Annotated in this window: 29 protein-coding genes (1 of these 29 running past the window's edge); 20 read left to right on the top strand and 9 right to left on the bottom strand. The window is 68.9% G+C overall.

Translation table 11 applies throughout. The features are described 5' to 3' along the window. Window positions 1-1064 precede the first annotated feature (1064 nt). From M5E06_RS21520 to M5E06_RS35640, 3 genes are all read left to right on the top strand, one after another. Complete coding sequence (locus tag M5E06_RS21520) at window positions 1065-1844, top strand: MarR family transcriptional regulator (RefSeq protein ID WP_252139930.1); 780 nt, start codon at window positions 1065-1067, stop codon at window positions 1842-1844. 566 nt (window positions 1845-2410) lie between these two features. After that, window positions 2411-2560 (top strand): tetratricopeptide repeat protein, encoded by a 150-nt coding sequence (locus M5E06_RS21515; protein ID WP_252139929.1) that lies wholly within the window; start codon window positions 2411-2413, stop codon window positions 2558-2560. An 81-nt stretch (window positions 2561-2641) separates the two neighbouring features. Continuing rightward, window positions 2642-4789: an O-linked N-acetylglucosamine transferase family protein gene (locus tag M5E06_RS35640; protein ID WP_286208881.1), complete on the top strand. Its 2148-nt coding sequence runs from the start codon at window positions 2642-2644 to the stop codon at window positions 4787-4789. A gap of 191 nt (window positions 4790-4980) precedes the next feature. Here M5E06_RS35640 and M5E06_RS21500 read toward each other — a convergent pair whose 3' ends face one another. After that, window positions 4981-9810: an NAD-glutamate dehydrogenase gene (locus tag M5E06_RS21500; protein WP_252139928.1), complete on the bottom strand. Its 4830-nt coding sequence runs from the start codon at window positions 9808-9810 to the stop codon at window positions 4981-4983. 553 nt (window positions 9811-10363) lie between these two features. On the opposite strand from M5E06_RS21500, the gene M5E06_RS21495 reads away from it, so the two are divergent. Then, window positions 10364-10591: a hypothetical protein gene (locus M5E06_RS21495; protein ID WP_252139927.1), complete on the top strand. Its 228-nt coding sequence runs from the start codon at window positions 10364-10366 to the stop codon at window positions 10589-10591. Window positions 10592-10596: 5 nt separating this feature from the next. On the opposite strand, the gene M5E06_RS21490 is transcribed toward M5E06_RS21495, so the two are convergent. Both M5E06_RS21490 and M5E06_RS21485 read right to left on the bottom strand, forming a co-directional pair. After that, window positions 10597-11127: a GNAT family N-acetyltransferase gene (locus M5E06_RS21490; protein WP_252139926.1), complete on the bottom strand. Its 531-nt coding sequence runs from the start codon at window positions 11125-11127 to the stop codon at window positions 10597-10599. A 5-nt stretch (window positions 11128-11132) separates the two neighbouring features. After that, window positions 11133-12362, bottom strand: a complete 1230-nt coding sequence (locus M5E06_RS21485) for an MFS transporter (RefSeq protein ID WP_252139925.1) — start codon at window positions 12360-12362, stop codon at window positions 11133-11135. A gap of 75 nt (window positions 12363-12437) precedes the next feature. On the opposite strand from M5E06_RS21485, the gene M5E06_RS21480 reads away from it, so the two are divergent. Continuing rightward, window positions 12438-13337: a LysR family transcriptional regulator gene (locus tag M5E06_RS21480; protein WP_252139924.1), complete on the top strand. Its 900-nt coding sequence runs from the start codon at window positions 12438-12440 to the stop codon at window positions 13335-13337. 120 nt (window positions 13338-13457) lie between these two features. Then, complete coding sequence (locus M5E06_RS21475) at window positions 13458-15929, top strand: PAS domain-containing hybrid sensor histidine kinase/response regulator (RefSeq protein WP_252139923.1); 2472 nt, start codon at window positions 13458-13460, stop codon at window positions 15927-15929. 42 nt (window positions 15930-15971) lie between these two features. Here M5E06_RS21475 and M5E06_RS21470 read toward each other — a convergent pair whose 3' ends face one another. Next, window positions 15972-16376, bottom strand: coding sequence for a 6,7-dimethyl-8-ribityllumazine synthase (locus M5E06_RS21470; RefSeq protein WP_085084143.1), 405 nt, complete (start codon window positions 16374-16376; stop codon window positions 15972-15974). A gap of 436 nt (window positions 16377-16812) precedes the next feature. Between M5E06_RS21470 and M5E06_RS21465 the strand changes: the two genes are divergently transcribed. Both M5E06_RS21465 and M5E06_RS21460 read left to right on the top strand, forming a co-directional pair. Then, entirely contained in the window at window positions 16813-17919 is a 1107-nt protein-coding gene (locus M5E06_RS21465; protein WP_109153375.1) for a hypothetical protein, read from the top strand. A gap of 26 nt (window positions 17920-17945) precedes the next feature. Further along, window positions 17946-19334 carry a hypothetical protein gene (locus tag M5E06_RS21460; protein ID WP_252139922.1) on the top strand — a complete coding sequence of 463 codons (1389 nt, stop codon included), beginning with the start codon at window positions 17946-17948 and terminating at the stop codon, window positions 19332-19334. 19 nt (window positions 19335-19353) lie between these two features. Here M5E06_RS21460 and M5E06_RS21455 read toward each other — a convergent pair whose 3' ends face one another. Next, a complete protein-coding gene (locus M5E06_RS21455) occupies window positions 19354-20349 on the bottom strand; it encodes a bile acid:sodium symporter family protein (RefSeq protein WP_252139921.1) in 996 nt (331 codons plus the stop codon). A gap of 299 nt (window positions 20350-20648) precedes the next feature. Here M5E06_RS21455 and M5E06_RS21450 point away from each other — a divergent pair, with 299 nt between their 5' ends. The 7 genes from M5E06_RS21450 (at window position 20649) to M5E06_RS21420 (ending at window position 29724) form a co-directional block, all read left to right on the top strand. Then, window positions 20649-21821 (top strand): isovaleryl-CoA dehydrogenase, encoded by a 1173-nt coding sequence (locus tag M5E06_RS21450; RefSeq protein WP_252139920.1) that lies wholly within the window; start codon window positions 20649-20651, stop codon window positions 21819-21821. A gap of 38 nt (window positions 21822-21859) precedes the next feature. Next, a complete protein-coding gene (locus M5E06_RS21445) occupies window positions 21860-23041 on the top strand; it encodes an acetyl-CoA C-acyltransferase (RefSeq protein ID WP_252139919.1) in 1182 nt (393 codons plus the stop codon). A 176-nt stretch (window positions 23042-23217) separates the two neighbouring features. Next, window positions 23218-24351 carry an acyl-CoA dehydrogenase gene (locus M5E06_RS21440; RefSeq protein WP_252139918.1) on the top strand — a complete coding sequence of 378 codons (1134 nt, stop codon included), beginning with the start codon at window positions 23218-23220 and terminating at the stop codon, window positions 24349-24351. Between the two features lie 42 nt (window positions 24352-24393). Then, window positions 24394-26001, top strand: a complete 1608-nt coding sequence (locus tag M5E06_RS21435) for a carboxyl transferase domain-containing protein (protein WP_252139917.1) — start codon at window positions 24394-24396, stop codon at window positions 25999-26001. 13 nt (window positions 26002-26014) lie between these two features. Beyond that, a complete protein-coding gene (locus tag M5E06_RS21430; protein WP_252139916.1) occupies window positions 26015-26812 on the top strand; it encodes an enoyl-CoA hydratase/isomerase family protein in 798 nt (265 codons plus the stop codon). A gap of 5 nt (window positions 26813-26817) precedes the next feature. Further along, window positions 26818-28821: an acetyl/propionyl/methylcrotonyl-CoA carboxylase subunit alpha gene (locus M5E06_RS21425; protein ID WP_252139915.1), complete on the top strand. Its 2004-nt coding sequence runs from the start codon at window positions 26818-26820 to the stop codon at window positions 28819-28821. 3 nt (window positions 28822-28824) lie between these two features. Further along, window positions 28825-29724, top strand: a complete 900-nt coding sequence (locus tag M5E06_RS21420) for a hydroxymethylglutaryl-CoA lyase (RefSeq protein WP_252139914.1) — start codon at window positions 28825-28827, stop codon at window positions 29722-29724. Between the two features lie 109 nt (window positions 29725-29833). On the opposite strand, the gene M5E06_RS21415 is transcribed toward M5E06_RS21420, so the two are convergent. Both M5E06_RS21415 and M5E06_RS21410 read right to left on the bottom strand, forming a co-directional pair. Next, window positions 29834-30661, bottom strand: coding sequence for a class I SAM-dependent methyltransferase (locus tag M5E06_RS21415; RefSeq protein ID WP_252139913.1), 828 nt, complete (start codon window positions 30659-30661; stop codon window positions 29834-29836). A 188-nt stretch (window positions 30662-30849) separates the two neighbouring features. Next, complete coding sequence (locus tag M5E06_RS21410) at window positions 30850-31104, bottom strand: hypothetical protein (protein ID WP_252139912.1); 255 nt, start codon at window positions 31102-31104, stop codon at window positions 30850-30852. A gap of 366 nt (window positions 31105-31470) precedes the next feature. Here M5E06_RS21410 and M5E06_RS21405 point away from each other — a divergent pair, with 366 nt between their 5' ends. The 5 genes from M5E06_RS21405 to M5E06_RS21385 all read left to right on the top strand — a co-directional run bounded on the left by M5E06_RS21405 (window position 31471) and on the right by M5E06_RS21385 (window position 38575). After that, window positions 31471-32208, top strand: a complete 738-nt coding sequence (locus tag M5E06_RS21405; protein WP_252139911.1) for a hypothetical protein — start codon at window positions 31471-31473, stop codon at window positions 32206-32208. A 28-nt stretch (window positions 32209-32236) separates the two neighbouring features. Beyond that, on the top strand, window positions 32237-33061 hold the full coding sequence (locus tag M5E06_RS21400; protein WP_252139910.1) for a response regulator transcription factor: 825 nt from the start codon (window positions 32237-32239) through the stop codon (window positions 33059-33061). Then, window positions 33042-34673, top strand: coding sequence for a sensor histidine kinase (locus M5E06_RS21395; protein WP_252139909.1), 1632 nt, complete (start codon window positions 33042-33044; stop codon window positions 34671-34673). The genes M5E06_RS21400 and M5E06_RS21395 overlap by 20 nt, the downstream gene beginning before the upstream one ends. Before the next feature lie 154 nt (window positions 34674-34827). Continuing rightward, window positions 34828-35322 (top strand): Lrp/AsnC ligand binding domain-containing protein, encoded by a 495-nt coding sequence (locus tag M5E06_RS21390; RefSeq protein ID WP_109075116.1) that lies wholly within the window; start codon window positions 34828-34830, stop codon window positions 35320-35322. Between the two features lie 274 nt (window positions 35323-35596). Beyond that, a complete protein-coding gene (locus tag M5E06_RS21385; protein ID WP_252139908.1) occupies window positions 35597-38575 on the top strand; it encodes a methyl-accepting chemotaxis protein in 2979 nt (992 codons plus the stop codon). 3 nt (window positions 38576-38578) lie between these two features. Here the strand turns inward: M5E06_RS21385 and M5E06_RS21380 are convergent, their stop codons facing one another. Both M5E06_RS21380 and M5E06_RS21375 read right to left on the bottom strand, forming a co-directional pair. Beyond that, the gene (locus M5E06_RS21380; RefSeq protein WP_252139907.1) at window positions 38579-39163 is read right to left on the bottom strand and encodes a TetR/AcrR family transcriptional regulator; all 585 of its coding nucleotides are present in this window, start codon (window positions 39161-39163) and stop codon (window positions 38579-38581) included. 82 nt (window positions 39164-39245) lie between these two features. Further along, window positions 39246-40546, bottom strand: partial view of an AMP-binding protein gene (locus M5E06_RS21375; RefSeq protein ID WP_252139906.1) — the 3' portion only. Its footprint extends 436 nt past the window's final position; 1301 of the gene's 1737 nt are visible here — the last part of the coding sequence; its start codon lies beyond the right edge, outside the window — the gene reads right to left on this strand; the stop codon is at window positions 39246-39248.

Here is a 40546-nt window from a genome sequence, read left to right as displayed (position 1 = left end):
GCGATCTCTCCGCGGGTCCCGTGCGGCTTGAAGGGGTCCTAGCCATAATCCACAAGCCTGCCGCCCTGTTCCACACTGCCGGCTCAAACGTCGCCGTTCTGCCGAAAGATTCCCGTGACCGGGGCGGATTGGGGTGTCGGATGTCGCCGTTCTGCCAGTTTTGCCGGTCGGGGGCGGATGCCGGCCGATGACGCGGCGGCGGACCGGCTGCCGCCGGGCGATGGCGGCGCCAACGTCTGCGTTCTGCCGTGCCGGAGGAGGAAGGGGCGGGGGACTTTATCGGTAGGACCATGATTTCATTGGATTATTGTGGTGCCTCCACCCTGCTGTGACGGTCGAATGCCGCCTTGGATGGACTTTGACTGGCAGAACGGCGACGTTCGGACGATCCGCCGAAGGGCCGATTCCCGCCCGATTCTCTGCCGATTCCATGCCCGGCAGGGTGGGGGAGGGGAGGGATCCGCTCCATCATTCGGCAGAACGGCGACGTTCGACCGTGCGGTCCGGGTGTCGCACGCTGCCGATGCCAAAGAATCTTTCGGCACAACGGCGACGTTTGGACCCGAATCTTTCGGCACAACGGCGACACTCGCAGGCGGCCGGCCGCGGCGACTCTGGTCCAAGTGGTTGATTCCGCCGTGAGAATCCCGCCGACCGTCCGCGAAATGCCGTCGGCGGGCGATTTTTCCAAGACCGTGGACAGATGCGCGACGGCACGTACACATTTCAAAAAACGGGCGAAAACCGCCCTTAAGCCATCGACATGCGCCCCTGCCAGATGCTGGCCGGCGCCACGGGTGCTTGCACCCGTGTTTTCTGAAGGAACGAGCAGCATGCGGTAACGGAGAACCGACCTCCGCAAACACAAAAGGCCCGGATTGCTCCGGGCCCTTCGTGTCGGACGGAGGAGACCGAGGGAAACCCGGGCACCCCACATCTGGCGGTTTGGCGACTCCATGATGGCAGGGCAGGCCCGCAAAGCCAAGCGGATTCAAGAGCGAGTCCGTTGACGCTAGTCCCTTGCCTCCGCCCGTCCACGGATCGACCGACAGACGGGTAACGCAATGAAGCCATACATCGACATGTACAGGCGCTGGATCGCCGTGCCCGGCATCCAGGCCGCCGACATCGCGGTGTTGTCCGCGCTCTACGCCCATGCCGACCGCGACGGTGTCTGCACCGCCACGCAAGGGGAGCTGGCCGAGGAGCTGGGGCAAAGCCGCGCCTGGTTCAACGCCGTGCTGAAGGGCCTGCAGGAGAAGGCGTCGCTGGAAACGGCGGCGGCGCTGGTCTGCGCCAAGCCGCGGCGGGGCCTGCGCGGTTTCGCCTATCAGCTGGCGGGGATGGAGGGCTTTACCGCCGGCATGTCCTGTCAGCCGGCTGACAGTTGCGGTTCGCTGGCCGGCTTTTCCTTGGATTCTCAGAATCCTGAATCCTCCTCCTCCCCCTCGGGTGGGGGGATGGATGGACGGGACGAGGCTTTGCCGGCTGATTGGCAGCCGGATGCCGCCGATCTGGCCTGGGCAGCAGCGGAGCGTCCGGAGGTCGATGCCGGCCGGGTGACGGCCAAGTTCGTGTCCTGGTGCCGCAAGGCCCACCGCCGCAACGGCTACCGCCCGCCGGATCCGGGGGCCGCCTGGCGCCGCTGGATCGCCCGCGAGCTGGTGGCGCCAGCCGGAGAGCCGGCCGCACCAGTCTCCAAGCCTTCTGCCCCCCAGTCCCGCCGGGAGCCCCGCCATGACCGCCGCTCATCTTCCTTGCGTGCCGGACCTGTCTCCGATGCCGCCGGCCGCAACCGCGAAACCCTTGCAGCCTTGCGCCTTCGCCTCGCTGGCCAGGCTTGAGGCGGCGGATCTGCGGTTCGAGACGCGGGATCTGTCGCCCGAGGAGATCGGCGCGCTGGCCGACCGGGTCGAGCAGGCCATCGGCGCGCTGACCCCGGCGATCGGCGTCGAGAATGTGCTGATCGGGCTGGAGAAGCTGGCCGAGCGCTTCGCGCTGGAACTGCCGGAGGCCGACCTGCTGGAAGCCGATGTCCGGGCGATGGCGGGCTGGCCGGCCGACCGCTGGATGGCGGCCTTCGAGGCGGTGTGGGCGGGGTTCCGCAGCGGCTGGAGCCGCTTTCCGACGCTGGGCGACTTCCGCGAGGCGCTGGGCGCCCTGCCGCCGCCGGCGGAAAGCCGCGCCGCCGACGATCTGAAGCGGCTGGCCGGCCGGCTGCGCCAGGAACAGAACTTGCGCGCCCGCACCGAGGAGCAGCGCCGCCGCACCCGCGCCCGTGAAGCGGCCCTGGCCGAGCGGCAGCGCCAACTGGCGTTTGTCCCGCCGCCGAACGATCAATCGCTAATGTTGCATTCGCCCCATGGCGGCCAACATTATCCGCCGGACCACCAGAGAGTGCCGACAGCGGATGAAGCCGAACCATCGCCCGCTGCATCGCCCGCCGGGCACCGCCGACGCACAGGCGCTTCTGACCCGTGCCGTCACCCATCACCAGAACGGGCAGCTGGCCGAGGCGGCGACGCTCTACGAGCAGGTGCTGAAGCGGCTGCCGAGGTAGGCGGACGCGCTGCACCTGTCAGGCCTGATCAAGGCGCAGACCGGTGCGCTGGCGGAGGGGATCGAGCGGATCCGGCAGGCGATGAAGGCCGATCCGAAGCAGCCGATCTTCCATGCCAATCTCGGCCGGCTGCTGGAGGTGGCGGAGCGGTGGGAGGAAGCCGCGACGGCCTTCCGCAATGCGGCCCGTCTGGCGCCGCTCGACCTGTCGCCGGCGCGGATGGAAGCGGCGGTGCGGACGCGGCTGGGCCAGCAGGGACCGGCGGACGCCGGGAGCGCCGCGGATCTGGGCGACGCGCTGTACGATTGCGGGCGCTTCCTGCCGGCGGCGGACTGGTATGGACGGGCGGCGAGGCTGGAGCCGCACCGGGTGCTGGCCGCCTTCAACCGGGGGGCGGCCCTGCGCGACGCCGGCCGGCCGGAGCTGGCGGAGGCGGCTTTCCGGGCGCTGGCCGGGCTGGCGCCGCTGCAGGTCAGCCTGCCGCTCTATCCCAACACGACGGGGCTGAGTGCCGTCGATTACCAGATCGCCGACCCTCGCGTGGCGCCGCCGGGGGCGGATGCGTTGCATGTGGAGAAGTTGCATGTGGAGAAGCTGATCCGGCTGCCGGGATGTGTGCTGTGCTACCGCCCGGCGGAGTCCGGCTTCGCGCCGCCGGACCGGCCGCCGATGGAGCGCAACGGTTATGTGACCTTCGGGTCCTTCAACAACATCACCAAGGTGAACGCCGCCACCATCGCGCTGTGGGCGCGCCTGCTGGCCGCCTTCGCCCGGCACGGCATCGGGGCGGAGCGGCTGGAACTGCGCGGCATCACGCCCGATCCGTATCAGGATTACGTCACCATCGACGTGGCGCTGGACCCCGTCTTCGACAATGGCGGAACCACCATCTGCGACGCGCTGTGGATGGGCGTGCCGGTGCTGAACCAGAGCGGGCCGACCAAGATCGGCCGCTGGGGCGCCAGCATGCTCGATGCCGTCGGGATGGCGGAGCTGGTGACGCGGGATGATGAGGGCTATCTGGCGCAGGGTATTCGGCTGGCGACCGATCGTGACTTCCTCGACGCGCAGCGCGAGCGGATGCGGCGGTCGGCGCTGATGGACGAGGCCGGCGACTTCGTGATGGCGACCCCCTTCCTGCGCGGCCTGCGCGCCGCAGCACCACAGGCGCGCATCCTGCTGGCGGTGCGCGAGGCGGTGGCGGATCTGGCAGTGACCTGCCGCTGGGTCGATGGGGTGATCGCCCCACGGCCGAAGGAGGGCGGCGACATCGACTTCCGCGGCATCAGTCCCGGCGGGCTGAAGCTGTTCGCCGAGTGCTATCGCGCCGGCTTCGATCTGGCGCTGGTGCCGCGCTACGACTTCGACCGGCATGGCGCGACGACGCTCGCCGCCAACAGCCGGGCGCGGCTGGTCGCCGGCTTTTCCGAGCGGGTGACGCCGTGGAAGGCGGAGGGCAACCAGGGCTTCGACCGCGCCTATGGGCTGGCGCTGCACCCGCCGCCCGGCCGGCACGAGGTGGAGCAGAACGCCGCCCTGTTGGAGGCGCTAGGGGCGCGGCCGGATCTGGGTCCGCTGGAACTGACGCTGACGGCGGAGGATCGTGAAGAGGCGCGGGTCGCCGTGCTGGGCACGGTGGCGGAGAGGCCGTGCGGCCGGTGTGATCGCGGCGGCGCTGCCGGGACGGACCGTCGACCTGACCGGCGCCACCCCGCTGCGCGTCGCTGCCGCGGTGATGGTGGACGCGGCAGCTGGCGGTCACCATGGATTCCACGCCGGCCCATCTGGCGGCGGCGATGGGGGTGCCGGTGTTCTCCTGCCATCTCATCGGCGGCGATCCCAACCATTTCCACGCGCCGGAACGCTTCCGGCCCTGGACCGGCGGACGGGAGGAGCGGGCGCTGGTGCCGCCCTGCAGCGTGTCCTGTCTGGCGGCAGAGGCGCATTGCATCGCCGCCATCGACCCGGCCGACGCCGCCCGGCGCATTCTGGCGCTGGTGGACGCGACTTTGGGGAAGGTGGGGTAAGCGCATATGGCTCCCTCTCCCGTCCGGGGAGAGGGAAGGGGCCCATGGCAACGCCATGGGAGGGGTGATCCAAGGAGCCATGCGGTTCGGGATTCTCGTCCTACCCCTCACCCTCCCCACGCCTTCGGCGCGGGTCCCCTCCCTCTCCCGGGGCGGGAGAGGGCGAGTACAGTTGAGTCCTTCCCCGGCCGACAAATCGTAAAAGTTGCTTTCGAAAAAGAAAGTGGGCGGATCCACGGTGAGGTGGATCCGCCCGAGGCGAGGAGACTGAATGCCGATGCCTGAACGTGCCTGAAAAGGCACCGGCGTTCCGGAAGCCCGGCTGCGCAGGACAGTGCAGCCGGGCCGTCCGAACCGAGGGTCTCCTATCCCTGTGACACCATTAGCCGCCGATCATCCGGCAATCAGGCCGCGCAGCTGCCGATTTGCGACGGCCAGCATGGCGAGATCGACCGCCGGCTGGGCGCGCAGTTCGGCGAGAAGCTGCTCGACGCGCTCCACCACCAGAGTGCGGCTGGCGATCCAGGCGTCCACCGCGGCGGACTCGTCGCCCTCGCTTTCCAGCACGCGCACGGTCAGCGCGCTCTGGTGGGCGAACAGGTCGTCGACGATGGCGGCGACCGCCTGACGCTGCCAGTGGTTGTCGACCTTGGCGCCGGCGGCGCGGTCGCGCAGCCATTCCAGGCCGAAGCGGCGGCCCAGCCCGAAATAGACCGAGGCGACGCCTTCCACCGCACGGCCGGTACGCTCGGCGATGCGCACCAGATCGGGGGCGGCGGCCAGAACCGGCAAGGCGGCGATCCGGCGGGCCAGATCCTCCGGCACGCCCTGGGCGATGGCATCGGCGATCCGGGTGGCGAGGCGGGAGGATTCCTCCTCGTCGAGGAAGCGGTCCAGACCGGCGGCCAAAGCCTCCACCCCCGGACGGAAGGCGGCGGATTCGCGGCCCAGATCCAGCGGGTGCGGGCTGTGGGCCAGGAACCACGCCACCGTGCGGTCGAGCAGATGGACGGTCTCCAGCATCAGCGCCGTCTGCAGCGCCGCCGGCACGACGTTGTCGAGCGCGTCGATGGCGTCCCACAGCGGGCGCAGCTGGAACACGTCGCGGGCGATGGCATAGGCGCGGGCGACGTCCGCCGGGCCGAGGCCGGTCTTTTCCACCATGTCGCGGACGAAGGTGGCGCCGACGCGGTTGACCAGGCTGTTGGTGACCGCCGACGCCACGATCTCGCGGCGCAGGCGGTGGCGGAAGATCGCCTCGCGCTGGCCGTCGCGCAGCGGCTGCGGGAAGTAGCGCAGCAGGTCCTCGACCGTCGCCGGGTCGTCCGGCAGCTCCGACGCCAGCAGCTCGTCATAGAGCGTGATCTTGGCGTAGGCCAGCAGCACCGCCAGTTCCGGCCGGGTCAGGCCGCGCCGTTCGGCCATGCGCTGGGCCAGTTCCTCGTCGGTCGGCAGATACTCGATGGCGCGGTTGAGGCGTCCGCTGCGCTCCAGATTGCGGATGAAGCGCGACTGCGCCTCCAGCAGGGCAGGCCCTTGCGCCTCGGCGATGGTCAGGGCCTGGGTCTGGCGGTAGTTGTCGGCCAGCACCAGCCCCGCCACCTCGTCGGTCATGGCGGCCAGCAGGGTGTCGCGCTGCTTCAGCGTCATGTCGCCCCGCGCCATGACGTCGCCCAGCAGGATCTTGATGTTCACCTCATGGTCGGAGGTGTCGACGCCGGCGGAGTTGTCGATGGCGTCGGTGTTCAGGCGCACGCCCTTGCCGTCACGGCCCTTCTGGGCGGCCTCGATACGGCCGCGCTGGGTGACGCCCAGGTTGGCGCCCTCGCCGACCACCTTGGCGCGGATCTGGCCGCCATCGACGCGCAGGGCGTCGTTGGCCTTGTCGCCGGCCTCGGCATTGGTCTCGGTCGAGGCCTTGATGTAGGTGCCGATGCCGCCGAACCACAGCAGGTCGACTGGGGCCATCAGCAGGCGGCGCATCAGCTCCACCGGTGACAGGTGATCCTGGTCGATGCCGAAGCAGGCGCGGACCTCCGCCGTCAGCTCCACCGTCTTGGCGCTGCGTTCGACGATCATGGCGCCCTTCGACAGCTTGGAGCGGTCGTAGTCGGCCCAGGAGGAGCGGGGCAGGGCGAACAGCCGGTTGCGTTCCTCCCAGCTCGACGCTGCGTCGGGATCGGGGTCGAGGAAGATGTGGCGATGGTCGAAGGCGGCCAGCAGGCGGATGTGCTTGGACAGCAGCATGCCGTTGCCGAACACGTCGCCCGACATGTCGCCGACGCCAACCACGGTGAAGTCGGTGGTCTGGATGTCGGTGCCCATCTCGCGGAAATGGCGTTTCACCGATTCCCAGGCGCCGCGGGCGGTGATGCCCATCACCTTGTGGTCGTAACCGGCCGAGCCGCCCGAGGCGAAGGCGTCGCCCAGCCAGAAGCCGTGATCGACCGACACACCGTTGGCGATGTCGGAGAAGGTGGCCGTGCCCTTGTCGGCGGCGACCACCAGATAGGGATCATCGGCGTCGTGGCGCACCACGTCCTTCGGCGGCACCACCGAGCCGTCGGCGGCCAGATTGTCGGTGACGTCCAGCAGGCCGCGCATCAGCGTCTTGTAGCACTCGATGCCTTCGGCCAGAGCGGCTTCACGGCCGGCGCTCGGGGCCGGGGGACGCTTGACGACGAAACCGCCCTTGGAGCCGACGGGCACGATGACGGTGTTCTTCACCATCTGCGCCTTCATCAGGCCGAGGATCTCGGTGCGGAAATCCTCGCGCCGGTCGGACCAGCGGATGCCGCCGCGGGCGACCTTGCCGCCGCGCAGATGGACGCCTTCCATGCGCGGGCTGTAGACGAAGACCTCCACCCACGGACGCGGCAGCGGCAGTTCTTCAATGGAGCCGCTGTCCAGCTTGAAGGACAGGTGCGGCTTCGGCGTGCCGTCCGGGCCGGCCTGATAGGCGTTGGTGCGCAGGGTGGCGCGGATCAGGTTGACGAAGCGGCGCAGGATGCGGTCGTCGTCCAGATTGGTGACGGCGTCCAGCGCATCCTCGATCTGCTCCAGGATCGGGGTCTCGTCCGCGAGATTCTTCGGGTCGAAGCGGGCGGCGAACAGCCGGGCCAGCAGGCGGGCGGTCTGCGGATGGGCCGACAGCGTCGCCTCGATGGTGTCCTGGGCGTAGGCGAAGCGGGCCTGCTTCAGGTACTTGGCATAGGCGCGCAGCACCGTGACCTCGCGCCCGGCCAGCCCGGCGCGCAGGACCAGACGGTTGAAGCCGTCATCCTCCATCCGGCCGTCCCAAACGTCGGCGAAGGCATCCTGGAAGGTCTGCTTGACCTTGACGCAGTCGACGGCCAAGCCGGTCTGGGTGCGGGCGGCGAAGTCGTGGATCCAGACCGACGGGGCGCCGCCGGCGGGCCGCACCTCGTAGGGCTGTTCGGTGATGACCTTCAGGTCCATGTGCTCCAGCATCGGCAGCACGTCGGACAGCGGTACCGGCCGGCCCTGGTGGTAGATCTTGACGTGCAGCTCGTCGCCGTCGGCCTCCAGCGGGTGGTAGAGCACGATGCCGAGGCGCTGTTCGGAAAGCGCGCGCTCGATGCGGTCGATGTCGTGGACGGCGGTTTCGGCGGTGAAGGTCTCGCGGTAGCCGGCCGGGAAGGCGTCGGCGTAGCGGCGCAGCCGGGCGTTGCCGGTCTCCTCGCCCTGCGCCTCGACCAGCGCGTCGCGCAGCCGGTCGGCCCAGCTGCGGGAGACCTGGACCAGCCGGGATTCGATTTCGCTGATGTCGACGGCGGGGATCTTGCCCGGCTCCGTCTTCACCATCAGGTGCAGGCGGGCGAGCGCGCTGTCCGACAGCTGGGTGAAGTAGGAGGCGCAGGTGCCGTGGAAGGCGGTTTCCAGCACCGACTGGATCTTGCGGCGCAGCGCGGTGTCGTAGCGGTCGCGCGGCACGAAGACCAGGGCGGAGACGAAGCGTTCGAACGGGTCGCGGCGGACGAATAGGGCGAGGCGCTGGCGTTCCTGCAGGTGCAGGATGCCGACCGCCGTTTCGAACAGCTCGTCGGACGGGGTCTGGAACAGCTCGTCGCGCGGGTAGGTCTCAAGGATGTTCAGCAGCGCCTTGCCGTCATGGCCGGCGGGGTCGAAGCCGGCGCGGCCCATGACGCGGGCGACCTTGCGGCGCAGGAACGGGATTTCGCGCGGGCTGCGGTTGTAGGCGACGGAGGTGAACAGGCCGACCGCCAGCGTGACGCCGACCACCTTGCCCTGGTCGTCGAAGCGCTTGACCAGGATGGCGTCCAGCGGGACCGAGCGGTGCACGGTGGCGTGCCGGGTGCCCTTGGTCACCAGGAGCGCGCGCGGCTGGCGCAGGAAGGCGCGGATTTCCTCCGGCAGCACGGCGGCGTGGCCATGCTCGTCGAACACGGTGATCTCGGGGTTGCGCAGCACACCGAGACCGCTGCCGTCCACCAGCTCCAGCCAGGGCTCCTGCCCCTCCTCGCCGATGGTGGCGATGTAGAGACGGCTGCCCAGCAGGGTCATGTTGCCGTCGTCGACCCAGGTCAGGAAGTCGGCGGCCTCCTTGGACTCCTCGGCGTCGGGGGCGTTGGCGATGTCGGTGCGGGCGCTGCGCACGCGCTCGCGCATCGGCGTCCAGTCCTCCACCGCGGCGCGGACGTCGGCCAGCACCCGTTCGATCCCCTCGCGCAGACGGGCCTGGGCGGCCGGGTCCGACAGCGGGTCGATCGAGCAGTGCATGAAGGATTCGTCGCGGGCGCCGTCCTTTTCCTCGCCCGGTTCGAGAAGCTCGACGATGCGGCCCTCGGCGTCGCGGACGACGCGGGTGACGGGATGGATGATGAGGTGGACGGTGACGCCTTGCCGGTTCAGCTCCGCCGTGACGGAATCGACCAGGAAGGGCATGTCGTCGTTGACGATCTCCACCACCGAGCGTTCGGTCTGCCAGCCATGCTCGTCCAGCCGCGGGGCGTAGACCCGCACCTTGGGCACGCCGGGCACACGCTGCTGGCCCCACTGCCACATGGCGAGAGCGGCGCCGTAAAGCTGTTCCGGCGTACCGCGCAGCAGGTCGTCGGGGGGCACGTTGGCATAGAAGCGCTTCACGAAGCGCTCCGCCCGCGCGTTCGGAACCCGGCTGCGCACCAGTTCGGCCAGTTGCTGCCGCAAGTCGCCTGCCAGGTCCTTCGTCGCCGTACGCATGATGGTGGATGTCTCCTCTTGGGTTTTCATTGGTCGGGTTTTTCTTTGGATTGGTAGTACCACCCCACAAACAACATTTCGACGGCAAATAAACGGCAGGATTTCTGACCAAGCGGCGATTCGCACCCCTTTGGGGGTATTTCTCCAAAGATTCGGACAACCCAGTGACATGTCCGCCAAATTTATCCATAGCGCGTTCACATCCACGGCACAGATGATGCCGCGGTAAAGGCGCACAGTGCCCATCTGCCGCATCCGGCGGTGGCCGGAGGGCTGGCCCAAGCGAAGGAATGCCGACTCGATTCGGCGGGATCGCTCTTTCGCCGACAAATCGACGGGAAGCCGGGAAATGGCGGAGAAACCGGGTCAGCGCTGCTGACCGAATGGTGTTTCTGAACGAAGGCGGAGCCTTTTCCGCAAGGCTGGAAACAGGCTGGCGGGCAGTGGTGGAAAGTTCGGCAAAATCCTGGCCGTACAGCCGCATTGCGTCGTTCCGCCGCATCGGCCAAGCTGGTCCGGTGCGACGAGGCCGACGGAGGGGGGAGGACGGAGCATGGCCCTGCGGGAACGCGGCTTTCTGGCCGGCGTGGACCGCCGGCTGCTGGTGGCGGCGCTGGCCCTGGCGCTGCTGACGCTGCTGGCCGTGCTGGACCAGCATCGGCCGACGCCGGGGTCGGCGCCGCCGGTGGAGTGGCGGCTGCCCAGCGTGGAGCTGCCGCGGACGGTGCCGATGGCGACGGCGCCCAGCCCGCGGCGGGATGAGCTTCTGGGGGCGGACTGAGCGGGTCAGCCGGTCGGCAGGCTGTCGCTTCCCTCGCCCAGCGGGCGTTCCATCAGCACGCCGTCCAGCCAGCGGCCGAACTTGAAGCCCACCGCCGGCAGGATGCCGACGTGCCGGAAGCCGCAGGCGCTGTGCAGGCCGATCGAGCCGTGGTTGGCGCTGTCGCCGATCGCCGCGATCATCCGGCGGTAGCCCGCCGCCTCGCACATCTCCAGCAGCGGGATCATCAGCGCCCGGCCGATGCCGCGCCGGCCCATGTCCTCGGCGACATAGACCGAGTTCTCCAGCGTGAAGCGGTAGGCGCTGCGCGTGCGGTACAGACCGGCATAGGCATAGCCGGACAGCCGCCCCTCGCACTCCGCCACCAGATAGGGCAGGCCGCGGGACAGGATGTCGGCGCGGCGCCGCGCCATCTCCGCCTCGTCCGGCGGGACCTCTTCGAAGGAGGCGGTGCCGTACAGGACATGGTGGGCATAGAGCGCGGTGATGGCTGGAATGTCGGCGTCGGTGGACGCCCGCACCGTGATGGCAGGCATTAACATCAGCTCCGTTGAGGACGGTCGGCGGGAAGAAGAAGGGCGCAGACGGTCGCCAACCCGCCGCCGACGCCGAGAAGCGCGAAACCCCAGCCCCAGCCGGAACCGCCGGTGCCGCCGGCATGGTCGAGCACCAGACCGACCGCCAGCGGCGCCGCGCCGCCGGCGCCGAAGCCGAGGATGGAGCGCACGGCGAGCGCCGCTCCCAGGCTGCCCGGCTCGACCGATTCCGTCATCGCCGTCGACAGCACCGGCGAATCGCCCAGTGCGGAAAAGCCGTAGAGCGCCGCCAACGCCAGCACGAGCGCCAGCGGCATCCCGTCCATCCAGCCGATGGTGAAGGAACAGGCCGCGCCCAGCACGCCCATCGCCACCAGCACCAGCCGGCGGCCCAGCCGGTCGGACGCGCGCCCCATCAGCAGCGACGACACGAAGCCCGAGATGTGGATGGCTCCGGCGATCCACAGCCCGCGAACCCCGGCGCCGCCGGACCCGGCGAGGCTGGCGGTGAGGAAGGCGGGCAGCCACGCCCACATGCCCAGCAGCTCCCAGCAATGGGTGGTGTAGCCCACGGTCAGCAGGAGGGAGCGGCGGTCGGCCAGGAAGCGGAAGGCACCGCGCAGCCGCCGCGCTCCGCCGCCGGCCACCAGATTGGCCCGGCCGCGCAGTCCCGGCGTGCCGAGCAGCGCCGCCAGCAGCGGCCCCAGCCCGCAGGCGATGAAGGCGGCCTCGTAGCCGAAGCGTTCCGACAGTCCGGCGGCGAGCGCGATGGAGCCGAAATAGCCGAGCGACCCCGCTGCCAGCAGCCAGCCCACCGCCGCGCCGCGCCGCGCCGCCGGCACGCCCTGCGCCACCAGCATGATGGAGGGGGCGTAGGTGCCGCCCTGGGTCAGCCCGACCAGCGCGAACAGCAGCAGCCCGCTTTCCGCCGAGCGGGCGAAGAAGGCGAAGGCGAGGCCGGTCAGCGCCGTCGCCCAACTGGCCCACAGGAAGACGCGCTTGGCGCCCAGACTGTCGGCGAACCAGGAGGACCCGACCAGCGACAGGGCATAGCCGACGTTGAAGGCGGTCTGGATCGACCCGGCCTCCCCCGCCGACATGCCCCAGGCCTGCATCGCCGGCCCGAGCGCGCCGGCATAGACCATGAAGGACAGCGAGGTGGCGAAGCGGCTGGCGCAAAGCAGCAGGAGCCAGGTTTGGCGGGCGGCAGGAGCGGGGATGGCGGCGGTCGTCATGACCACACCGTCGCGGAGGGCGGATAAAAAGGCAAATTTATTGATTTGATCGGAACCATAAGGAAGACTGGGGGTATGCGTGGCCTGAATCTCGACCAGCTCATCACCTTCGCCACCGTCGTCGAGCATGGCGGCTTCACCGAGGCGGCCGGCCGGCTTGGCCTGACCCAGCCGGCGGTCAGCATGCAGATCCGCAATCTGGAGGAGCGCTTCGGCGTGCGGCTGGTGGAGCGGGTGGGCAAGCGGGCACTGCCGACCGCGGCCGGGCGCGACCTGCTGCCCTTCATCCGCCGGCTGCGCGAGGAAGTGGAGGCGGCAGCAGTCGCCATGGGCCGCCACCGCGCCGGGCAGGTCGGGCGCGTGCGCATCGGCACCGGCGCCACCGCCTGCATCTACCGGCTACCGCCGATCCTGACGGCGCTGCGCAGCGCCCGTCCGGGGCTGGAGATCATCGTCGTCACCGGCAACACGCCGGACATCCTGGACGCGGTGGAGGGCGGTTCGCTCGATCTGGCGCTGGTCACCCTGCCGGCCGGCCGTCCCGGCCTGTCCATCGAACCGGTCTGTGCCGAGGAACTGGTCTGTGTCGGCCCCAGAGATGGCCCCGGCGACGGCGCCCGGTCTCCGGCGTCGGCAGTCGCCCCGGCGGCGCTGGCCGACCAGACGCTGATCCTGTACGAGCGCGGCGGGACCATGCGCGCGGTGATCGACGGCTGGTTCATGGCCGGCGGCATCCAGCCGCGCCCGGCGATGGAGCTGGGCAATGTGGAGGCGATCAAGAACCTCGTCGCCGCCGGGCTGGGCCGGTCGATCCTGCCGTCGGTCACCGTCGGGAGCCCGCAGGATTGCGACCGCTTCGCAGTTCAACCTCTGACGCCGCCGTTGATCCGCAAGTTAGGGTTGGTGTTGCGGCGTGACAAAGTACTCGATGCGGGCGTGCGGGCGATGGTGAAGGCAATCACCGATATGCGGTAACAACTTCGATAAAATTTCGCACATTTACGATCAGGAGGAATATTGCTTTTGGAAGGTTTACAGGGGCTTTAGGCAGTGCGCACTCTCGGTTTCTGAGACTTTCGTTTTTCTTGGGCGCCTATGACCAAGCAGCAGTCCGTCCCGAACGAGTCCGCCGGCAACCGAATGGAAGGCGGGCGGGGCGGGCATGCCCAACCGGGTTCCGGACCGGACGCAAAACTGCTGGCGCGGCTGGCGGAGCTGGAGCGCGAGAATGCGCAGCTGCAGACGGCGCTGTCCACCGCCTGCACCGGCTGCGACGACCTGCTGACGGTCACCGCGCTGAACGAGGATCTGCGCACCGCCTTCACCGCGCTGGAACGCAGCCGCGCCGCCCATGCCGACAGCGAAAGGCGGCTGCGCGCCATCCTGGACAGCGCCACCGGCCACGCCATCCTGACCCTGTCGCCGGCCGGCCGGGTGACCAGCTGGAATCCCGGCGCCGTCCGCATCCTGGGCTGGACGGAGGATGAGGCGCAGGGGCAGCCGGCCGACATCCTGTTTCCGCCGGAAGAGGTCGCCGCGGGCGTGCCCGACGCGCTGCGGGTGCGTGCGCTGGCCGAGGGCCGCGTCCAGGAGGAGCGCGCCTTTCGTCGTCGCGACGGCGCTGCCGTCTGGGGGGCGCTGACCATCCTGCCGCTCCAGGGCGACGAGGAGGGGTTCCTGTGGATCCTGCATGACCGCTCCGACGAGCGGCGGATGGAGGAGGCCATCGCCGACGCGCGCCGGCGCGCCACCGACATCCTGGACAGCATCGACGAGGCGTTGGTGGCGCTGGATTGCGACTATCGCGTCATCTACCAGAACCGCCGCGCCGAACAGCTCGACCGCCAGCCGCTGTCGGCAATACGCGGCCGACGCCTGTGGGAGGTGTGGCCGCAGTTCGCCGGGTCGGATCTGGAGGCGCTGTGCCGCAAGACGATGACGGAGCGTCAGCCGACCAGCATCGAAAAGCGCTTCGACGGCGAAGGCACCACACTGTGGCTGGAAATCCGCTACCTGCCGACGGCGGAAGGGGTGGGCTGCTTCTTCCGCGACATCACGATGCGCAAGCGGGCGGAGGAGGAGGCCCGCGCCTCGCACGAGCGGGCGGTGAAGATCCTGGAGAGCATCAGCGACGCCTTCTATGCCGTCGATCACGACTGGCGCTTCACCTACATCAACCGCAAGGCCGAACAGCTCTGGGGCCGGTCACGCGACACCCTGCTGGGCCGCTGCCTCTGGGAAGCCTTCCCCAATGCGCTGGGCAGCGAGTCGCTGGAGGCGCAGAAGCAGGCGGTGCGCGAAGGGCGGGAGATGACCATCGAGGTGATGTCCCCCGTGCTGGGCGACTGGGTGGAGGTCAGCATCTATCCCAACGCCGACGGGCTGTCCGTCTATTTCCGCGACATCACCGTCCGCCGGCAGGCGCAGCAGGCGCTGTTGCAGGCGAAGGAGACGGCGGAGGCGGCCGACCTCGCCAAGGGCAAGTTCCTGGCCGCCGCCAGCCACGACCTGCGCCAGCCGCTGCAGGCGCTGCTGCTGTTCGTCGACGTGCTGAAGCCGTATGTGCAGGGCAGCCAGGGCGCCAATGCGCTGATGCATCTGGGGCGCGGGCTGGACGCGCTGAAGGAATTGCTGGACAGCCTGCTCGACATGTCGCGGCTGGATGCCGGCGTGGTCCAGCCGAACATCGAGACCGTGCCGGTCGCCCCGCTGTTCGAGCACATCGCCGCATCGTACCGGCCGGTGGCGGCGGCGAAGGGGCTGGAGCTGCATATGCTCTCCTGCAACGCCGCCGCCCGCACCGACCGCACGCTGCTGACCCGCATGGTGCGCAACCTAGTGGAGAACGCCCTGCGCTATACCGAGAGCGGGCGGATCGACATCGAATGCCGCCGGGCCGGCGGGCGGCTGCTGATCGAGGTGCGCGACACCGGCATCGGCATCCCGCCCGACCATCTGGAGCGCATCTGGGAGGAGTTCCATCAGGTCGGCAACCCGGAGCGCGACCGCAACCGCGGTCTGGGGCTGGGGCTTGCCATCGTGCGGCGGCTGTCGCAGCTGCTGAACCATCCGGTGGACGTCCAGTCCAAGCCGGGGCAGGGGACCAGCTTCGTCATCGCCCTGCCGCTCGGCCGCACCATCGAGGCGCCGGTGACCGCGGCGGAGGCGGCGACGACCGGGCGCGGGCGCTTCGCCGTGGTGGTCGACGACGACGCCATCGTGCTGCTGGGACTGGAGACGATCTTCCGCGAATGGGGGTACGAGGTGCTGGTCGCCGGCTCCGCCCAGAAGGCGGTGGAGGGGTTGAGCCGGATGGGCCGGCGCCCCGACCTGATCGTCGCCGATTATCGCCTGCGCGAAGGGCAGTTCGGGACCGACGCGGTCGCCCGCATCCGCGCGCTGTATGGCGATCCCGGCAAGCCCCCCATCCCCGGCCTGATCCTGACCGGCGAGACCGGCCCCGACTGCGAACGCGACGCCGCCGCCCATGGGCTGGGCATCATCCACAAGCCGGTGACCCCGCGCCAGCTGAGCCACGCACTGGGCGAGCTGCTCGGGGGGACGTGACGGTTCGGCGGCCGTCCGTCCCCCCGCCGGAGCGTGCGTGCCTCAGCCCTGCTCGATCAGGTCGGCGCAGGCGTCCACCGCGGCGGCGGCGTAGGGGCGGATGCGCGGCGGGATCTGCGACGGGTTGATGCCCGGCCCGAGGATGCCGACGCCGACCGGCTTCATGAACTGGAGCTGCAGGTCGATCAGGCTGGAGATGACGGCATGGCCCATGACGTTGCCGTGCTCGGTCTCGCCCCGTTCGATGATGCCCAGCGCCACGGCGCCGGCGACGTCGTCGCGCATCAGCAGGCGCTTGATCGCCAGCGGCTTTTCCATCGAGCCGGGAACCCAGACCTCCGCGACGATGCCGAGGCCGCGGCGGGCGGCGACGGTGCGCGCCTCGTCCAGCATCTCTTCCACCTCTTTGCGGTGGAACCGTCCGAGCACGATGCCGATGTTGCTCACCCTCTGCTTCTCCCATGTTCGCGGTGTAACCTTCGCCCAAACTGTCGCGTCGTCGCGCAAAGCGCAAGGGCCGTCCGCGCAGAGCGCCAGGGCAGTCGCGCGGTGCCGATGGAGGCTTGATCGGTACGGAGATTTCCCGTCAGCTTCATAAAGTTGCGCGGGTAATTCCCGCCGCATTGCGGCGGGGTTCCAACTGTCGCAGAGGCGAATCCAAGGAAAAACCCTGATGGACAGGCACGGTCTCCTTGTGCGAACTGTTGCCGAGTGCGACAGGCCGTCGCACTGCGCTACAATTCAGCACAAATTGGTCGCCGCCGCTTTTCTTACGACCATGTAATGATGAGGGCGTTGCGGTTGTGACGGACCTGGAGGCGGGGGAGCCGACAGGGGTGTCGTCAGCCCAAAAGAACGACCAGGCGAATCCGGAACGGCAATCATGTTGAAAGGTGCGATCGAATACGCGCCGTCGACCTTCGAGGAGCGGGGGGCCGCGGTGGCCTTCACCACGCCGCTGCTGTCCCAGACCCGTGTGCGCCGTGGCGAGCGGTCGAAGCTCGAGGTGCTGATCCCCAGCCTGTCGCAGGGCATGGGCATCTATGTCGTCGCCTGGAAGGCGGTGCCGGACATGGTGTCGATGACCATGCACGACCGCTATCTGCACGACCTGATCGTGAAGGAGGACGCCTGCTCCCCGCACGAGATCCGCCGGGCGACGCTGAAGGCGGCGCGGCGCGGGCTTGCCGGGCCGCAGGCGGCGCAGGCCGCCCGCCGCGCCCTGGAGGAGGACGAGGAGCAGAGCACGCTGACCCACTACCTGCTGATCCTGGCGATCCTGAAGGCGGTGGGTCTGGAATCGCCGGAGATGCTGAAGGCCGGCATCGACACCGACGAGGGGCAGCGGCTGACCCGCCAGCTGATGACCCGCGCGGCGGAAAGCCTGCGCATGGACGCCACGCTGCTCTATGCCCGGCTGGCCGACATCGCGGCGGTCGCCGCCCCGGTCGGACTGGCGCATTCGCCCAGGCCGGGGCGGCTGACGCGCGGGCTGAACGACCTGAAGAGCTTCCGCGACAGCATGACCGAATGGGCGCGCGACGTGCCGAGCGACGCCGCCCCGGTGGCGGAGTTCTGCGCCGAGGTGGCGCAGCACACCATCGGCATCGGCGACAAGGTTCTGGGCGACTTCCACCGGCGGGTGGAGGCCATCGGGCCGCTGATGCGTGACTGGGACATCGAGATCCTGCGCGTGCGCGCCCAGGCCGGCCGCATGGCGTGGCTGCTCGACGGCTGGAGCCACATCACCGGGGCGTGGGAGGTGGCGCAGGCCGAGGACCATCACCAGCAGGCGGCGACCGTCAACGACCTGTTCCGCATCCTGCCGCTGCTGCCGCGCAAGGAGACGAGCCGCGACTTCGTCGAGGATGCCAAGCAGGTCAAGCTGGCCCATCGCCGCTCCGTCCGCATGCTGGAGGACTGGCGCACCGGCCAGATGGACATCGACGCCATCCGCCGGATCGAGGCGGTGAAAGCGCGCCTGCCATGACGGGAGGGGCGGAGAAAAAGGGGCAGGTGGACCGCCTGCCGGGGCTGGAAACCAAGCTGTTCGACATCCCTGAGGACAAGTTCATCGAGGTGGTCCGCCTGCTGGAGCGGGTGCGCGACCATCCCGACGTGCGCCAGACCTTCGCCGCCATCCGCCCGCGGCTGGTTCAGGTCCGCCCCGGGCGCCGCCCCACGCTGAAGCGCGTGCTGTGCATGCCGTTCGAGGATGTGCTGGAAAGCTTCAGCGGCGTCGACGTGCCGCTGGGCCGCATCGAACGGCGGGTGATCGACCCGGTGTGGACGCTGGTGACGGAGTGCGGCGACACCGCCCTGATCGACCAGCTCGACCGGCAGGTGCAGGAGACGGCGCCCGGCAATCTCAACGCGCTGCGCAACATCGGGCGCCGGCTGTGGCCGATGGCCGCCCAGGCCATTCGGGGAGCGGTGGAGCAGGACGGCGCCCGGCATGCGCTGTGGCGCGTGCTGCATGGCGACGAGGAATTGCAGCGGCAGGTGCTGGACATCGCCGCCTTTCTGGAGATCGGGCTGACGGTGGAATCGCTGAAGGACGCGCTGGCGCCGAAGCCGCTGCCGGCGCTGGGGGACGAGCATGCTGGCGCCATCGAGCAGGCGGTCCAGGCGGTGGCGCGGCAATCGACCGGGCTGGTCTATTACCTGCTGCTGGCCGCCGCCTCGCGCATGGCGAACCCGGCCGACCTGCTGACGGTGCTGAACGATCTGGATTTCGGCAAGGCGCGGCGTGAGCAGCCGGTGATCTTCGCCCAACTGAGCGGGCTGGTGGTCACCAATCTGGAGGAGCGGTCGGCCCGGCTGGACGGCAACGGCTACAGCGCCGGACCGGGCGGGGCCGCCGCCGCCATCGCGCCGGAGGAGGCCATCGCCATCGCCGAGCGGCTGGTCGCCAGCGTCAACACCACCTCCGCCGTCATGGATTTCCTGGCCGAGCCGGTCTATCGCGAGCGGCTGGAGGCGGTGAAGACGGCGGTGCGGACCATGGTGGCCGGAACCGTGCTCGACACCGCGTCCGGCGGCATCCTGACCGCCGTTCCGGCCCCGGTCGAGAACGGCCGCCCCGCCGCGGTGGACGAGGACGCCCAGGCGGCGGCCGAGGAGCATGCCCGCGCGCTGCGCCGCTGCGAGGGGCTGGCCGATGCGCTGAGCCTGCACGAGCCGCTGAAGACGGCGATGGCGTCGATGGAAAAGGGGCTGATGGCGCGGGCGCACGCCCTGCTGGCGCAGTATCCCAAGGCGGCCGGCGACCCGGACGATGCGGAAACGGCGGAGATCAGCCTGTTCTACGCCCTGCGCCTGCTGGAGCTGGTCGCCGGCCCCGCCAAGGCCGACCAGCTCCGCACCGCCATCATGGCCGCGACCGGAGAGTTCGCGGAGGAGTAGGGGGCGCGCCCTTTCTCCCTCACGACGTCGCCGGCAGGGCGTCCCTCGCTGCATCCTCATCGGCGTAGCGGCGGGCCAGGATGGCGCCGACCATCAGCTGGATCTGGTGGAACACCATCACCGGCAGCAGCACCAGACCGGCGGTGGCGGGGGCGAACAGGACGCCGGCCATCGGCACGCCGCTGACCAGCGACTTCTTCGAGCCGCAGAAGACGATCACCGCCTCGTCGGCGCGGGAGAAGCCCAGGCGGCGGCTGAGCACAGTCGTGCCGATCAGGAACAGCGCCAGGATGGCGCCGTCGATCAGCACCACCATGCCCAGGGCCGCCGGCGGCACCTGATGCCACAGGCCGTTCACCACCGCCTCGCTGAAGGCGAGATAGACGACCAGCAGGATCGAGCCGCGGTCGGTGAAGCGCAGCATCGTCTTGTGCCGCGCCGCCCAGGCGCCGACCCAGCGCCGCAGGAGTTGGCCGGCGACGAAGGGCAGCAGAAGCTGCGCCGCGATGGTCTGCAGCGTGTCGAGCGACAGCGCCGTCCCCTGCACCTTCAGGAACAGGGCCACCAGCAGCGGCGTCATCAGGATGCCGGAGATGTTGGACAGGGTGGAGCTGCACACCGCCGCCGCGACGTTGCCCCGCGCCATCGAGGTGAAGGCGATGGAGGACTGGACGGTGGAGGGCAGCAGGCAGAGGAACTGCACCCCGATCGCCAGGGCCGGCGGCAGCAGGCTGTGCGGCAGCGTTTCCACCACCGCCCAGCCGATCAGCGGGAAGGCGACGAAGGTCAGGCTGAAGATCAGCAGATGCAGGCGCCAATGCGCCATGCCCGCTACCACCTCTTCCCGCGGCAGCCGGGCGCCGTGCAGGAAGAACAGCAGCGCGATCGCCGCCTCCGCCAGCCAGTGCACGCCCTGGGCGGCCTGCCCATGCACCGGCAGCACGGTCGCCAGACCGACGGTCGCCACCAGCGCCATGGTGAAGCCGTCCAGGTTCGGGCGAGGCACGCGAATCATTGGTTGGTCCCCCAAATCGTTATCACTGGCCGGACATAACGCATTGGCTTCTCTTATAACGGCCTTCTCCGGTCTGGAATACAGTATTCAACATGCATGGCTGCCTTGAAAAGATTGGGGAAAATCGGCGCCGGTCCGGAGTCTTCCACGATGTGGAAATGTGCTGCGACTGCGAAAAGCGGTCAAACTCCTGGGATCGGTCAACTTTCGTCCCTGCTCAGTACCCCCTTGCAGCGCGCCTCGCCATACGGTAACGTATGGTCAAAGAACGGATGATTTCCCAGGGGAGCGATACGTCCATGCTGTCCAACCAGTACCCCAGCCTGAATTTCGACCTCGGCGAGTCGGCCGACATGCTGCGCGATTCGGTGCGGAGCTTCGCCGCCAATGAGATCGCCCCCCGCGCCGCCGAGATCGACCACAGCAACGAGTTCCCGAACGAACTGTGGCGCAAGATGGGCGACCTTGGCATCCTCGGCGTGACGGTCGACGAGGAGTATGGCGGCGCCGGCATGGGCTATCTGGAGCATGTCGTGGCGATGGAGGAGGTATCCCGCGCCTCGGCCTCCGTCGGCCTCAGCTACGGCGCCCATTCGAACCTCTGCGTCAACCAGATCCGCAAGAACGGCAACGAGGAGCAGAAGCGCCGCTATCTGCCCAAGCTGATCTCCGGCGAGCATATCGGCGCGCTGGCGATGTCGGAGCCGAACGCCGGGTCGGACGTGGTGTCGATGAAGCTGCGGGCCGAGAAGAAGGGCGACCGCTACGTCCTGAACGGCACCAAGATGTGGATCACCAACGGTCCCGACGCCGACACGCTGGTGATCTACGCCAAGACCGACATCAACGCCGGCCCGCGCGGCATCACCGCCTTCCTGGTGGAGAAGACCTTCAGGGGCTTCTCGGTGGCGCAGAAGCTGGACAAGCTGGGCATGCGCGGCTCCAACACCGGAGAGCTGGTGTTCGAGGATTGCGAGGTGCCGGAGGAGAATATCCTGGGCGGCGTCGGCCGCGGCGTGAACGTGCTGATGTCGGGCCTGGATTACGAGCGCGCGGTGCTGTCCGGCGGTCCGCTCGGCATCATGCAGGCCTGCATGGACGTGGTGATCCCCTATGTCCACGACCGCAAGCAGTTCGGCCAGTCGATCGGCGAGTTCCAGCTGATGCAGGGCAAGATCGCCGACATGTACACGATCATGAACGCCGCCAAGGCCTATGTGTACGCCGTCTGCAAGGCCTGCGACCGGGGCGAGACCACCCGCAAGGACGCCGCCGCCGCCATCCTGTTCTCCGCCGAAAAGGCGACCTGGATGGCCCTGGAGGCCATTCAAACGCTGGGGGGCAACGGCTACATCAATGAGTACCCGACCGGCCGCCTGCTGCGCGACGCCAAGCTCTACGAGATCGGCGCCGGCACCAGCGAGATCCGCCGCATGCTGATCGGGCGCGAACTGTTTAAAGAGACGGCGTAAGCCGGACGGAAAAGATCGAGGGAAAGGGACAGACCACCATGACCGACAGCATCGTCATCGCCGCCGCCGTCCGCACGCCGATGGGCGGCTTCCAGGGCGACCTCATGGGCCTGACCGGCCCGCAGCTGGGCTCCGTCGCCATCCAGGCGGCGCTTGAACGCTCGGGCCTGCCGGCAGACGCGGTGGACGAGGTGTTCATGGGCAACGTGCTGTCGGCCGGTCTGGGTCAGGCGCCGGCGCGCCAGGCGGCGCTCGGCGCCGGGCTGCCGAAGGGGGTGGGCTGCACCACCATCTCCAAGGTCTGCGGTTCGGGCATGCGGGCGGTGATGTTCGCCCATGACGTCATCAAGGCCGGTTCGGCCAAGGTGGTGGTGGCCGGCGGCATGGAGAGCATGTCGAACGCCCCCTACCTGCTGGACCGCGCCCGCGCCGGCTACCGCATGGGTCACGGCAAGGTGCTGGACCACATGTTCTTCGACGGTCTGGAGGACGCCTACGAGAAGGGCCGCCTGATGGGCACCTTCGCCGAGGAATGCGCCAGCAGCTACAACTTCACCCGCGAGGCGCAGGACAACTACGCCATCGAAAGCCTGAACCGCGCCCGCAAGGCGGTGGAGGACGGCTCCTTCAAGGCGGAGATCGCGCCGGTCCTGGTCAAGGGCCGCAAGGGCGACACGCTGGTCGACACCGACGAGCAGCCGGGCAAGGGCGATGCCAAGAAGATCCCGACGCTGAAGCCGGCCTTCGCCAAGGACGGCACGGTGACGGCGGCGAATTCCTCGTCGATCTCCGACGGCGGTGCGGCGCTGATCGTCACCACCCGCAGTGAAGCCGAGAAGCGCGGCCTGCGCGTGATCGCCGAGATCAAGGGCCATTCCAACCACGCCCAGCAGCCGGCGCTGTTCACCACCGCGCCGGTCGGCGCGATGCAGAAGCTGTTCGACAAGGTGGGCTGGTCGGCCCGCGACGTCGACCTGTTCGAGATCAACGAAGCCTTCGCGGTCGTCACAATGGCGGCGATGCGCGATCTCGACCTGCCGCACGACAAGGTAAACGTCCATGGCGGGGCCTGCGCGCTGGGGCACCCAATCGGGGCTTCGGGGGCGCGGATCCTCGTGACGCTGCTGGCGGCGTTGGAGAAGTATGACCTGAAGCGCGGTGTGGCCAGCTTGTGCATCGGTGGCGGTGAGGCTACGGCGATCGCGGTGGAGCGGGTGTAAGGGCGGGCGCTTGCCCCCTCCCTAACCCTCCCCCGCTTCGCGGGAGAGGGGACTGCCGCCGCTTCGCATTATGTGTCGCCGCCAAGCATCCTGCCCCCTCTCCCTCGAAGAGGGGGAGGGATGGGGAGGGGGCACAGCACGCCACCAACAAAAACCATCGCCCGAGGAAACGCCCGATGCACCTGACCGAAGAACAGACCATGGTCCGCGACATGGCCCGCGCCTTCGCGCAGGACCGGCTCGCCCCGACCGCTGCCGAGCGCGACCGCAGCGGTGCTTTCCCCAAGGCGGAACTCGCCGAGATGGGCGAACTCGGGCTGATGGGCATGCTGGTGCCGGAGGAGTTCGGCGGCGCCGCCACCGACCATGTCGCCTATGCGCTCGCCATCGAGGAGATCGCTGCCGGCGACGGTGCGGTGTCCACCATCATGAGCGTGCACAACTCGGTCGGCTGCATGCCGATCCTGAAGTTCGGTACGGACGCCCAGAAGGACCGTTTCCTCAAGCCGATGGCGCGCGGCGAGATGCTGGGCGCCTTCTGCCTGACCGAACCGCAGGCGGGGTCCGATGCCTCCGCCATCAAGACCCGCGCTCGCCGCGACGGCGACCATTGGGTGTTGAACGGCACCAAGCAGTTCATCACCTCCGGCTCGCAGGCCGACGTCGCCATCGTCTTCGCGGTGACCGACCCGGCGGCGGGGAAGAAGGGGCTCAGCGCCTTCATCGTGCCGACGGACACGCCGGGCTATCAGGTGGCGCGGACGGAGGAGAAGCTGGGCCAGCACTGCTCCGACACCTGCCAGATCGTGTTCGAGGAGTGCCGGGTTCCCACCGACCTGATGCTCGGGGCCGAAGGCGCTGGCTACAAGGTGGCGTTGGCGAACCTTGAGGGCGGGCGCATCGGCATCGCCTCGCAGTCGGTCGGCATGGCGCGTTCGGCGCTCGACCACGCCATCCGCTACGCCCAGGAGCGCCAGAGCATGGGCGTGCCGATCATCCAGCATCAGGCCATCGCCTTCCGCCTCGCCGACATGGCGACGCGGGTGGAGGCGGCGCGCCAGATGGTGCTGCATGCGGCATCCTTGCGCGATGCCGGGGTGCCCTGCATGAAGGAGGCGGCGATGGCTAAGCTGTTCGCCTCCGAGATCGCGGAGAAGGTCTGCTCCGACGCCATCCAGATCCATGGCGGCTATGGCTACCTGAATGATTTCCCGGTGGAGCGCATCTATCGCGACGTCCGGGTCTGCCAGATCTACGAGGGCACCAGCGACATCCAGCGGCTGGTCATCAGCCGCGCGCTTGTTCAGTAACACAGTCCGCAATCAAGACCGCCAAACCGGGAGGAAGACGGCATGACCGTCCTGAAGAGCGCCCTGAACGCGCGCTCCGCCGAGTTCCAGGCCAATGCCGACGCCATGCAGGCGCTGGTCGACGATCTGCGCCGGAAGGTCGCCGCCATCCAGCAGGGCGGCGGCGCCAAGGCGCGCGACAAGCACCTCGCCCGCGGCAAGCTGCTGCCGCGCGAGCGCATCCGCCAGCTGCTCGACGTCGGCTCGCCGTTTCTGGAGCTGTCGCAGCTGGCCGCCGACGGCGTCTATGCCGACGACATTCCATCGGCCGGCATCATCGCCGGCATCGGCAGCGTCGCCGGGCAGGAGTGCATGATCGTCGCCAACGACGCGACGGTGAAGGGCGGCACCTATTACCCGCTGACGGTCAAGAAGCACCTGCGCGCGCAGGAGATCGCCCAGCAGAACAACCTGCCCTGCATCTATCTGGTGGATTCCGGCGGCGCCAACCTGCCGAACCAGGACGAGGTCTTCCCCGACCGCGACCATTTCGGCCGCATCTTCTACAACCAGGCCAACATGTCGGCCGAGGGCATCCCGCAGATCGCCGTGGTGATGGGAAGCTGCACCGCCGGCGGCGCCTATGTCCCGGCGATGTCGGACGAGGCGATCATCGTCCGCAACCAGGGCACCATCTTCCTGGGCGGTCCGCCGCTGGTGAAGGCGGCGACCGGCGAGGTGGTGTCGGCCGAGGATCTCGGCGGCGCCGACGTCCATTCCCGCACCTCGGGCGTCACCGACCATTACGCGATGAACGACGCCCACGCGCTGGCGATGGCGCGCCGCGTAGTGTCGAACCTGAACCGCGCCAAGCACATCGACCTCGACCTGCGCGAGCCGGAGGAACCGGCCTTCGACCCGCGTGAACTCTATGGCGTCATCCCCAGCGATGCCCGCAAGCCGTTCGACGTGCGCGAGGTGATCGCGCGGGTGGTCGACGGATCGCGCTTCGACGAGTTCAAGCCGCTCTACGGCACGACGCTGGTGACGGGCTTCGCCCACATCTTCGGCTATCCGGTCGGCATTATCGCCAACAACGGCATCCTGTTCAGCGAATCCGCCCTGAAGGGCGCCCATTTCGTCGAGCTGTGCTGCCAGCGCCGCATCCCGCTGGTGTTCCTGCAGAACATCACCGGCTTCATGGTGGGGCGCAAGTACGAGGCCGGCGGCATCGCCAAGGACGGCGCCAAGCTGGTCACCGCGGTCGCCTGCGCCAAGGTGCCGAAATTCACGGTCATCATCGGCGGCAGCTATGGCGCCGGCAATTACGGCATGTGCGGCCGTGCCTACAGCCCGCGCTTCATGTGGATGTGGCCGAACGCCCGCATCTCCGTCATGGGCGGCGAGCAGGCGGCCGGCGTGCTGGCCCAGGTCAAGCGCGACGCCATGGAAGCCCAGGGCAAGCCGTGGTCGGCCGAGGACGAGGAGGCGCTGAAGGCGCCGATCCGCGCCCAGTTCGAGCGCGAGAGCCACGCCTATTACGCCAGCGCCCGGCTGTGGGACGACGGCATCATCGACCCGGCGGATACCCGCATGGTGCTGGGCCTCGGCCTGTCGGCCTCGCTGAACGCCCCGGTGCCGAAGACGCCCTTCGGCGTCTTCCGGATGTGATGGAGGCGACCCAATGACTGAACGTCATACAGGCGACATTCTGATCGAGGTTGCCGACACCGGCGTCGCCACCGTCACCATGAACCGCGGCGACGTGCACAACGCCTTCAACGAGCAGGTCATCGCCGACCTGACATCCGCCTTCCGGCAGGTGGGCGAGGATCCGGCGGTGCGCGTCGTCCTGCTGCGCGGGGTGGGCAAGAGCTTCTCGGCCGGCGCGGATTTGTCCTGGATGAAGAAGATGGCCGGCTACTCCCACGCGGAGAATCTGGCCGACGCCATGGGCCTCGCCACCATGCTGCGCACGCTGGACGAATGCCCGAAGCCCACGGTCGCCGTGGTGCAGGGGCCGGCCTTCGGCGGCGGCGTCGGGCTGGTTTCGGCCTGCGACATCGCCATCGGCGTCGAGACGGCCACCTTCGCGCTGTCGGAGGTGCGGCTGGGCATCATCCCCGCCGCCATCAGCCCCTATGTCATCGCCGCCATCGGTGAGCGCGCTTGCCGCCGCTACTTCCTGACCGGCGAGCGCTTCAGCGCGGCGGAGGCCCACCGCATCGGTCTGCTGCATGAGCTGACCAATGCCGACGGTCTGGAAGAGACGGTGGCGAAGACGGTGAAGAACCTGATGGACAGCGCCCCCACAGCGGTCACCGCCGCCAAGGAGCTGATCCGCGCCGTCGCCCGCCGGCCGCTGACCGACGATGTGGTGCGCGACACGGCGGAGCGCATCGCCCGCCAGCGCGCCAGCGCCGAAGGCAAGGAGGGCGTCGGCGCCTTCCTCGACAAACGCACCCCGTCCTGGCGGAGCTGATCCACATGTTCGACAAGATCCTGATCGCCAACCGCGGCGAAATCGCCTGCCGGGTCATCCGCACCGCCCGCCGCATGGGCATCAAGACCGTCGCCGTCCATTCGGAGGCCGACGCCAAGGCGATGCATGTCCAGATGGCCGACGAGGCCGTCTGCATCGGCCCGGCCCCGGTCGGCGAAAGCTATCTGCGCGGCGACGTCATCCTCGACGTGGCGAAGCGCACGGGGGCGCAGGCCATCCATCCCGGCTACGGCTTCCTGTCGGAGAATGCCGGCTTCGCCGCCGCTTGCGCGGAGGCCGGTGTCGTCTTCATTGGCCCGCCGATCGACGCCATCCGCGTCATGGGCTCCAAGGCGGAGTCCAAGCGGCTGATGGCGAATGCCGATGTGCCGCTGGTGCCGGGCTATCACGGCACCGACCAGGATTTCGCCACCCTGTCGGCGGAGGCCGAGCGCATCGGCTATCCGGTGCTGGTCAAGGCGTCGGCCGGCGGCGGTGGCAAGGGCATGCGCGTGGTGCGCGCCGCCAACGAGCTGGCCGACGCGGTGGCGGGCGCCCAGCGCGAGGCCAAGGCGGCGTTCGGCGACGACAGCCTGCTGCTGGAGAAATATCTCGGCCGGCCGCGCCATGTCGAAATTCAGGTCTTCTGCGACACCCACGGCAACGGCGTCTATCTGTTCGAGCGCGACTGCTCGGTCCAGCGCCGCCACCAGAAGGTGATCGAGGAGGCGCCGGCTCCCAACCTGCCCGACGACCTCCGCCGCCGCATGGGCGAGGCCGCGGTGGCCGCCGCCAAGGCGGTGAACTATGTCGGCGCCGGCACCGTCGAGTTTCTCTATGAGGATGGCGGCTTCTACTTCATCGAGATGAACACCCGCCTGCAGGTGGAGCATCCGGTGACGGAGAAGATCACCGGGCTCGATCTGGTCGAGTGGCAGTTGCGGGTGGCATCCGGGGCGGAGCTGCCGCTGCGCCAGGAGCAGTTGACCCGCAAGGGCCATGCCTTCGAGGCGCGGCTGTACGCCGAGGATCCGCAGCGCGACTTCCTGCCGGCCATCGGCAAGCTGGTGCGCCTGCGTCCGCCGGCCGAATCCGTGCATGTCCGCGTCGACACCGGTGTCCGCGAGGGCGATTCGGTGACGATGTACTACGACCCGATGATCGCCAAGCTGATCGTCTGGGACGAGGACCGTGACTCTGCGCTGCGCCGCCTGCGCGTGGCACTGGCCGAGTATGAGGTGGTCGGCGTCACCACCAACGTCGGCTTCCTCGGCGCCATCGCTGGCCATCCGGCCTTCAAGGCGGTGGAGATCGACACCGGCTTCATCGAGCGCCACCGCGCCGACCTGCTGCCGCCGCCGGCCCCGGTGGCCGACAAGGCGCTGGCCGCCGCCGCTCTCTCGGTGCTGCTGCGCCGGCGGGAGGAGGCCCAGGCCGCGCTGCGTGCCCGGTCGGATCGCCACTCGCCCTGGCTGCTCGCCAATGGCTGGCGGCTGAACGAGGAGAACCATTACGACCTGCGCCTGATGGACGGCGACACCGCGCGCGAGGTGACGCTGCATTTCCGCAGCGATGGCTACGAGGTCGCGGTCGATGGCGGGAAGCCGATGCCGGTGACCGGGGTCAGTCTGTCGGACGGCCTGCTGACCGCGACGCTGGACGGCATGCGCACCCGCGCCACCGTGGTGCAGCAGGGGCTGGACATCACCGTGCTGATCGACGGCGCCGTGTCCCGCCTGACGCTGGACGACCCCAGCGCCCGCGCGGCGGAGCAGGAGGGCGGCTCCGGCCGTCTGACCGCGCCGATGCCGGGCACCGTGGTCCGTGTGCTGGTCGAAGCCGGCCAGAGCGTCGAGGCCGGCGCGCCGCTGATGCTGCTGGAAGCCATGAAGATGGAGCACACCATCAAGGCCCCGGCCGCCGGCACCGTCAGCGCCGTGAATTTCGCGGCGGGCGATCAGGTGTCGGAAGGCGTCGACCTTCTGGTTCTCGACATCGCGGAGGGCTGACCGATGCTGTTGCCGAAATTCGTCCGTATGGTGGAGGTCGGTCCGCGCGACGGCCTCCAGAACGAAAAGTCGATGGTGCCGACCGCGGTGAAGGTGGAGCTGGTCAACCGCCTGTCCGACGCCGGATTGAGCGTGGTCGAGGCGGCCAGCTTCGTCTCGCCCAAATGGGTGCCGCAGATGGGCGACAGCGCCGAGGTTCTGGCCGGCATCGCCCGCAAGCCCGGCGTCCGCTATGCCGCCCTCACCCCCAACCTGAAGGGGCTGGAGGGGGCGCTGGCGGCCAAGGCCGACGAGGTGGCGGTGTTCGGCGCCGCCTCGGAAAGCTTCAGCCAGAAGAACATCAACTGCTCCATCGCCGAGAGCCTGGACCGCTTCGCGCCTGTGATGGAGCAGGCCAAGGCGGCGGGCGTGCCGGTGCGGGGATATGTCTCCTGCGTGCTCGGCTGCCCCTATGAGGGGGAGATCGCGCCGAAGGCGGTGGCGGATGTGGCGGAGCGGCTGTTCGCCATGGGCTGCTACGAGGTCTCGCTGGGCGACACCATCGGCACCGGCACCCCGACCAAGGCGCAGGCGATGATCGCCGCGGTGGCGGAGCGGGTGCCGGTGGAGAAGATCGCCGTCCACTTCCACGACACCTACGGGCAGGCTCTGGCCAACATCCTGGCCGCCCTGCAGATGGGCGTGGCGGTGGTCGACAGCTCCGTCGCCGGCCTGGGCGGCTGCCCCTATGCCAAGGGCGCCAGCGGCAATGTGGCGAGCGAGGATGTGCTGTATATGCTGAACGGCCTCGGCATCGAGACGGGGGTGGACCTGGACAAGCTGATCGCCGCCGGGGCGTTCATCAGCGATGCCATCGGCCGCCCCACCGCATCGAAGGTGGCCCGCGCTCGTGGTTGTGCGTGAGGGAACCTTCGGCAACGAAGGGCCGCGCTTCCGCAAGGGGGCGCGGCCCTTTCGTATTTGGGGGGCGCCTCGGGCGACGAACCTTGCCCGCCGGTTCAATGGATTCCACTCACGGCTTGCGGCAGATCACCTCGGTCGGGAGGATGCGCTGCTCCTCCAGGTTCCTGACCTGATTGCGCGCCATCTCGCGGAACTCCGGGCCCAGAAGGAGGTGGAAGCCGAGCGTGGGCGGGCCGTCGCGCTCGATCCGCTCGCGCAGCTGCTGGAACCACACGCGGCCTTCCGCGCTGGTGTCCCGCCACCCGATGATTTCGAAACCGCTTCCGCTCAGCAGATCGCGGAGCTCATCCGGCGCGGCGAGGAAGCTGGTGGCGGGGTCGCGTGCCCATGGCACAGGGAAGTGAACCGGACCGCCCGGTCCTTCGAGCAGATCGTAGAGGCCGAACAGGCCGCCCGGTTTGAGGACGCGCGCGACCTCGGCATAGAACCGCCGCTTGTCGGAAATGTTCATCGCCACATGCTGGGTATAGACCCGGTCGAAGCCGGCGTCGGGCAGGGGAATGTCCAGCGCCGAGCCTTGCAGATACTCGACGGTGCCGCCCAGCCCGACCCGGTCGGCCAGGACGGTCGCCGTGCGGCAGTATTCCTCGGTGAGGTCCAGCCCGACGACCTGGCAGCGGTAGAGATCGGCGAGGTGGCGGGAGGGGCCGCCAAGGCCGCTGCCGACGTCGAGGACCCTGGTGCTTGGGTCCAGACGGAGGGCCCGGCCGAGTTCGGCGGTGGCTTCGCGCCCGCGGATGTGGAACTCGTCGATCGACGCGAGGTCGTCGGGACGCAGACGGGAGAGGTCCTTTCCCGCCCGTTCCAAGGCGCCGAGGATTTCCGCAGCCAAGTCCTGGCGCCCGTAATGCTCGGTCACCCTTTGCTCGACAGACATGCCGCCCTCCCCTGGTTCGATCCCGGCCCCAGCGGGTGTCCAATCATCGGCCCGACCGCACATCCTGGCAACGGCGCCTTGGAAAGCGCCGCTGCCGCCGACGGCGGGCCTTCCGGTATCATCCGGATATGCGGCATCCTAAATTGTACGTACTACAAACTTGACGGTCCGGGCCGTCCGGCGCATCATCATCGACGTGATGGATGGTGCCGAAAACGCATTGTTCCCACGACGCCGACCGGCCTGAGCGCCGGCCGGAACCACGGCTGGAGTTCCAGTGGCAACGACCCACGGCCGCTAATCGCGCGCCGCCACATGACCTGTTGCCCGTCCGGCTGTTCGGCGGCGGAGCCATACCCGGGTGGCTCCGCCGCCGATTGTTTTTTGGCGCCGATTGTTTTTTGGCCGACTGTTTTTTGGGCATCGGCCACGAACCGGTCCAATCCCCGCCATCCTCCCGCCTCATTTCTGTCACGTCCTGTCCCGCTCCGCATTTCACCAGGGCAGCGGTCAGCGCGTAATGGATTTTGCCGAATTTCATACCACTTTTGAGCAAAGACCCCGGCAACCCCTGCCGAAATCGCTCGAAAATCAAACGAAACTTCGAAAAATATTGATGGGCTTTCACAAAATGGGGGTATGGGCTGTGGCTTTAACGCGCCATTAACCAGACTGGATTGAGTTTAGGCACATCAGACGCGGCCAACTCCAACCAGCACGCGAAGTTGACTTCCAAGCTAGATGGAAATGGTTCGTCCCGTGTTAATGCCGATATGTCGGTTTCCCTTGGATTTGAAAGGCCCGCCCCCATGACCGTGCCGGCAGTCCTCCGCGATGTGGCGCAGTATGGCGCCTACGCCGCCGGCCGGGGCCGACATGCGGGCCTGCTGGTCGCGGTCCTGCTGCTGGCCGGCTGCCCGGCCAACACGGCCGGACCCTGGGGGGGAGCGGACGTGACGGCCGCCCGACCGCCCGCACATCCGGCGACCCCGCCGGTGCCGAAGCCCAAGCCGGTCCGGAAGGCCCCCGACACCGCCACGCTGGCACCGGCCCTGCCGATGCCGATGCCGGGCCCGCCGGTGACCAACGGGGAACTGACCGCCGATCAGGCCACCACCCATCTGGCGGCCATCGGATCCGACAACGCCGCCCAGGCGGCGATGCCGCCTAATGCCACCCAGACGGCGATGCCGTCTAACGCCGCCCAGGCGGCGATGCCTTCCATGGGCGGCACGCCCACCCAACCCGCAACCACCAACGCCGACCCCGACAGTCTTGTCGGGCTGGACGAAGTCCAGACTCTCAAACTCCTGGGGTCCCCCGTTGCACGGGAAGAGGCGCCTCCCGCCAAGATCTGGCGGTATGCCAAGGGCGATTGCACCCTCAAGGTGTTCTTCTTCATGGATATGACCTCGTCCCAGGACTTCCGCGCCCTCTCTTACGATATGAAGAGCAGCCAAAATGTCCCTGACGCCGACCACCGATGCTTCGCCCAACTCCTCGCTCAAGCTGACCCAGGGCGCCCTGTCCGCGCCGGGGTTCAGTAAGGCGGAGTCGAACAAGGGAATGTCAGCAATGACCGAACCGACCATTGCCCGCATCGCTCTGGTGGACGACGACGACCTGTTCCGTGAGTCGCTCAGCCTCAACCTCGGCGACGAGGGGTACGAGGTCATCACCTTCGACCGCGGCGAACCGGCGCTCGACTTCTTCGCCGAAGGCGGGTCGGTCGACATCGTCCTCCTGGACTGGCGCATGCCCAAGCTGGACGGCATCGACGTCCTGCGCCAGATGCGCGCCCGCGGCATCGCCACGCCGGTCATCTTCCTGACCGTGCTATCCGACCAGATTTACGAAGAGGCCGCCCTGGCCGGCGGCGCGCTGGACTTCGTCGAGAAGTCGCGCAGCCTGTCGATCCTGCTGAAGCGCATGCGCCTGATCCTTGACGGGATCAAGGGCGACGCCACCAAGGGCGGCGAGGATGCGGATGCCGGCGGCAACAGCACCAGCCACCGCCTGGGCGAGCTGGAACTGCGCCTGGACAACAGCCGCGCCTTCTGGAAGGGCAAGCGCATCGACCTGACGCTGACCGAGTTCAACATCGTCAAGCTGATGTCGACCCGCCCGGAAGAGGACGTGTCCTATCGCGAGATCTACGACCTCGTCCACGGCAAGGGCTTCGTCGCCGGCTATGGCCCGTCGGGCTACCGCGCCAACGTCCGCGCCTTCATCAAGCGCATCCGTCAGAAGTTCCGGTCGGTCGACGCGACCTTCGCCTGCATCGAGAACTATCCGGGCTTCGGCTATCGCTGGGGCAAGGGTGAGAACGCGGCCAACCAGGGCCGCGACGAGGACGGTATGGGCGAGGATATGCTGATCGATGGCGCTGCTGCCGACTGACCTCGCGTTGCGGGCGCCCCGACGGGCGTCCGCCCGCCTGCTCTGGCTCTGGCGCTCGATGGCGAGCCGCCTGCTGCTGCTCACCCTTGTCTTCATCGCAGTGCCGGTCCTGCTCTATGACCAGTTCCAGCGCGCCGACGAGGCGTCGCAGCAGCTTCTGCTGAAAAGCGCCCAGCGCCAGGGCGAGCTGATCGCCCGCGCGCTGGAACCCGAACTGCTGGGCGTCGACCGCACCGCCCTTCCCAGCCTGAGCATCGCGCTCGCCCGCTATGGCGACGACCGCACGCGGCTGAAGCTGCTGGTTCGCCCGCGGGTGACCGCCACCGGCGCCGCCACCACCCCGTCCGGGGCCAAGGCCGGGCCGGAGCCCTTCTTCTACGTCGCCGCGGCCCCCAGCCTGTCCACCGCCGACATCGACGCCGAACGGCGCCTGCTGCTCGAACAGGGCGTGCTGGACCGTCTGGGGTCGAGCTGCGCCGGCAACGCGACGCTGGCGATGCGCGTCCCCCATCTGGAAGGCGGGGAGGAGGTGCTGTCCTCCATCACCCCGATCAAGACCAGCTTCGGCTGCTGGGCGCTGGTGACCAGCCACGCGACGGAAGCCTACATCTCCTCCTCCATCGGCCGGCCTTACTGGAGCACACCTGCGGTCCAGGCCGCCGCCGCCATCTATCTGGCGATGGCCGCGCTGGTGCTGGCGGTGCTGGCCGGCATCTGGCGCAACCTGAACCGCTTCGGCGATCTGGCCCGCCGCATCGTCGGCGGCGACGATACGCCCGAGCGCGAGGACCGCGACGCCTCCTTCGCCGCGCGCAACACCGTGCCGGAACTGGCCGGCGTGGCCGAGGATTTCGACCGGCTGGTCGCCACGCTGCGCGACAGCGCCCAATCGCTGCGCCGTGCCGCCGAGGACAACGCCCATGCCTTCAAGACGCCGATCGCCGTGATCCGCCAATCGGTGGAGCCGCTGCGCCGCGCCATGCCGGCGGAGAACGCCCGCAGCCAGCGCGCCCTGACGATGATCGAGAAGTCGCTGGACAAGCTGGACGGGCTGGTGTCCTTCGCCCGCCGCATGGACGAGGCGGCGGCGGATCTGCTGGCGCCGGCGCGCCGCCGGGTCGATCTTTCGTCGCTGGTGGAACGGATGGCCGGCGGCTATACCGGGCTGCTGGCCGAACGCCGCCTGCACATGCGCTCGCGCATCGATGCCGGGCTGGTGGTGCGGGCCAGCGAGGAGACGCTGGAGACCATCGTCGAGAATCTGGTGGAGAACGCCGTCAGCTTCTCGCCGCCCGAGGGGACGGTCAGCGTCCGCCTGACCCGCAGCGCCGCTCAGGGCGCGCCGATGGCCGAGCTGGTGGTGGAGGATGAGGGGCCGGGCGTCGATCCCGCCAACCTGGACCGCATCTTCGAACGCTATTTCTCCCACCGCGAACCCGGCCGCGGCATGCCGGAGGACGAGGCGGCGGCGCATCAGGCCGGCGCGGCCCATTTCGGCATCGGCCTGTGGATCGTCCGGCGCAACATCGAGGCCTTCGGCGGCCGTGTCCGCGCCGAGAACCGTCCCACCGGCGGCCTGCGCATGACGGTGGCCCTGCCGCTGGCGGCCTGATCGCGGCGCCCCGGCGGCGTCCGGGGCGACATTGGGGGCGAACGGGCTTCGGATCGGCGGCATCTTCGCCGCTCCGGCTATGGTCCGGCATGGCCTGATCCCGTTTTTTCCGTTAGGATCGGGGCTGCCAGCCGAACAGCATTCCGAGCCGCCGATGGACCGCAATCTCGATTCCACCGACATCAAGATCCTGCGCGAACTGCAGGATGACGGCCGCCTCAGCAATGTGGAGCTGGCCCGCCGCATCAACCTCAGCCCGGCCGCCTGCCTGGAGCGGGTGAAGCGGCTGCAGGCCGACGGCATCATCCAGCGCTATGTCGCGCTGCTCGACCCGCACCGGCTGGAAGCGGGAATGCTGGTCTTCGTCGAGGTGGTGCTGGACCGCACCACACCCGATAACTTCGACGACTTCAAGGCCACCGTGCTGCGCATGCCGCAGATCATGGAATGCCACATGGTGGCCGGCGGCTTCGACTATCTGGTCAAGGCCCGCGTGCGCGACATGAACGAATACCGCCTGTTCCTGGGCGAACTGCTGTCCACCGCCCGCGGCGTGCGGGAAACCCACACCTACGCCGTGATGGAAGAGGTGAAGAGCGTCACCGCGATTCCGCTGGACGGGCTGTCCAACGGGTCGTTACGCGGCTGAATGGTCAGACAGCAAAGCATTTTCCAAATTGCACAGTAGCTTAGGGCCGGCTGTCCATTCTGGACGCATTTTGCGAAAATTGCGGTGGGCCAATTTTACACCGACCTTACAGTTCAACGCGGCGTTTGTTCATTTGCCAACATTATGACGCGGCATGCCACTTGCAGCGAAGGAGCAGGCCCGGGAGGCGACCGATACAGTTGCCCGGCGGTTGCGATGCCGTCCGCTTCCCCGGCCCCATCCTTCGAGACTTTGGCTGGAGCGGAGCCGCCTCATGCGCGTCAACACACCGATCACCGACCGGGAAGTCCATCTGACCGAGGGGGTTCCCCTGGTGTCCCGCACCGATACCGGCGGGCGCATCACCTTCGTGAACCAGGCCTTCGTCGAGATCAGCGGCTTTGACGAACATGAGCTGATCGGCGCGCCCCACAACCTCGTCCGCCATCCCCACATGCCGAAGGAGGCCTTCGCCGACCTGTGGGCGACGGTGAAGAAAGGACGGCCCTGGGAAGGGATGGTGAAGAACCGGACCAGGGGCGGCGATTACTATTGGGTACGGGCCAACGTCACCCCGGTGGTCGAGAACGGCGCCGTCACCGGCTATATCTCGATCCGCTCCAAGCCCTCGCGCGAGGAGGTCGCGGCGGCCGAGGCGCTGTATGCGGAGATGCGCGACGGCCGCGCCGCGCTGGCGCTGGAGGAAGGCGCCCTGGTGCGGAAGAGCCGCACCGGCCGGGCTGCCGCCTTCGCCTGGACCAGCCTGTCGGGGCGCATGGCCGCGGTGTTCGGGATGCTGATCCTGGCGGTGCTGCTGGCCGGCTGGCTCGGCCTGGACGGCATGTCGAATTCCAACCGGTCGCTGCGCACCGTGTATGAGGACCGCACGGTTCCCGCCTATCAGATCGGCGAGATCCAGAACCTCGCCCGCGACAGCCGGCAGCGCCTGACCGACCTCGCCGCCGACCTGCAGGCGGGAAGCGGCACTGGCGACCTTGCCGCGGTGGAGGCCGCGGTGGAGAAGGAGGTGGCGGACAACGCCGCCGCGATGCGGCGCCTGCTGGCCGACTATCTGGCGACCTATCTGACCCCGGAGGAGGCCGTTCTCGCCGACAGATTCAAGCCGCTGGTCGGGACCTATCTGCAGCGCGGGATCGAACCGGCGCTGGCGCTGGCGAAGCGGAAGGATGCCGCCGCGCTGGACGCCCATCTGCGCGGCATCGTCCGCCCGGCCTTCGCCGACCTGCGCCGGGTGTCCGACGCCCTGCTGGAGCTTCAGATCCGGGTTGCCCGGGAAGAGTTCGACAAGGCGGAACGGGATTACGGACGCCGCGTCGTCCAGGTCGCCGTGGCGATGCTGCTGAGCGTCCTGCTCGCCGCCCTGTTCGGCTGGGCGATCCTGCGCACGGTGCGCCGTCCGCTGGCGCTGCTGGAACGGACCTTCGAGCGTATCGCCCGCGGCGCCCTGACCGACCCGATGCCGGCCGTCGGCGTGCCGGAATTCCGCCGCGTGGCGTCGGAGCTGAACGCCATGAAGGCGAAGCTGGCCTACGGCATCCATGAAAAGCACGAGACCGAGATGCGCCAGAAGGCGCTGACCCGTCAGGCCCTGCTGGAAACCTGCAAATCGATCGAGAGCGATCTCGACGCCACCTGGATCGGGGTGGAACTGGCCAGCAATCGCGCCGGTGACGGCATCCGGCACCTGATGCAGTCTCTGGGCGTGGTGCGGGAGAACACCGTCGTGGTGTCGGCCGCCTCCGAACAGGCCAGCGCCAACGCCCAGTCGGTCGCCGCCGCGACGGAGGAGCTGAACTCCGCCGGGCACGAGATCGCCCGGCAGGCGGCGCGCTCCAGCGAGGTGGCGCGGCGCGCGGTGGACAGCGCTCGCGGCTCCGCCACCGCCATCGGCCAGATGGAGGTCGCGACGGAGGAGATCGCCAAGGTCGCCAACCTCATCAACTCCATCGCCGGCCAGACCAACCTGCTGGCGCTGAACGCCACCATCGAGGCCGCGCGGGCGGGGGAGGCCGGCAAGGGCTTCGCCGTCGTCGCCAGCGAGGTCAAGACGCTGGCCAACCAGACGGCGAAGGCGACCGAGGACATCGCCCGCCAGATCGAGCAGCTGAAACAGGCGGTCGGCGGCAGCGTCACCGCGATCCAGACCGTCATCTCGGTGATCGAGGAGATCGACGAGGCCGCCGCCGCCACCGCCGCCGCGGTGGAGGAGCAGTCGGCCGCCAACGCCGAGATCGGGCGCAGCGCCACCAACTCGGCCGGCGGCGCCTCCCAGGTGTCGGGCAGCGTGCTGCACATCCGCGACCAGACCGACGAGATCACCGGCATCGCCACCGACGTCAGCCGCCGCATGATCGACACCCAGGGCGCGGTGGCCGACCTGAAGCGCCGGCTGGTCATCGCGCTGCGCCAGTCGGTGGCGGGCGACCGCCGCGTCTCCAACCGCATCCCGTGCGAGGATCCCATCGGCCTGACCGTTGCCGGCGACCGCCGCACCGTCACCATGCTCGACCTGTCGCCGGACGGGCTGCTGGTGGAGAACAAGGGGCTGCCGGAACTGGCCGAGCATATGCGGCTGACCGTGACGCTGCGCGATGTCGGCGACCTGCCGGCCATCGTCGCCGGCATCAGCGATCTCGGCCTGCATCTGGCTTTCGACGAGCTGTCGGACGCGCAATCCGACCGGCTGCGGCGCGCCTACGACGCGATGATCGAGGCGGATTCGGCCATCATCCGCACCGTGCAGGACACTGCGGCGGCCCTGGCCAAGGCGCTGGACGGGGCGCTGTCCAACGGCAGCATCGGCGAGGAGGCGCTGTTCTCGACAGAGCTGTCGACCATCCCCGGCACCGAGCCGGAACAGTGCATCGCCCCCTTCACCGAGCTGACCGACCGGCTGTTCCCGGCGATCCAGGAGCCGGTGCTGGCCTCCAACCCGCGCTTCCAGTTCTGTGCGGCGGTCAACGCCGTCGGCTATCTGCCGACCCACAATGCCCGCTATTCCGAACCGCAGCGGCCGGGCGACGCCGCCTGGAACGCCGCCCATTGCCGCAACCGCCGCGTCTTCGCCGACCGCTCCGGCCTTGCCGCCGCCCGCAACACCCGTCCGTTCCTGCTGCAGGCCTACCGCCGCGACATGGGCGGTGGTCAGATGGTGCGCCTGAAGGAGGTCGATGCGCCGATCGTCGTGCGCGGCCGTCACTGGGGCAACCTGCGGCTGGCCTATATGCCGTAAGGATCAGCAGCTGGGCGCCTGCGCCTCCCTTTGCGCAGCCGGCACCAGCACGTCGGCGCAGATCGCCCGCACCACCTCGGCGCGGTCGGCGGCGGCACCGGGGGCGAGCAGGCCCTGGCCGAAGGCGAAGGCATAGAACAGGTAGGCGCGGGCGAAGGCCTGGTCAGGGGGCAGGCCCAGCGCCACGAACAGGCCGGCGACGCTGTGCAGGCGCTCGCGGTCGACCTCGGCGATCACGCTTTCCGCTTCCGGCGCGCGCCGGGCCCAGTCGCGCACCGCCAGTTCTATCGCCATGCCCCGCGGCTTGCTGCCGCCATAGAGCGCCAGCAGGTCACGCAGTTGCTGCGCCGGCTCGCGGCCGTCCAGCCGGGTCTGTTCCTTGATGGCGGCGATGCGGCCCGTCTTCCAGCTGTCGAGCAGGGCGTTCATCAGCTCGGTGCGGTCGCGGAAATGCCAGTAGAAGCTGCCCTTGGTCACCTTCAGGGCCTTGGCCAGCAACTCCACCCGCACCTTGTCGACGCCGCCTTCGGCCAGTGCCGCGAAGGCGGCGGCCAGCCAGGATTCGCGGTTCTTCGTCTTGGATTCCATACCCGTCCTTCGCGCTTTCCGCCGCCCTGGCCCGCTTCCACAACTCCGGTGGCGATCTATACCCGAAAAGAAGGGCCGCTGACTATTCGCCCTGCTGCATCTGGATCGCGTCGGACGCCCGGCCGCGATAGTGGATGTTGCCGTCGGCATCCAGGAAGGCGCGGTCGCCGGTCAGGTAATAGCGCCGGCCGTGGCGGAAGCGCTGGGCGGTGCGCTCCGGGTTGTTGGCGTAGGATTCGAACCAGAACAGCGGGGAATGGTCGACGTCGATGGCGATCTCCCCGGCGCCGCCCACCGGCGCTTCCCGCCCGTCGGGATCGAGGATGACGACGCGAAAGCCCGGCATTGGACGGCCGAGCGAGCCGCTGGGCGGCTGGACCGCATCGCCATCCTCCGGCGCGTCGGAGTCGTAACGGCCGATGCCGTCGGGGTCGTAGCGGTTGACGATAAAGATGCCGGTTTCGCGCTGGCCATACTGGTCGAGCAGCGGGACCTTCACCGTCCGGTTGGCCCAGGCGATCAGGTCGGGCGGCAGCGGCTCGCCCACCACCGACAGGATGCGCAGGGCGAACTGGTGCGACACGCCGGGATCGGCGCCGTGCCACGCGCGGATCTGCGATGGCGCGGCGGTGAGGTTGGTGACGCCGAACTTGGTCAGCATGCGGTAGCCCTGCCGCACGTCGTACGGCCCGTCGCAGAAGATCGTCGTCCGCCCCAGCAGCAGCGGCCCGACCAGACCGTAATAGGCGCCATAGGCCCAGCCCGGATCGGCCATGTTCCAATAGATGTCGTCGTCGCGCAGGTCGAGGCCGATGCGCATGTACTGCTCGATCCCCGACAGCGCCTTGACCGGCAGGGACACGCCCAGCGGCGTCGGTTCGGATTCCGACGTGTAGATCAGGGCGAAGGCGTCGCCTTCGCGGTAGCGCGCCACCTCGGCCAGCGGCGCGGCCTCGTGCAGCGACGACCAGAAGGGCACGGCGTCGGGACCGAAGGCCTCGTCACCCTCCACCGTCACCACCGGGCGGGTGTTGTCGCGCGGCACCTTGCGGCGCAGGAAGCCGTTGGTGACGATGGCGCGCGCGTCGCTGTCGGCCAGCCGGTAGGCGACGGCCGAGGCGGTGTAGGTGGTGAACAGCGGCATATAGACGCCGCCCAGCCGCCAGATCGCCAGCGCGGTGATCAGCAGCTCCGGTCCCTTGGGCAGCAGAACCGCCACCCGGTCGCCCGGTCCAACCCCCATGCCGGCCAGCACGGTGGCGAAGCGCGCCGAATCGCGGGCCAGCCGGGCGAAGCTCAGCTCCGTCGTCTGGCCGGCCACGCTTTCATGCAGCAGCGCCGCCCGCGCGCCGTCGGCGGCGCGGACATGGCGGTCGCACAGCA

The organism is Azospirillum sp. A1-3, assembly GCF_023806445.1.
Taxonomy (GTDB): Bacteria; Pseudomonadota; Alphaproteobacteria; order Azospirillales; family Azospirillaceae; genus Azospirillum.
This window is presented reverse-complemented; position numbering and strand designations above follow the sequence as displayed.

Bases quoted from the DNA above. Each gene is read 5' to 3' on its own strand.
- M5E06_RS21395 (WP_252139909.1), top strand. From the start codon at position 33,042: ATGGCGCTGCTGCCGACTGACCTCGCGTTGCGGGCGCCCCGACGGGCG.
- M5E06_RS21450 (WP_252139920.1), top strand. From the start codon at position 20,649: ATGCTGTCCAACCAGTACCCCAGCCTGAATTTCGACCTCGGCGAGTCG.
- M5E06_RS21405 (WP_252139911.1), top strand. From the start codon at position 31,471: ATGACCGTGCCGGCAGTCCTCCGCGATGTGGCGCAGTATGGCGCCTAC.
- M5E06_RS21430 (WP_252139916.1), top strand. From the start codon at position 26,015: ATGACTGAACGTCATACAGGCGACATTCTGATCGAGGTTGCCGACACC.
- M5E06_RS21385 (WP_252139908.1), top strand. From the start codon at position 35,597: ATGCGCGTCAACACACCGATCACCGACCGGGAAGTCCATCTGACCGAG.
- M5E06_RS21475 (WP_252139923.1), top strand. From the start codon at position 13,458: ATGACCAAGCAGCAGTCCGTCCCGAACGAGTCCGCCGGCAACCGAATG.
- M5E06_RS21490 (WP_252139926.1), bottom strand. From the start codon at position 11,127: ATGCCTGCCATCACGGTGCGGGCGTCCACCGACGCCGACATTCCAGCC.
- M5E06_RS21500 (WP_252139928.1), bottom strand. From the start codon at position 9,810: ATGCGTACGGCGACGAAGGACCTGGCAGGCGACTTGCGGCAGCAACTG.
- M5E06_RS21415 (WP_252139913.1), bottom strand. From the start codon at position 30,661: ATGTCTGTCGAGCAAAGGGTGACCGAGCATTACGGGCGCCAGGACTTG.
- M5E06_RS21390 (WP_109075116.1), top strand. From the start codon at position 34,828: ATGGACCGCAATCTCGATTCCACCGACATCAAGATCCTGCGCGAACTG.
- M5E06_RS21440 (WP_252139918.1), top strand. From the start codon at position 23,218: ATGCACCTGACCGAAGAACAGACCATGGTCCGCGACATGGCCCGCGCC.
- M5E06_RS21485 (WP_252139925.1), bottom strand. From the start codon at position 12,362: ATGACGACCGCCGCCATCCCCGCTCCTGCCGCCCGCCAAACCTGGCTC.
- M5E06_RS21480 (WP_252139924.1), top strand. From the start codon at position 12,438: ATGCGTGGCCTGAATCTCGACCAGCTCATCACCTTCGCCACCGTCGTC.
- M5E06_RS35640 (WP_286208881.1), top strand. From the start codon at position 2,642: ATGAAGGCCGATCCGAAGCAGCCGATCTTCCATGCCAATCTCGGCCGG.
- M5E06_RS21435 (WP_252139917.1), top strand. From the start codon at position 24,394: ATGACCGTCCTGAAGAGCGCCCTGAACGCGCGCTCCGCCGAGTTCCAG.
- M5E06_RS21445 (WP_252139919.1), top strand. From the start codon at position 21,860: ATGACCGACAGCATCGTCATCGCCGCCGCCGTCCGCACGCCGATGGGC.
- M5E06_RS21425 (WP_252139915.1), top strand. From the start codon at position 26,818: ATGTTCGACAAGATCCTGATCGCCAACCGCGGCGAAATCGCCTGCCGG.
- M5E06_RS21400 (WP_252139910.1), top strand. From the start codon at position 32,237: ATGACCGAACCGACCATTGCCCGCATCGCTCTGGTGGACGACGACGAC.
- M5E06_RS21455 (WP_252139921.1), bottom strand. From the start codon at position 20,349: ATGATTCGCGTGCCTCGCCCGAACCTGGACGGCTTCACCATGGCGCTG.
- M5E06_RS21380 (WP_252139907.1), bottom strand. From the start codon at position 39,163: ATGGAATCCAAGACGAAGAACCGCGAATCCTGGCTGGCCGCCGCCTTC.
- M5E06_RS21465 (WP_109153375.1), top strand. From the start codon at position 16,813: ATGTTGAAAGGTGCGATCGAATACGCGCCGTCGACCTTCGAGGAGCGG.
- M5E06_RS21495 (WP_252139927.1), top strand. From the start codon at position 10,364: ATGGCCCTGCGGGAACGCGGCTTTCTGGCCGGCGTGGACCGCCGGCTG.
- M5E06_RS21515 (WP_252139929.1), top strand. From the start codon at position 2,411: ATGAAGCCGAACCATCGCCCGCTGCATCGCCCGCCGGGCACCGCCGAC.
- M5E06_RS21420 (WP_252139914.1), top strand. From the start codon at position 28,825: ATGCTGTTGCCGAAATTCGTCCGTATGGTGGAGGTCGGTCCGCGCGAC.
- M5E06_RS21520 (WP_252139930.1), top strand. From the start codon at position 1,065: ATGAAGCCATACATCGACATGTACAGGCGCTGGATCGCCGTGCCCGGC.